Annotated in this window: 39 protein-coding genes (2 of these 39 running past the window's edge); 27 read left to right on the top strand and 12 right to left on the bottom strand. The window is 62.6% G+C overall.

Annotation, left to right across the window (positions count from 1 at the left end; genetic code table 11):
• Window positions 1-531: the beginning of a cation:proton antiporter gene (locus CV_RS14210; RefSeq protein WP_011136450.1), read on the bottom strand. The gene continues 672 nt to the left of window position 1, outside the view; only the first 531 of its 1,203 coding nucleotides appear in the window; its start codon is at window positions 529-531; its stop codon lies beyond the left edge, outside the window.
• Between the two features lie 93 nt (window positions 532-624).
• On the opposite strand from CV_RS14210, the gene CV_RS14205 reads away from it, so the two are divergent.
• On the top strand, window positions 625-1,425 hold the full coding sequence (locus CV_RS14205) for a zinc-dependent peptidase (RefSeq protein WP_227590045.1): 801 nt from the start codon (window positions 625-627) through the stop codon (window positions 1,423-1,425).
• Here CV_RS14205 and CV_RS14200 read toward each other — a convergent pair.
• Window positions 1,413-2,726: an MFS transporter gene (locus CV_RS14200; RefSeq protein ID WP_011136448.1), complete on the bottom strand. Its 1,314-nt coding sequence runs from the start codon at window positions 2,724-2,726 to the stop codon at window positions 1,413-1,415. The genes CV_RS14205 and CV_RS14200 overlap by 13 nt on opposite strands.
• 195 nt (window positions 2,727-2,921) lie before the next feature.
• On the opposite strand from CV_RS14200, the gene CV_RS14195 reads away from it, so the two are divergent.
• On the top strand, window positions 2,922-3,215 hold the full coding sequence (locus CV_RS14195; protein ID WP_011136447.1) for a hypothetical protein: 294 nt from the start codon (window positions 2,922-2,924) through the stop codon (window positions 3,213-3,215).
• Between the two features lie 3 nt (window positions 3,216-3,218).
• Here the strand turns inward: CV_RS14195 and CV_RS14190 are convergent, their stop codons facing one another.
• From CV_RS14190 to CV_RS14175, 4 genes are all read right to left on the bottom strand, one after another.
• Window positions 3,219-4,064 carry a carbohydrate ABC transporter permease gene (locus tag CV_RS14190; RefSeq protein ID WP_011136446.1) on the bottom strand — a complete coding sequence of 282 codons (846 nt, stop codon included), beginning with the start codon at window positions 4,062-4,064 and terminating at the stop codon, window positions 3,219-3,221.
• 7 nt (window positions 4,065-4,071) lie between these two features.
• Window positions 4,072-4,941 carry a carbohydrate ABC transporter permease gene (locus CV_RS14185; protein ID WP_011136445.1) on the bottom strand — a complete coding sequence of 290 codons (870 nt, stop codon included), beginning with the start codon at window positions 4,939-4,941 and terminating at the stop codon, window positions 4,072-4,074.
• 67 nt (window positions 4,942-5,008) lie between these two features.
• Window positions 5,009-6,265 carry an ABC transporter substrate-binding protein gene (locus CV_RS14180; RefSeq protein ID WP_011136444.1) on the bottom strand — a complete coding sequence of 419 codons (1,257 nt, stop codon included), beginning with the start codon at window positions 6,263-6,265 and terminating at the stop codon, window positions 5,009-5,011.
• A gap of 12 nt (window positions 6,266-6,277) precedes the next feature.
• A complete protein-coding gene (locus CV_RS14175) occupies window positions 6,278-7,156 on the bottom strand; it encodes a BadF/BadG/BcrA/BcrD ATPase family protein (protein ID WP_043598082.1) in 879 nt (292 codons plus the stop codon).
• Window positions 7,157-7,313: 157 nt separating this feature from the next.
• Between CV_RS14175 and CV_RS14170 the strand changes: the two genes are divergently transcribed.
• The 3 genes from CV_RS14170 to CV_RS14160 all read left to right on the top strand — a co-directional run bounded on the left by CV_RS14170 (window position 7,314) and on the right by CV_RS14160 (window position 11,012).
• On the top strand, window positions 7,314-8,525 hold the full coding sequence (locus CV_RS14170; protein ID WP_011136442.1) for an ROK family transcriptional regulator: 1,212 nt from the start codon (window positions 7,314-7,316) through the stop codon (window positions 8,523-8,525).
• 35 nt (window positions 8,526-8,560) lie between these two features.
• Window positions 8,561-10,255, top strand: a complete 1,695-nt coding sequence (locus tag CV_RS14165; RefSeq protein WP_227590044.1) for a glycoside hydrolase family 9 protein — start codon at window positions 8,561-8,563, stop codon at window positions 10,253-10,255.
• A 130-nt stretch (window positions 10,256-10,385) separates the two neighbouring features.
• The gene (locus CV_RS14160; RefSeq protein WP_043596358.1) at window positions 10,386-11,012 is read left to right on the top strand and encodes a hypothetical protein; all 627 of its coding nucleotides are present in this window, start codon (window positions 10,386-10,388) and stop codon (window positions 11,010-11,012) included.
• A 71-nt stretch (window positions 11,013-11,083) separates the two neighbouring features.
• On the opposite strand, the gene CV_RS14155 is transcribed toward CV_RS14160, so the two are convergent.
• On the bottom strand, window positions 11,084-12,403 hold the full coding sequence (locus CV_RS14155) for a DEAD/DEAH box helicase (protein ID WP_011136439.1): 1,320 nt from the start codon (window positions 12,401-12,403) through the stop codon (window positions 11,084-11,086).
• A gap of 424 nt (window positions 12,404-12,827) precedes the next feature.
• Here CV_RS14155 and CV_RS14150 point away from each other — a divergent pair, with 424 nt between their 5' ends.
• Both CV_RS14150 and CV_RS14145 read left to right on the top strand, forming a co-directional pair.
• A complete protein-coding gene (locus CV_RS14150) occupies window positions 12,828-13,874 on the top strand; it encodes an EAL domain-containing protein (protein WP_011136438.1) in 1,047 nt (348 codons plus the stop codon).
• 352 nt (window positions 13,875-14,226) lie between these two features.
• Window positions 14,227-15,042: a hypothetical protein gene (locus CV_RS14145; protein ID WP_227590043.1), complete on the top strand. Its 816-nt coding sequence runs from the start codon at window positions 14,227-14,229 to the stop codon at window positions 15,040-15,042.
• A gap of 101 nt (window positions 15,043-15,143) precedes the next feature.
• Here CV_RS14145 and CV_RS14140 read toward each other — a convergent pair whose 3' ends face one another.
• A complete protein-coding gene (locus tag CV_RS14140) occupies window positions 15,144-15,941 on the bottom strand; it encodes a response regulator (protein WP_043596356.1) in 798 nt (265 codons plus the stop codon).
• A 256-nt stretch (window positions 15,942-16,197) separates the two neighbouring features.
• Here CV_RS14140 and flgB point away from each other — a divergent pair, with 256 nt between their 5' ends.
• The 11 genes from flgB to flgL are packed head-to-tail and all read left to right on the top strand — an operon-like array spanning window position 16,198 to window position 26,256.
• Window positions 16,198-16,611 (top strand): flagellar basal body rod protein FlgB, encoded by a 414-nt coding sequence (gene flgB, locus CV_RS14135; RefSeq protein ID WP_011136435.1) that lies wholly within the window; start codon window positions 16,198-16,200, stop codon window positions 16,609-16,611.
• Window positions 16,612-16,615: 4 nt separating this feature from the next.
• Window positions 16,616-17,026 (top strand): flagellar basal body rod protein FlgC, encoded by a 411-nt coding sequence (flgC, locus tag CV_RS14130; RefSeq protein ID WP_011136434.1) that lies wholly within the window; start codon window positions 16,616-16,618, stop codon window positions 17,024-17,026.
• Between the two features lie 17 nt (window positions 17,027-17,043).
• Entirely contained in the window at window positions 17,044-17,769 is a 726-nt protein-coding gene (locus tag CV_RS14125; RefSeq protein ID WP_052263100.1) for a flagellar hook assembly protein FlgD, read from the top strand.
• A gap of 38 nt (window positions 17,770-17,807) precedes the next feature.
• Complete coding sequence (flgE, locus tag CV_RS14120) at window positions 17,808-19,058, top strand: flagellar hook protein FlgE (protein WP_011136432.1); 1,251 nt, start codon at window positions 17,808-17,810, stop codon at window positions 19,056-19,058.
• A gap of 18 nt (window positions 19,059-19,076) precedes the next feature.
• Window positions 19,077-19,817: a flagellar basal body rod protein FlgF gene (locus tag CV_RS14115; protein WP_011136431.1), complete on the top strand. Its 741-nt coding sequence runs from the start codon at window positions 19,077-19,079 to the stop codon at window positions 19,815-19,817.
• A 33-nt stretch (window positions 19,818-19,850) separates the two neighbouring features.
• Window positions 19,851-20,633, top strand: a complete 783-nt coding sequence (flgG, locus tag CV_RS14110; protein ID WP_011136430.1) for a flagellar basal-body rod protein FlgG — start codon at window positions 19,851-19,853, stop codon at window positions 20,631-20,633.
• Between the two features lie 42 nt (window positions 20,634-20,675).
• Window positions 20,676-21,359 carry a flagellar basal body L-ring protein FlgH gene (locus CV_RS14105; protein ID WP_011136429.1) on the top strand — a complete coding sequence of 228 codons (684 nt, stop codon included), beginning with the start codon at window positions 20,676-20,678 and terminating at the stop codon, window positions 21,357-21,359.
• Window positions 21,360-21,381: 22 nt separating this feature from the next.
• The gene (locus CV_RS14100; RefSeq protein ID WP_011136428.1) at window positions 21,382-22,479 is read left to right on the top strand and encodes a flagellar basal body P-ring protein FlgI; all 1,098 of its coding nucleotides are present in this window, start codon (window positions 21,382-21,384) and stop codon (window positions 22,477-22,479) included.
• Window positions 22,480-22,522: 43 nt separating this feature from the next.
• Entirely contained in the window at window positions 22,523-23,473 is a 951-nt protein-coding gene (gene flgJ, locus CV_RS14095; RefSeq protein ID WP_043596353.1) for a flagellar assembly peptidoglycan hydrolase FlgJ, read from the top strand.
• A gap of 45 nt (window positions 23,474-23,518) precedes the next feature.
• Complete coding sequence (flgK, locus tag CV_RS14090; RefSeq protein WP_011136426.1) at window positions 23,519-25,306, top strand: flagellar hook-associated protein FlgK; 1,788 nt, start codon at window positions 23,519-23,521, stop codon at window positions 25,304-25,306.
• Window positions 25,307-25,326: 20 nt separating this feature from the next.
• Window positions 25,327-26,256 carry a flagellar hook-associated protein FlgL gene (gene flgL / locus CV_RS14085; RefSeq protein ID WP_011136425.1) on the top strand — a complete coding sequence of 310 codons (930 nt, stop codon included), beginning with the start codon at window positions 25,327-25,329 and terminating at the stop codon, window positions 26,254-26,256.
• Window positions 26,257-26,350: 94 nt separating this feature from the next.
• Here flgL and astE read toward each other — a convergent pair whose 3' ends face one another.
• Window positions 26,351-27,352 carry a succinylglutamate desuccinylase gene (astE, locus tag CV_RS14080; protein WP_011136424.1) on the bottom strand — a complete coding sequence of 334 codons (1,002 nt, stop codon included), beginning with the start codon at window positions 27,350-27,352 and terminating at the stop codon, window positions 26,351-26,353.
• Between the two features lie 472 nt (window positions 27,353-27,824).
• Here astE and speA point away from each other — a divergent pair, with 472 nt between their 5' ends.
• Window positions 27,825-29,705, top strand: a complete 1,881-nt coding sequence (gene speA / locus CV_RS14075; protein ID WP_011136423.1) for an arginine decarboxylase — start codon at window positions 27,825-27,827, stop codon at window positions 29,703-29,705.
• A gap of 62 nt (window positions 29,706-29,767) precedes the next feature.
• Here speA and CV_RS14070 read toward each other — a convergent pair whose 3' ends face one another.
• On the bottom strand, window positions 29,768-30,295 hold the full coding sequence (locus tag CV_RS14070) for a GNAT family N-acetyltransferase (protein WP_052278841.1): 528 nt from the start codon (window positions 30,293-30,295) through the stop codon (window positions 29,768-29,770).
• 112 nt (window positions 30,296-30,407) lie between these two features.
• Complete coding sequence (locus tag CV_RS14065) at window positions 30,408-31,808, bottom strand: L-serine ammonia-lyase (protein WP_011136421.1); 1,401 nt, start codon at window positions 31,806-31,808, stop codon at window positions 30,408-30,410.
• Between the two features lie 509 nt (window positions 31,809-32,317).
• Between CV_RS14065 and CV_RS14060 the strand changes: the two genes are divergently transcribed.
• From CV_RS14060 to CV_RS14040, 8 genes are all read left to right on the top strand, one after another.
• Window positions 32,318-34,006, top strand: a complete 1,689-nt coding sequence (locus CV_RS14060; protein ID WP_011136420.1) for a ShlB/FhaC/HecB family hemolysin secretion/activation protein — start codon at window positions 32,318-32,320, stop codon at window positions 34,004-34,006.
• Window positions 34,007-34,042: 36 nt separating this feature from the next.
• Window positions 34,043-41,164 carry a filamentous hemagglutinin N-terminal domain-containing protein gene (locus CV_RS14055; protein WP_011136419.1) on the top strand — a complete coding sequence of 2,374 codons (7,122 nt, stop codon included), beginning with the start codon at window positions 34,043-34,045 and terminating at the stop codon, window positions 41,162-41,164.
• A 9-nt stretch (window positions 41,165-41,173) separates the two neighbouring features.
• Window positions 41,174-52,699: a hemagglutinin repeat-containing protein gene (locus CV_RS23615; RefSeq protein ID WP_227590093.1), complete on the top strand. Its 11,526-nt coding sequence runs from the start codon at window positions 41,174-41,176 to the stop codon at window positions 52,697-52,699.
• Window positions 52,696-52,938: a DUF7683 domain-containing protein gene (locus CV_RS23610; protein WP_011136417.1), complete on the top strand. Its 243-nt coding sequence runs from the start codon at window positions 52,696-52,698 to the stop codon at window positions 52,936-52,938. Before CV_RS23615 ends, CV_RS23610 begins: the two co-directional genes overlap by 4 nt.
• Window positions 52,939-53,222: 284 nt before the next feature.
• On the top strand, window positions 53,223-56,084 hold the full coding sequence (locus CV_RS14045; protein WP_227590092.1) for a hemagglutinin repeat-containing protein: 2,862 nt from the start codon (window positions 53,223-53,225) through the stop codon (window positions 56,082-56,084).
• Window positions 56,081-56,404 carry a hypothetical protein gene (locus tag CV_RS23605; protein WP_011136415.1) on the top strand — a complete coding sequence of 108 codons (324 nt, stop codon included), beginning with the start codon at window positions 56,081-56,083 and terminating at the stop codon, window positions 56,402-56,404. The genes CV_RS14045 and CV_RS23605 overlap by 4 nt, the downstream gene beginning before the upstream one ends.
• 222 nt (window positions 56,405-56,626) lie before the next feature.
• Complete coding sequence (locus tag CV_RS23600) at window positions 56,627-57,022, top strand: hypothetical protein (protein WP_147296153.1); 396 nt, start codon at window positions 56,627-56,629, stop codon at window positions 57,020-57,022.
• 124 nt (window positions 57,023-57,146) lie between these two features.
• Window positions 57,147-57,395: a hypothetical protein gene (locus CV_RS14040; protein ID WP_076226957.1), complete on the top strand. Its 249-nt coding sequence runs from the start codon at window positions 57,147-57,149 to the stop codon at window positions 57,393-57,395.
• A 53-nt stretch (window positions 57,396-57,448) separates the two neighbouring features.
• Here CV_RS14040 and CV_RS14035 read toward each other — a convergent pair whose 3' ends face one another.
• Window positions 57,449-57,671, bottom strand: the final stretch of a protein-coding gene (locus CV_RS14035) for a YqaA family protein (RefSeq protein WP_011136412.1). It continues 344 nt past the right edge of the window; only the last 223 of its 567 coding nucleotides appear in the window; the start codon falls outside the window, past its right edge; it ends in the stop codon at window positions 57,449-57,451.

Below are 57,671 nucleotides of genomic sequence, written 5' to 3'. Positions count from 1 at the left end.
GTAGGACAGCGCCAGCGCGAAGCCCGCCATCGCCAGCAGGCTGGACAGCGCGGTGGCGGTCAGCAGCCGTTCGCTCACCTGGCCGTCGGCGCGGGACTCGCGCACGATCTCCAGCACCACGATGGGCGAGGTGGCGATGCCTAGCGCCGCCAGCATCAGGCTGGCCGGCGCGCCGAAGCCGCTGGCGTTCAGCAGCGCGAACAGCGCGGCGAACAGCAGCAGACAGTAGAACAGGGTGGTGGTGAGCAGCGTCTTCTCCACCCGCAGCCAGCGCAGGTCCACGCGGCGGCCGGCTTCGAACAGCGCGATGCCCAGGGCCAGCTGCACGAACAGCGAGGCCTCGTTCAATAATTCCTGATTGAGCAGGTTGAGGCTGTAGGGGCCGATGATCAGGCCGGTGACGATGTAGCCGGTGATGGCGGGCAGGCGCGCGACGCGCACCGCGATCTGGCCGCCTATCACGCCCAGCGCCAGCAGGATGCCGAACGCGGCCAGCGGATTCAGCATCAGATTGTGCCAGATGGGGGTCATGATGGTTTCTCCTCTATTGCGGGGGCGGGCATTGAATTGCCGCATGCCCGCCCTAAGGTATCAATGACTGACGCGATTCCGAGCCAAGAGTTCATGCTATTAGACTGGATGCGCCGCCTGGGCGGCAAACGGATACCGGCCGCCTTGCTGTCGCGGCTGCGGGACGAGGCTGCCGGCATGCCGTTGCTGGAAGGTTTGTCGACCGAAGAAACCGATCGTCTGGTCAGGCTGGCCGGCGAGCTGCTGCTGGCCAAGGCCGTCACGGGCCTGGAGGACATGGAGGTGGACGACGCCATGCGCTGCCGGCTGGCGCTGCAACTGGCGCTGCCGGGCATGAACCTGGGCATGCGCGCCTATGAAAACTGGCGCGAGGCCATACTGTACCCGGCGCCGTTCGTGGTGCGCAACCGCTGGCAGGACGGGATAGGCCTGACGCACGAAGGCGAGCAGGTGCTGATCGGGCAAGCTCACTACCAAGGCCCGCTGGTGTTTTCCTGGCCGGACGTCAACGAATCGCCGTTGCTGGACGGCTGGAACGTGGTGATCCACGAGGCCGCCCACCAGTTCGACATGCTGGACGGCCCGGCCAACGGCGCGCCGCCCCTGCACAAGGGCATGGACCGCGCCGCTTGGAGCCGGGCCTGGAACCAGGCTTACCGCCAGTTCTGCCGCGAAGTGGACCACGGGGTGGAGGGCTGGCTGGACCCGTACGCCAGCGAGAACCCCGGGGAGTTTTTCGCCGTGCTCAGCGAAGCTTTCTTCGAGATACCGCACCTGGCGCGGCGGGATTATCCCGAGCTGTACCGGCTGCTCAGCCAGTTCTATCGCCAGGACCCGGCGGCCAGGCTGCCGCCGGTGGACGAAGAGAGCGTGATGCCGGTTCAGCCTTCCTGAGCCAGCGCAGCCGAGCCGGTTTTCTTTCCGGCGAGCAGCAGGTAGCAGCCCACCAGCAGGCCGATCAGGCATTGCAGCATCAGGTAGTAGGCCGGCGCCAGCGCGTCGTATTTCAGCCAGATCGACAGCAGGATGGGCGTCAGGCCGCCGGCGAAGGCGTAGGCGACGTTGTAGGAGAAGGACAGGCCGGAAAAGCGCACCTGGGCCGGGAAGGCGCGCACCATCACCAGCGGCACCGCGCCGACGATGCCGACGCTGAAGCCCAGCAGCGGGTAAAGCGTGTACAGCTGGCCGCCGTGCGCGGCCATCGACGAATAGAAGGCGTAGCTGCTGGCGCCCAGCAGCAGGCTGCCGGCGATGAAAGTGGGGCCGCTGCCCAGACGGTCGCTGGACACGCCCGCCACCAGGCAGCCCAGCGTCAGCGCGACGATGGCCAGGCTGTTGGCGCGCAGCGTGTCCACCGCCGGCAGGCCGAACTGTTTTTGCAGATAAGCCGGCGCCATCAGGATGGCGACGACGATGGAGATGGCCAGGAACCAGGTGACGAACATCGACAGCGCGACGGCGGCCTTGTGCTTCTTCAGCACCGTTTTCAGCGGCAGCTCCTCGGACAGGGCCTTGCGCGCCTGCATCTCCGCGAACACCGGCGTCTCATGCAGCCATTGGCGCAGCTGCATCGCCACCAGGCCGAACACGCCGCCCACCAGGAAGGGCACGCGCCACGCCCAGTCGGCGATCTGCTGCGGGCTGAAGGCCAGGTTGATCGCGGTGGCGATCAGCGAGCCCAGCAGGATGCCTATGGTCAGGCCGGACGTGATCACGCTGCAGGCGAAGCCGGTGTGGCGGGCGGGCGCGTGCTCGGCGACGAACACCCAGGCGCCGGGCACCTCGCCGCCTATCGCCGCGCCCTGCAGGATGCGCATCGCCAACAGCAGCAGCGGGGCGGCGATGCCGATGTCGTGGTAGGTGGGCAGCATGCCCATGGCCAGCGTCGGCAGCGCCATCAGCACGATGCTGAGCGTGAACATGCGCTTGCGGCCCATCAGATCGCCGAAATGCGCCATCACGATGCCGCCCAGCGGCCGCGCCAGATAGCCGGCGGCGAAGATGCCGAAAGTCTGCAGCTGGCTCAGCCAGTCGGGCATCGAGGGCGGGAAGAACAGCTTGCCCAGCACCACGGCGAAAAACACGAAGATGATGAAGTCGTAGAACTCCAGCGCGCCGCCCAGCGCGGCGAGGAACAGCGTCTTGCAGTCCTGGCGGTTCAATGGACGGTGCGGTTCTAGGGAGCGGGTGCCCATGCGGCGATTTCCTTTGTCTTTGGTAGTTATCTATCGACCGTATGGTGGAGGAATGTCAGGTCGTGCCAATCAGATTAAATGACGGCGGCGGCGTCTGACAATAAGACGCGTTCGCGCCGCGGGGCCGGGCGCGCGGATGCCGCATGCCGACGGTGCTAGACTCGCACTGTCGCGCATCGAATCATGGAGGCCTCCATGCTGGAATTCATCGGCAGGGTGCTGCTGGGCGTGCTGGATTTCATTCTGGACCTTTACCTGGTCCGCGTGATCCGGGAAAGGAGAGGCCGCCCGCCGCGCCCGCTGGCGGAGGACGCCGCCAATCTGGCGGCATGGGAGTGGGTGATTCTTCCCGTCTGCGCGCTGGCGGCGTTCCTGGCCGGTTTCCTGATGTACGCGGCGGGCATTCCCTTGTTCCTGTGCATCGCGATACCCGGCCTGGCGATGCTGGTTTATTCGATCAGGCAGTTTTTCAAGCGCATGGACCTTTAACGCTCACTTCACCGCCCCGTCCATCCCGCGCATGAAATAGCGCTGGCAGAACACGAATACCGCCAGCACCGGCAGGATGGCGATCACCGCGCCGGCGGCGACCATGCGGGTGGAGGTGGCGAACGCGCCCTTCAGGTAGAGCACGCCGACCGACAGCGGATACAGCTCCGGCGTCTTCAGCACCACGCTGGGCCAGACGTAGACGTTCCACGACCATACCAGCGTGAAGATGCCCAGCGTGGCGAGATAGGGCAGGGACAGCGGCAGGCAGATGCGCAGGAACACCTGCCAGTCGCCGGCGCCGTCCATCCGCGCGGCGTCGACGATCTCGTCCGGTATTTCCTCGAACGCGTGCTTCATCAGGTAGATGCCGAAGGCGCCGGCGAGCGACGGCAGCACCACGCCCAGCCGGCTGTCGTCCAGGCCCAGCCGGCTGATGGTGACGTAGTTGCTGATGAAATTGATCTCGCTGGGCAGGAGCAGGGTGGCGATGATGGCGTAGAACACCGTCTGCCGGCCGCGGAAGCGCAGCTTGGCCAGCGGAAACGCCGCCAGGCTGGAAACCACCAGCGTGCCCAGCGTGGTCAGGCCGGAAATCCACAGCGAATTCCAGAAGAAGCGTCCCAGCGGGATGGCGTCCCACACCGCGGCGAAGTGCCGCCAGCCGGCGTCCTTCGGCCACAGCGGCGGCGGGAAATCGAACACCTGCTCGCCGTCGCCGACGGCGATGCCCAGTGTCCACAGGAAGGGATAGACGCAGGCGAAGGACAGCGCGAGCAGCAGCAGGTAGTCGGGCAGGCGGCGCAGCAGCTTGCGCGGCGCGGCGCGGTTCAGGGCGATGGCGGTCATGTCGTCCTCAGCGGTGGTCGGCGCGGATCAGCTTGAAATTCAGCCAGGCCAGCAGCAGGCAGACCAGGGTCAGCACCAGGCCGGCGGCGCTGCCGCGGCCGAAGTCCAGCTGGTTGAAGCCTTGATGGAAGGCGTAGTAGAGCGCGGTGTAGGTGGAGTTCATCGGCGCGCCGCGCGTCATCACCAGCACCTCCTCGAACGCCTTGATCGCGTCCAGCGTGGAGATCAGGCTGCAGAACAGGATGGTGGGCTTGAGCATGGGCAGGGTGATGCGCCAGAAGCGCTGCCAGGCACTGGCGCCGTCCAGCCGCGCGGCCTCCTGCATCTCGGCCGGAATCGACTGCAGCCCGGCGAGATACAGCACCATGTAATAGCCGATGCCGCGCCAGAAGGTGACGAACATCACCGAATACAGCGCCAGGTTCTCGTCGCTGAGAAAACCGACATCATGCTCCCGCGCCACCCATCCCAGCCAGTGCAGCGCGCCGTTGAGCACGCCGTAGTCGGCGTACATCCAGTTCCACATGATGCCCACCACCGACACCGTGGTGATCACCGGCAGATAGACGGCGGCGCGGAACCACTTGATGCCGGGCAGCGCCCGGTTCGCCAGCACCGCCAGCGCGATGCCGGCCAGCTGGATGGCAGGCACCACCAGCAGGTAGCGCAGCGAATTGCCGAGCGCCTGGATGAACACCGGGTCGTCCAGCAGGTAGCGGAAGTTGTCCAGGCCCACCCATTGCGGCGGCGAGACCAGGTCGTAGCGGGTGAAGGCGACGTAGCCGCCGAACAGCAGCGGCCAGAAGGTGAACGCGCCCATCAGCAGCAGGGCGGGTGACAGGAACAGCCAGGCGTTGCGGGTGGAGGTCGGCGTCATGCTTGGCCTGCGAAAGAAAAAGCGCCCCTGCCGGGAGACGCGGCGAGGGGCTGAGGAGGGAAGCGGCTTACTTCAACTGGCGGTTCCAGAAGGCGGCGGCGTCGTCCAGCGCCTTCTGCGCGTCCTTCTTGCCGGTGACGGCGGCCTCCACGTTGTCGACCAGGTTCTTTTTCAGGTCGCCGACATTGGGCACGCCGGTCAGCACCAGGGTGCGGATGCTGCGCGCCACCTTGGCGCCCTCGATGCGCGAGCTTTCTACCGCGCCGCCGCCGGCCGATGTCTTGACGAAGTAGCTGTCGGCCAGCGCCTGCCGGGTGGAGGGGAAGGTGGCCCCGGTCACCTTGGCGAAGGCCAGCTGCTGGGCGTCGCCGGTGAGGAATCTGGCGAACTTGACGGCCTCCTGCTGGGTGCGCGCCGGCAGGCCCTTGGATACCGACCAGCTGAACAGATAGCCGCCCTGGGCGATCTTGGTCGGTCCCAGCGGCGCCGGCTGCACCACGGTGGCGGCATAGATGTTGCGCGCGTCGCTCTGGGTGCGCTGGGCGGAGGTCGGCGCGGTTTCCATCATCGCCAGCCGGCCGCTGTTGTACAGCTTGATGCTGGCCTGGTAGTTGTCGTCGGCGAACAGACTGTCTCTGGCCAGCGCGCCGGCCTTGTAGGCGTCGGCGAACTTGCGGATCAGCGCGGCATGCCTGGGGCTGTTGAATACGGCTTTGCCGTTCTGGATCAGCGGCAGGCCCTGGCCCAGCATGATGCCGTCTATCTGGCCCAGTTGCGGCAGCAGGCCGGGCACGCCGGTCCTGGCCTTGACGATCTTGGCCAGGCGCAGCTCCTCGTCCAGGCTTGCGACCGGTTGTTTCGGGTCCAGGCCGGCTTTCTTGAACAGCTCGCCGTTGATCACCAGCACGTTGATGTTGTTGTACCAGGGCAGGCCGTACAGCTTGCCGCCGAAGCTGAGGTCGGCCAGCGCGTTGGGCAGATAAGCGGCCTGGTCCGCGCCCAGCGCCGCGTCCAGCGGGATCAGCGTGCCTTTCTGCGCGTATTTGAACAGACGCGGCACGTCGTGGTTGACCAGGGCCGGCGGCCGGCCGGCGGCGATGGCGGCGTTGAGCTTGGTTTCGAAGTTGTCGTTGAACACGTCCACCCATTGCACTTCCACATCAGGATGCTGCGCCTCGTAGGTTTTCTTGACGTTGGCGAAGTAGCCGTCGAAGGTGGGCTTCAGCGAATCGGTCCAGAATTCCAGCCGGACTTTTTCGGCATGGGCGGACAGGCTGCAGGCCAGCAGCGCGAGCGCGGCCAGCGCGGGGCGGAACGGTTTCATTGTCTTCTCCTGTTATCGTGTGCTCGGCCGCTGCAACAGCAGCAGCGCGCCCTGGGCGGAGTCGCCTTGCGGCGCGACCAGCCGCTGGCGGAAGCCCGGCGGCAGCCAGTCGCGCAGCGCCTGGCCCAGGCCGCCGCACAGCGCCACCGGCAGTTCGTCTTGCGGGTCCAGCGCGCGGGCGATGGCCCAGGCGTCCTCGCCGGCCTGGCGCAGCAAGGCGTCGGCCTCGGGGTCGACGCGGGCGGCGCTCAGCACCAGCGGCGCCAGCCGCGCGAACTGCGCCGGCGTGGCGCGGCCGTTCCAGGCCATCATCGCCTGCCAGTCGCCGCCGACGAAGTCCAGCACCGCGCGGGTCAGCGGGCTGTGGCTGTGCCGGCCGTCCAGCGCCATCTGGGTGAGCTGGGCGGCGCGCTGTCCCAGCCAAGCGCCGCTGGCTTCGTCGCCGCTGGGATAGCCCCAGCCGCCGGCTTCGCGGTGGCTGCCGTCGGGGTAGAGCGCCTCGCCTATGCTGCCGGTGCCCAGCGCGACGATGATGCCGGGTTGGCCGCCGTGCGCGCCGAGCAGGGTGGTGTAGCCGTCGGTGGCCAGGCTGAGGCGGGCGAAGCCTGGCGCCTGCGATTCGAATTCGCCAGCCCATTGCCGGTTGTGCACGCCGGATAGTCCGAGGCCTATCGCGCATGCGCTGGCCGGGGCGGCGGGCAGTCCTGCCTGTTGGAACGCGGCCTCCAGCGTCGAGAGCACGGCTTGCCACGATTTGGCGATGCCCTGGGACAGCGCCGAGGCGCCGCCTTCGGCCATGGCCAGAGGGGTGCCGTCGGACGCGTGCAGCCGGATGCGGGTGCCGGTGCCGCCGCCATCCACGCCTATCAGGTATCGGATGCTTGGATTCATCGTCTGCCGGGCCATCCGGCCCGCCTCGCTCGAATGATGACGTTTGGATTTCATGCAGTAAAGCATTCGAAATTTATTTCGTCAACTTGATTTATTTAAATGCAAGGAAATGACAACGGCTTGTGTGTGGCGGGGCGCGAAGTCATACTCCCGTCTCATGAGAAAAGCCCCCTCCAGCGCCGGGCCGAACATGGTGTCCGGTACCAATCTCGAGCACGCCCGCTCGCACAACCGCCGCGCGGTGCTGGAAACCGTGCGTTTGAACGGCCAGCTGACCCGGGCCGATCTGGCGCGCTTGACCGCGCTGACGCCGCAGACGGTGTCCAATATCGCCGCGGAACTGTTGGACGCCGGCATGCTGCTGGCGGGCGAGCCGCTGCGCGAGGGCGGCCGCGGCCAGCCGGCGATTCCGCTCAGCCTGAATCCGGATGGTGCCTACGCGGTCGGGATGCAACTGGATCACCAGATGCTGGTGGCGCTGGCGCTGGATCTGTCGGGCCAGGCGCGGTTCCGGCTGGAGCTGGCGGTGGACCGCCCGACGCCGGATGAGGCCTTGCCGCTGATCGCCGGCCTGCTGCAGCGCTTGAGGCAGGAGTCAGGCTTGGATTGGGGGCGCTTGCTGGGGCTGGGGCTGGTGATGCCGGGGCCGTTCGGGGTGGAGGGCATGACCTCGGTCGGGCCGACCACGCTGCCGGGATGGGAGGGCGTGGATTCGGCTTCGTTGACGCGCGCGCTGGGCTTGCCGGTGCTGCTGGAGAAGGATGCCACCGCCGCGGCGATAGGCGAGCGGCTGTACGGCACGGCCAGCACGCTGCGCAATTTCGTCTATCTGTTCGTCGGCGCGGGTTTGGGCGCAGGCCTGTTTCTGGACGGCCGCTTGTACACCGGCGGCCGGCGCAACGCCGGCGAGGTGGGACACATGATGGTGGTGCCGGACGGGCGGCCTTGCGATTGCGGCAACCGCGGCTGCCTGGAGCGCTATGTGTCGCTGCAGGCGCTGTACGAGGCGCTGGGCATCGCCGGCGGGCCGCTCGCCACGCCAGAGCACCTGGCGGGCCGCGGCATCGATGCCGCCGGCCAGCGCTGGCTGGATGCCGCCGCGGGGCCGCTGAGGCAGGCGATCAATATCCTGGAGTCTTTGCTGGACATCGACGCCGTGGTGTTGGGCGGGTTGCTGCCTCCGGCCTGGCAGGAGGCGCTGCTGGCGCGCTTGCACCCGCTGCCGCTGTCGGTGCGCAGCAGCAGCGGCGACAGGCTGAGGCTGGGCAGCGCCGGGCGCGACGTGGTGGCGCTGGGCGCGGCGGCCCTGCTGGTATTCGATGAATTCAACCCGCAATACGAGGTGTTGTTGAAGAACGGCCGGCGCTGAGCGTTCGGCGCGCGTGATCAGACTGGAGGGCGACGATGGCGATGCGGTTCCTGTTCAATCATCTGGGCTTCGAGAGCGCGGCGGCCAAGCCGGCGCTGCTGCAGGGGGAGGCCGGCGCGGCGGTGGACGGCGCGGCGGTGCTGGATGCCGCCGGCAAGGTGGTCTTGCGCGTCCCCTTGCGCGCGCTGGGCGGCGTGAACGGCTGGCGCGATTGGCATTACTGGCGCGCCGATCTCGACGCGCTGCGCCAGCCGGGCCGCTACCAGCTATGGCTGGAAGGCAGCGCGCCGCCGCTGGTGTCGGCGCCGTTCGAGGTGGCGGACAGCCTTTACGGGCCGGCGTTGTTGTCCGACCTGTTGTTCTATTTCAAGTCCCAGCGTTGCAGCGGCCTGTACGACCTGGCCGACCGGTCCGCGCCGGAAGAGGGCGGCGGGGCGCGGCGCGACGCGCACGGCGGCTGGTTCGACGCCTCCGGCGACTGTTCCAAGTATCTGAGCCACCTGTCCTATACCAATTATCTGAACCCCCAGCAGACGCCGCTGCTGGTCTGGAGCCTGATCCAGACGCGCCAGGCGTTGCCGCCGCAGGGCAAGTGGTTTGACGAGCGTTTGGTGGACGAGGCGCTGCATGGCGCCGATTTCCTGCTGCGCATGCAGCACGAGTCGGGTTTTTTCTACCAGACCCTGTTCGACGGCTGGAGCAAGGATGAGAAGCGGCGCAGCCTGTGCGCCTATTCCACCCAGCAGGGACTTCGCTCGCGGGCTTTCCAGGCCGGCTGGCGCCAGGGCGGCGGCATGGCGGTGGCGGCGCTGGCGGCGGCGTCAAAGCTGCCCCGCGATGGCGAGAGCGAACGCGCCGAATACCTGGCGGCCGCGCGCCAGGGTTTCGCCCACTTGCAGGAGCACGGCGGCTCATATCTGGCGGACGGCGAGGAAAACCTGATCGACGACTACTGCGCGCTGCTGGCGGCCTGCGAGTTGTACGCGGCCTGCGGCGACAGCGATTACGCCGATGCCGCCGCCGAGCGCGCGGCTTGCCTGCTGGAACGCCAGCATGCCGACGGCTGGTTCTGGCTGGACAACAGCCGAAGCCGCAGTTTCTGCCACGCGTCGGACGCGGGGCTGCCTTATTTCGCGCTGGCGCGCTACCTGGAGGTATTGCCGGACGGCCCCGGCGCGGCGGCTGTCGAGCAAGGGTGGCTGAGGGGGCTGCAAGGCGAGCTCGCCCGCAGCGCGGATGGCAATCCTTTCGGCTATCCGCGCCAATGGGTGAGGCAGCCGGGGGAAAGCGAGGGCGCGCGCTTCTTCATGCCGCAGCGCAATGCCAGCGGCTATTGGTGGCAGGGCGAAAACGCGAGGCTGGGCTCGCTGGCGGCCGCCGCCTGGAAGGGCGCTGCGCGCTGGCCAGAGCTGGCCGGCGGCCTGGACGCCTACGCGCAGTCGGCGGTGGACTGGGTGTTGGGCCGCAATCCGTTCGACGTCTGCATGTGGCAGGGGCATGGCCGCAACAACCCGCATTACGAGCCCGGGTATTGCAATGCGCCGGGCGGGGTCTGCAACGGCATCACCGCCGAGCCGGGAAGCGACGGCGGCATAGCCTTCCTGCTGCCGGAGGAGACCGACATCAGCCAGTCATGGCGCTGGAGCGAGCAGTGGCTGCCGCATGGCGCGTGGTTCTTGATGGCTTTGGCTCAGAGGCATGGTTTTAAAATTTGCCATGAGGTGCAATGAAGTTTTGGAAAATGCCAAAATTATTTAATTTTTTGAAATAAATTTATTTGACATTACCTTCTTCATGCTTAATCATGCGGAGAGCGCTTGCTTGGCAGGTGTTTTATAAAACCTTGAAGGCGATAATGACATGTTTGAAACCGTGATGAGAAAACGCGCTGCGTTCGTCGCTGTCGCAGGCGCGTTTGGTGCAATCAGCGCCATTGCGCATGCGGAAACACCGGGTTTCTGCGATACGAATTATGCGATCGTGGGGGAAGGGTTCGATTTCCGAGGCACCAATGCCAATATCAATTACATCGCTGCGGAAACGCCCAATGTCTTGACGATTGCGGGCAATGTGAATGGTTATCGGGTGACCAAGACCATTACCCTGGTTGGATTCACCGCTAGCGGCTCCTGGGGTGATTTCAATGGCGCTCAGTGGGCAGGGAAGGGGGTGACGGGCATACAGTTCAACGACAAGGAAATGATCATCAGCGGCGAGGTTCAGCAGGGATATAACTACTCTTCATTCCGAACTAGCCGCATCGTCTTTAACGGCGATATTTCCTTTGTGCCTGGGAGTCAGGGCGCTTACTCAACATCAAAGCTCAACCAGCTTATTCCCTTTCCCAGCAGCATGTGGAGCACCAGCGGCAAGGGCATTTTCATGGGGGCGACACATTATAACAGCCAGGGGCTGCCCAATGGCGGCTGGGATCAGGGGTATACCATTTTGCGATGCGGAGTGTCCCATTCATCTGCCAAGCGGTAATGGGCTGCGCTTCTGCGCGCAGAATAAAAAAACGGCGGGAAGTCCCGCCGTTTTTCATTTTCAGATCAACCTTACTGCGCGCTGCTGCGCGGACCGCGGTTGCCTTGATAGCCGCCTTCGCGGCGCTGGCCCTGGTAGCCGCCTTCGCGACGGTTGTTGCCGTAGCCGCCGCGGCCGTTGCCGCTGCCATGGCGGCGGTCGCCGTAGCCGCCCTTGCCGTTGTTGTTGCGGCGCGGGCCCTTGGGCGGGCGACGGGTCGGTTCCAGGCCGTCGATCACGCCTTCGGTGATCTGGCGCTTCAGGTATTGCTCGATGCGGCGCACCTTGTGGAATTCCTTGGATTCCGCCAGGGTGATCGCGGTGCCGTCGCGGCCGGCGCGGCCGGTGCGGCCGATGCGGTGCACGTAGTCTTCAGCCTGCTTCGGCAGGTCGAAGTTCACCACGTGGGTGATGGTCGGCACGTCGATGCCGCGAGCGGCCACGTCGGTGGCCACCAGCACCTTGATGCGGCCGCGGCGCAGGTCGTTCAGCGTGCGGTTGCGCCAGCTTTGCGGCATGTCGCCGTGCAGGCAGGCGGCGGAGTAGCCCTGGTCGGACAGCTTGTCGGCCAGTTCTTCCGAGTAAGCCTTGGTGGCGGAGAAGATCACGCACTGGTCGAAGCCGGATTCTTTCAGGATGTAGTCCAGCAGACGGTGCTTGTGGTTCAGGTCGTCCGCGTACAGCAGGTGTTCTTCGATGGTGCCGCCGGAGGTTTCGGTGCGGGCGATCTCGATGCGCTGCGGATCGCGGGTCATCTTTTCAGCCATGCGGCCGACGATGCCGTCCAGCGTGGCGGAGAACAGCACGGTCTGGCGGGTTTCCGGGGTGGCCTTGACGATGGCTTCGATATCGTCGATGAAGCCCATGTCCAGCATGCGGTCGGCTTCGTCCAGCACCAGCATTTCCAGGCGGGAGAAGTCGATGCGGCCGGAGCGCATGTGGTCCATCAGGCGGCCCGGGGTGGCCACGATCAGGTCGATCGGGCGCGACAGCGCGCGGATCTGGTAGCCGAAGGAGGAGCCGCCCACCAGGCAGGCGGTGCGCATCCAGCGCAGGTCCTTGCCGTATTCCAGCGCGTTCTTCTCCACCTGCTGGGCCAGTTCGCGGGTCGGCGTCAGCACCAGCACGCGCGGGCCCTGGCCCTTGGCGGTGGAGCGCTCGGACAGCTTGGTCAGCGCCGGCAGCAGGAAGGCCGCGGTCTTGCCGCTGCCGGTCTGGGCGGATACCAGCAGGTCGCGGCCGGCGATGGCCGCCGGCACGGCTTCAGCCTGCACCGCGGTCGGGTTTTCGTAGCCGGCGGCTTGCAGCGCGCGCAGGATGGTCGGGGCGATGCCCAGATCGGAGAACGTCATGATGTCCTTTCAGGCCGGCTTGCTGCCGGCGTCACTCGTTAAGCCAGGTTTCGTGGCGGTTATGCGGCGCCTTCTAGGCCGCAACTCATCGGCACCAACCTGGCAAGCGGCGAACAGCAGTCCAGTCGGAAAGACTCAAGCATGGACGAAGCCTGAAAATGGTCAGGGACGATGAAGAACACACTCGGGCGAGGCGAGGGGTGGGTTTGCCCGGTGAAATTACAAGAGGCAGGACTGTACATTAATTAGCCGCGCAACGCAATAGTTTTCTGAAAATTGGCCGGGTAAGTATTTGATTGTTTGCGTCTTGAATCGTCCTGTCTGGAAAATTAGCTTGCGAACCACAAGCAAGGGGCGCCGGGGCTGGCGAAGCGGCCGCGGCTCGCTACACTGCCACTATGGGCGCGGGGCAGGGGGCGGGCGAATGCGGTTGGGGCGGAAGCTGGGTGTATGGCTGTCGCGGCGGGCGGTTGGCGCCGGCGCGGCGCCGGTGTATGCGCTGGCGGTGGCGGCGTGCGCGCTGCCTGCGCTGTTTCTGCTCTGGCGTCTGGGGGCTGCGAGCTTTGATCCGCCGGACTGGCGCGGCTGGGCGATAGCGTCGGAGATCGGCCTGTTGGCGGCGCTGGTCGGGGCGATGCTCGCCGGCTGGCTGCGGCGGGGAGCGGGGCTGCGCGGCGCGGGCGGTTGGGAGATTTCGGAGGGGATGCGCAGCCAGGCGTTCTTCGCGCATTACCAGCCGATTGTCACCGGCACCCGCGGCGAGTGCGTCGGCGTGGAAGTGCTGGCGCGCTGGCGCCATCCGGTTCGGGGCAATGTGCGGGCCGACCTGTTCATACCGGAGGCGGTCGAGGCGGGCTTGATCGTGCCGCTGACGCGCTATCTGCTCAAGCGGGTGTGCGACGAGTTGCGCAAGGTGGCGCTGCCGCCGGATTTCATGGTGGGCGTCAACATCGCCGGCGAGCATCTGGCCTTGCCGGAACTGGTGCAGGACTGCCGCGAGATGGTGGACATGCTGCGCGCCAAGCAGGCGACGCTGGTGCTGGAAATTTCCGAGCAGGTGCCGCTGAGCGAGGCGTCCGGCGCGTTAGGCGTGATCAGGCGGCTGAAGCGCGAGGGCGTGAAGCTGGCGCTGGACGATTTCGGTTCCGGTTACGCCGACGTGGCGTATCTGCGGCGTTGGGGCTTCGATTATCTGAAGGTGGAGAAAGGCCTTGTCTCGACGCTGGAATGGGACGCGCTGCGCGGCGGCGGGCGGGATGGCGTGTTGTCGTCCGGCGAGCCGGGCGTGAGGGTGATCGTCAAGGGCGTGGAGACTTCGGGGCAGCAGAGCGATCTGAGCGGGAAAGGCTTCGAGCTGCTGCAGGGCTTTTATTTCGGCAAGCCGATGACGCTGAATCACTTCAGGCAATGGCTGTATTCCGGGATCATTCAGGATCGATCGACGGCCGGGGTGCGTCCGCGGGACAGCTAGGGGCTGTTGACGTTTGCTGAGCGGCCGCGCCGGGATGCGTTTTGCGGCGAATCCAGGCGTTTCGCGCGCCGCATAGTCATGCTCTGCCAGCGCGGAACAACGAAGCGTCGTCGCGAAAAGCGCCCGGCCCCGCGGGTTTGGCCGCTTTGGGACGGAAGCCGCGTTGCCCAGCCCTTGCATAGCATGACTGTGCGTCGGACTGTGCGCCTTGCTTCCGTCTCAAACGGCGCAGACGCGATCCACTCAGCAAACGTCAACAGCCCCTAGATCCGGACGGGTTGGGACATAGGGCCGCGTTTGCTACAATGCGGCCCTTTTTCATTTTGAGGGAAGCAGTGGAATGGAATACGCCGTGCAACGCTACGCAGCCACCCGGCCCTGGGCCAAGCGAGTGGGGCAGCTGTATGTCCAGACGGTTCAGGCCGCCGAGGCCCGGGCGCAGATGAAGGACGTGATCAAGCGCGAACTGGAGCGGGCGGCGCAGGTGTTCGAGATTCCCCAGGCCACGATCGTCTGCGAACTGGCGCTGGCCGAGGCCTGGGGGCACTTCGTGCGCCATGGGCGTGTGGTTTCCCATCTGGACGCTGCGCTGGCGTCGGCGCTGGCCCACACCCGCCAGCCGTCCAATTTGCCCGATACGCTGAGTCTGCCGGCCGCCGCGTTTTTCCTGCATGTGCCGGGCGAAGGCGGCGCTTTCGTCGTGCATCAGCCCGAACGCCGCGCCCTGCTGTTGACGATGGTGCGCATGGGCTTCGCGCCGAATGGCGTCAACTGGCTGCAGGCGGCCGACCAGGTGGAGCTGGCCCGGGTCGAATATCCGGGCGAGCTGGCGCCGCAGCTGGAGGCCGTGCCGGACGAATGGCGGGCGCTGCTGTCTTCCGTGCTGAACGGGCTGGCGATGATGACCCAGCCCAAGCTCGAGCTGTCCAAGGGCTGGGAGGCTTCCGCTCCGGCCGGATGGGTGGCCGATGCCGCGCATCCGTCGTGCGTCAAGACCCGGCAGAAGGCGCGCAGCCAACTGCTGAAATCGGGTTTCGGCGAAGTGACGTTCTGCCGGGTGGCGGAGCTGGCCGACGGCGCCGAATACGCCAGCCAGGGCTATTGGCGCCGCCAGTCTTTCGGCGCCGACAAGGCGCACTCGCGCCTGGTGTGGGTGGCGCCGCGCTGACCGCCGGCGACCCGGCCCAAGCGCCATGGCGCGGGTCGAGAGCTCCGATGTGAAAAAAACGCCCGGCTTGCCGGGCGTTTTTCCATGCGCGCGGCTTCCGGTCAGTATTCGTTGAGCAGGGTGCGGATCAGCTCGCGGAGCTTGTCCATGTCGAAGGGCTTCTGGCAGCAGGCCGCGATGCCGGCATCCTCCAGGTCGTCCTTGTTGATATTGTCGCTATCGCTGGTGATCATTAGCACCGGGGCGTCCGGTTGCAGGCCGCTGCTGCGGACGTGGCGCGCGAAATCCAGCCCGTCCATGCCCGGCATGTGGTAGTCGGTGATGATCAGCTTGAACGGCTCCTGCTCCAGGTAGGGAATGGCGGCTTCGCTGCTGGCCGCTTCGCAGAAGTGCTCGAAGCCCAGCTTTTCCAGTACCTGCCGGATGTGGTGGCGAGAGGTGCTGCTGTCGTCGACGATCAGCACGTTCATCAGCGCCATGTCGGCATCGACTTCGGCGCCCAGGCTGGGGCAGTTGAGGAAGTTCATCACCGACTGCATCGCCTGGTCGAACTCATCGTGGGTGAATGGCTTGGGCAGGATGGCCAGGCTGCCGGCCTGGCGTATCGTTTCCAGCCGCTCCGGATTGGTTTCGCTGGAGATCAGGATGAAGGGCAGGTCGTACAGATCCGTGCTTTCCCGAAGTTCCCGGACCAGCTCGGCGCCGGTGATGTCGGGCAGGTGGTAGGCGCTGATGATCAGGTTCGGCCGCCGTTGCCGGGCCTGCTCTATCAGCTCGCGGCCGGATGGATGCACTTCTATCTGCGCGGCGCCCATGGCCTCCAGCGCCTTGGTGATGATTTGCGCCTGAACCGGCGAGGGTTCGGCCAGTGAGATCAGCAGTTGTTCCAAAGCCAGCATTGCTCCGCTCCGACATTCTACTTATTTGCATTATTGTCGGTTTGGCACGATTTGGATGGACCGGCAAGCAAAATCCGCAGATGGCCTGATTTGAGTGGCGCCGCCGCGCGGGCGGCAAGTTTTGCCGCTGCCATCCTTTCGGCCGTCCGGCAAACTTGCCGCTTGGCGCCGAATCGGCGTGAAAACTTGGCTTTTCGGGCCTTTCGGGTGCTGGCACACTTCGTGCTTTAGCGTAGGCCAGCGAGGAGATTGCCCAATGCTAGACAAGATTGCCCACTATTTCGACTTTCAGCAGCGCGCGCTGAACTTGCAGGCGTATCGTGCCGAAGTGATAGGCAGCAATGTGGCGAACGCCGAAACGCCGTATTACAAGGCGGTGGATTTCGATTTCAAGTCGGCGCTTCAGGCGCAGGTGGACAAGCAGGGGCAGCTGGGACTGGCGCTGACCGACGCGCGCCATATCGCAAACCAGACTGGCGGCGCCGCCGGCGTGCAGCTGCAATACCGCAGCGCGGTGCAGCCCAGCCTGGACGGCAACACGGTCGACATGGATATCGAGCGCGGCGCTTTCGCCGACAACGCTTTGCAGTATCAGTCCACGCTGGCGTTTCTGAACAAGAAGATCAGCGGGCTGAACTCGGCGATCCAGGGCAGCGGCAACGGAGGCTGATTGAATGTCCTTGTCCAATCTCTTCAATATTTCGGGTTCCGCGCTTTCCGCGCAGTCGATGCGGCTCAACGTGGTGGCCAGCAACCTGGCCAACGCCGAAAGCGCCACCAGCTCCACCGGGCAGCCGTACAAGGGTCGCCACGTGGTGTTCACCGCGGTGCCGGTGGATGCCGCCCAGCCCCAGGTGGCCGGCGTGCGCGTCACTTCGGTGGTAGAGGATCAATCGCCGCCGCGGCTGAAGTACGAACCGGGTAATCCGCTGGCTGACGAGCGCGGCTACGTGACCATGCCCAATGTCAACGTGGTGGAGGAGATGGCCGACATGATCGCCGCTTCTCGCGCCTACCAGAACAACGTTGAGATGATGAACACCGCCAAGAGTCTGCTGCAGAAAACCCTGCAGCTGGGCCAGTAATTTAAGGAGCGACAGTCATGGCCTCTGCAGCTGGAACCACTTTCAATTTCAACTCGCTGAACAATCAGCTGGCGCCGGGCGCCTCCAGCATGCAGGCGGCGAATGGCGGCGCGTCCGGCAATACAGGCAGCGCCACCAGCGCGCAGAGCCTGCAGAACAATTTTCTGACGCTGCTGACGGCGCAGTTGAATGCGCAGGATCCGCTCAATCCGATGGACAACAGCCAGCTGACCAGCCAGATGGCGCAGATCAGCCAGGTTTCGGGCCTGCAGTCGCTGAATCTGACCATGCAGCAACTGGTCGCTTCCCAGAACGCGTCGCAATCGATGATGGCGACCGGCATGATAGGCAACAACGTGCTGGTCGCCGGCAACACGCTGGCGTCGCCGGCCGCGGGGCAGACGACCCAGGGCGGCGTCATGCTCAGCGGCCCGGCCTCGTCCTATCAGGTCAGCGTGCTGGACAAGAACGGCAATGTCGTCGATACCGTAACCGTCGCCAATCCCAGCAAGGGCCTGAATACCTTCAACTGGGACGGGACGGATGGGAAGGGCCATGCCTTGCCCGCCGGGAATTACACTTTCCAGGTCAAGGTGACGCAGGCCAGCGCGGGCGGCAACACGACCGCGACCGCGTACAACAACCAGAAGGTCCAGGCGGTGTCCTGGCTCAACGGCTCGCCGATGTTGGTGTTGCCGGGCAATCAGTCCGTGCCGCTGTCGGCCGTGGCGCAGATGTCTTGATCGTCGCTTGACGCAAGGTTGAATGAAGGAGCGGTAAAATGGGTTTTCAACAAGGCCTCAGCGGAATCAACGCGGCGTCGGTCCAGCTGGATTCGATCGGCAACAACGTCGCCAACGCCAATACGGTGGGTTTCAAGAGCTCGCGCACAGAGTTCGGCGATCTGTACGCGCAAAGCATTTTCGGCACCGCGGCGAACTCGCCGGGCAATGGCGTCAGCGTCCTTGCGGTGACCGCCAACATGTCGGCGGGCAATACCGAAAACACCGGACGTAGCCTGGACCTTGCCATCAACAACAATGGCTTCTTCATCATGAACCAGCCCAACGGCACCCAGACCTATTCCCGGGACGGGCAGTTCCAGGTGAACAGCCAGGGTTATCTGGTGAACAGCTACGGCGCCTACCTGCAAGGGTACGGGGTCAACACTTCCGGCCAGCCGCAGGTCGGCCCGCTGCAGAATCTCCAGATCACCAACACCACCATTTCCCCGCAGGCCACTTCGCAAATCTCGTGGCCGGTGCAACTGAACTCCAATGCCACGGTGCCGGTCAACTCGCCGGTGAATCCCACCGATCCGACCACGTATAATTGGCCTAGTCCTACGGTGGTGTACGACAGCCTCGGCAATTCCCACCAGGTGACGCTCTATTATTCGCTGGCCTCCACCAGCGCCACCGGCAATACCTGGACGGTCACGCCTTACGTGGACGGCGCGCCCGCGACGATCCCCGGCGGCGGCAGCGGCAATACCAATTTCTCGGTGAAGTTCAACAACAACGGCAGCTTGGCGAACACCACGCCGGCCAACGTGAACCTGACCTTCAACACCACCAACGGTTCTTCCACGCCGCAGACCGTCGCCATCAACCTGACCGGGTCGAACCAGATCGCGCAAAACTACGGCACCGGCACCATTACCCAGAACGGCTCCGCGCCCGGCTTGCTGACCGGCGTCAGCATCGCCAGCAACGGCGTGGTGCAGGCGACCTTCTCCAATAGCCAGACCAAGACCCTGGGGCAGGTGGCGCTGGCCACCTTCGTCAACCCGCAAGGCCTGTTGAACCTGGGCGGCAACCAATGGCAGCAGAGCGGCAATTCGGGCCCCGCCACCGTCAACCAGCCGGGAACGGGCAATGCCGGGACCTTGACGGCCGGCTCGGTGGAGGACTCCAACGTCAACCTCACCAATGAGCTGGTGAACATGATCACTGCCCAGCGCTACTACCAGGCCAACGCGCAGACGATCAAGACCCAGGACACGTTGATCCAGACGTTGTTGAACATCTAAACAGGGCTGAGCTGAATAATGGACCGCGTGCTGTTTTTGGCGATGACCGGCGCCAAGCATGAAGCTTGGCAGCAAGCGACCACCGCCAACAATTTGGCCAACGTCAACACCAACGCCTTCAAGGCGGATCTGGCGGCCTACCGGGCCTTGCCGGTGGTGGGCGACGGCGCCCCGACCCGCACTTACGTGGTGGACAACACCATCGGTTTCGATGCCAGCCAGGGCAGCTTGCAGCATACCGGCAATCCGAGCGATTTCGCGCTGGGCACGCCGGGCTTCTTCGCGGTGCAGGGGGCGGACGGCCAGGAGGCCTACACCCGCGACGGCGGCTATGTGCTGGATGCCACTGGCCTGATGCGCACGCATTCCGGATTGCTGATCATGGGCGACGGCGGCCCGATCACGGTGCCGGCGGGAAGCCAGGTGCAGCTGGGCAGCGACGGCTCCGTGATGGCGGTGCCGCAGTCCGGCGCCAACCGCGCGCCGCAGCTGGTGGGCCAGATCAAGATGGTCAATCCCGGTCCCAAGGATGTATACAAGGGCGAGGACAAACTGTTCCACGTCAACGGCGGCGGCACGCTGCCGGCCAGCGCCGATGTGAAGCTGGTGCCGGAAACGCTGGAATCGTCCAATGTCAACTCGGTGGAGGCGCTGGTCCAGATGATCTCGCACGGCCGACAGTACGAATTGAATATCAAGATGATGCAGACCTCGCAGCAAAACGATCAGCAGGCTGCGCAGTTGCTGTCCATGAGCTGACGGCATAGCGGAAAGAAAGCAGGGTAATACGCCATGATGCGCGCACTGTATATCGCCAAGACCGGCATGGATACCAGCCAGTTCCAGCTGGACGTGGTTTCCAACAACCTGGCGAACGTCAACACCGTGGGTTTCAAGAAAAGCCGCGGCATATTCGAAGACCTCTACTACCAGACGCTGAGGCAGCCTGGCGGGCAGCTGGCGAACGGCAACGCCAATCCCACCGGCCTGCAGGTCGGTACCGGCGCGGCCGCGGTGGCGTCCTCTCGCATCTTCACCCAGGGGCCCCCGCAGCAGACTGGGCAGCCGCTGGACCTGCAGATCCAGGGCGACGGTTTCTTCAGGCTGCTGCAGCCGGATGGCACCACCGCTTACAGCCGCAACGGCCAGTTCCAGCGCGACGCCAACGGCAATGTCGTGAATCCGGATGGCCTGCCGTTGAACCCGAACATCAATATTCCGGCCACTGCCCAGCAGATCACGGTTTCGTCCGCCGGCGTCGTCCAATACACCCTGGCGGGCAGCGCGGCGCCGCAGACCGCGGGCACCATTCTGCTGACGACCTTCATCAACCCGCAGGGCTTGCAGAGCATAGGCAACAACCTCTACCTACAAACCGCGGCCTCGGGCGATCCGCAGGATGGCAATCCTCAAACCGATGATCGCGGCGCGATTAAATCCGGTTTTCTGGAGTCGTCCAACGTCAATGTGACCGAGGAGCTGGTGAACATGATCACCGCGCAGCGTTCGTTTGAAATGAACTCCCGCGCCGTGACCACCGCGGACCAGATGCTGCAGAAGCTGAGCAATTTGTAATATCGCGAGGCGGTGCGGAGCCGCCTTGACGGGAGCATGGCAATGAAAAGCAAACTGGCGATCACGATGGTGTCGGCGCTCCTGCTGGCGGCTTGCGCGGTGCAGGAGCCGCCGCTGGTGCAGGGGCCGACCACGGCGAAGCCCCAGCCGCGGCCGGTGGGGCTGCCGGCCAATGGCGCCATCTTCCAGGCGGCGAGCTACCGACCGATGTTCCAGGATGCGATGCCCATCCAGGTGGGGGATACGCTGCAGATCACCATCCAGGAGAATTCCTCCACTTCGCAGTCCGAGCAGGTGACCGATACCCGCACCTCCGGCCTGAGCTCCAACATCACCGCGGGCGTGAAGATCCCCTTCCTACCCAGCGGGCTGGCCAGCGGCCTCGGCGGCACCAGCTTCAACAGCTCCGGCTCCGCCAATAACACCGGCAAGGGCAATAACCAGGTCGCCACCACTTTCGTCAGCTCCATCACCGTGACGGTGACCGATGTGCTGGCCAACGGCAATCTGGTGGTCAGCGGCGAGAAAATGGTGCGCATCAACAGCGACACCGAGTCGATCCGCCTCTCCGGCGTGGTCAATCCCCGCGACGTGACGCCGGATCGGACCGTGTCGTCGCTGAAGGTGGCCGATGCGCGCATCGAGCAGCAGACCAAGGGCAACAACCGTCTGTACAACGAGCCTGGCTGGTTGTCCAAGATCTTCATGTCGCTGCTGCCGATCTGACGGCGGCGGCGGGAGTCGTTTGATGAAAAAATGGATCGTGATGGCCAGCCTGCTGCTGGCCGCGCTGCCGGCGATGTCCGCCCAGCGTTTGAAGGATATCGCCAATATCGGCGGGGTGCGCCCCAACCAGCTGATCGGCTACGGCCTGGTGGTGGGGCTGGACGGCAGCGGAGACAAGGTGACCTCGTCGCCGTTCACCGGGCAGGCGATGATCAATATGCTGAACCAGCTCGGCGTGCAAGTGCCGCCCGGCACCAAGATCGATCCGAAGAACGTGGCGGCGGTGACGCTGACCGCGACGCTGCCGCCGTTCTCCAAGCGCGGCCAGATGCTGGACGTGACCGCGTCGTCGATAGGCGACGCCAAGAGTCTGCGCGGCGGCACGCTGCTGCTGTCGCCGCTGAAAGGCGCGGACGGGCAGATCTATGCGATGGCCCAGGGCAATGTGGTGGTGGGCGGCGCCGGCGCTTCGGCCGGCGGCAGCTCCACCCAGATCAATCAGTTGAGCGTGGGGCGCATTCCGTCCGGCGCGACGGTGGAGCGCGAGGTGCAGACCGCGCTGGGCGACGGCGAATTCATCCACCTGGAACTGCAGGAATCGGATTTCACCACCGCCAACCGCGCGGTACAGGCGATCAACAAGGTGTTCGGCGGCGACACCGCCCGCGCGGTCGACGGCCGGCTGATCGAGGTGAGGGCGCCGTTCGACAGCAATCAGCGCGTGCAATTCCTGTCCAGGATGGAAAATATTGCCGTCGATCCGGCAGATCTTTCCCCGCTGGTGATCATCAATGCCCGCACCGGCTCCATCGTGATGAACCAGGCGGTGACGCTCGGGTCGTGCGCGGTGTCCCATGGCAACCTGTCCGTGACCGTCAACAACACGCCGCAGGTCAGCCAGCCGAATCCCTTGTCCGGCGGCAAAACCGTGGTCACCAATCAGGCCGACATCACCATCAACAGCACCAGCGGCAAAGTGGTGGGTTTGAAGGGGGGCGCAAACCTGTCCCAGGTGGTGAATGCGCTGAATGCGCTGGGCGCGACGCCGCAGGATCTGATTTCCATCCTGCAGGCGATGAAGTCCGCAGGCTCCTTGAAGGCCGATCTGCAGATCATCTGACCTGGCATGATTATTGCTGGGTTTGGGGCCGAGGAGCGAAGAAATGACCGCGAAATTCCAGGGCCTGTTACCCAACGACATGCTGAGCCGCCAGCTGGCCGCCGATCCGACCGGCTTGCAAAAGCTCAAGGCGAAGGCCAGCGGCGATCCCAAGGCCGCCGCCAAGGAAGCGGCTTCGCAGTTCGAAGCGCTGTTGATGAACACCATGCTGAAGACCATGCGCGCGACCAAGTTCGACGAGAGCGAGGCATCCAACAGCATGGACACTTTCCAGGGCCTGTCCGACCAGCAGATGGTCCAGGCCTTGTGCTCGCGCGGCGGCATCGGCCTGGGCGACATGATCTACCGGCAGATCGCCAAGCAGTCGGGCTTCGAGCCTGATGCCGGGAAGGACGGCGCGGCACTGTTGTCCCACGGCCCGGCCCTGGCGGCCCGCCCGATCGGCGAGCGCGCGGCCCAGGCATATCGCAATGCTTCCGGCGTTTCTGAGGCGGGCGGCAGCTCTCCGTCCCAGACCGTGGGAGGCGGCAATAAATCGTTCGTCGGCGGCATGCTGTCGCATGCGCGGGACGCCGCCCAGCAGCTGGGCGTCGCGCCCGAGTGCGTGGTCGCCCATGCCGCGCTGGAAAGCGGCTGGGGCAAGCGGACCATACGCAACGCCGACGGAACCGACAGCCATAACCTGTTCGGCATCAAGGCCGGCGGCGACTGGCAGGGCAAGACGACCACGATCATGACCACCGAGTATGTGGGCGGCGTGGCGCAAAAGCGGCAAGAGACCTTCCGTTCCTATGGTTCATACGCAGAGGCCTTTACCGATTACGCGAAAGTGCTCAAATCCTCCTCGCGTTACAAGAACGTTCTGAATCAAGGGCAAAACGTGTACGGCTTCGCCCAGGGCCTGCAAAGCGGCGGCTACGCCACCGACCCGCGCTACGCGCGCAAACTGGTCGACGTGGCGGCGAGCCTGGCGCAACAAGTGGCCAGGACTTGATCAAGCTTTGGCGAAAACGGTCGATAAAGGCTTAGAGAGGTAATCATGGCTATCATCGGAGCGGACGTCTTTGGCATCGGCCTGAGCGGACTGAATGTCGCGCAAAACGCCTTGTCGGTGACCAGCAACAACATATCCAACGTCAATACCCCCGGCTACAACGCCCAGTACATGACGCAGGCCGGGCGTACGCCCGTGAACGCGGGCTTCGGCTACCTGGGGCAGGGCGTGGACGCGACCAGCGTGATGCGCACCTACAACCAGTACCTGGTCACCCAGATGCAGACCGCGCAAACTAACAGCAGCTACTACACGACCCAGTCACAGCAGCTGCAGCAGGTTGCCAACATGATCCAGAACAGCACGCAAAGCGTGAGCCCGGCGATCCAGTCGTTCTTCGGCGCGATGCAGACTCTGACCCAGCAGCCTAACTCCACCGCCAGCCGCCAGGCGGTGCTGGGCATGGCCCAGGCGCTGGCCACCTCCATGACCTCGATGAATTCGCAGCTGCAGCAGATTCAGCAGGGGGTGAACAACCAGATCAGCAGCTCCGTGCAGAGCATCAATGCGCTGGCGCAGCAGATCGCCAACCTTAACCAGCAGATCGGCGCCGCCACCGGGGGCAATCCCAACGGCGCCCAGCCGAATACGCTGCTGGATCAGCGCGACCAGGCGGTGACGCAGCTGAACCAGCTGGTCGGCGCCACCATCAACAAGAACAGCGACGGTTCGTACAATGTCAGCATCGGCAGCGGCCAGCCCTTGGTCGTCGGCACGACGACCTTTTCGCTGCAGACTCAGCAGGACCCCAACAACCCGGCCAACTACCTGATAGGGCTGGCCGGGCCGAACAACTCGCTGACCATGTTGCCGAACAACATCATGAACGGCGGGCAGCTGTCGGGGCTGCTGAATTTCCGCGACGGTCCGCTGGTGCAGACGCAAAAACAGCTGGGCACCCTGGCGATCAATTTGTCCGCGGCGATGAACTATCAGAACTCGCTGGGCATGGACCTGAACGGCAACACCCCTGGCGCGGCGATCTTCCAGGACTTGTCGAAGTACGTCAACAACCCCCAGTATGCGGCGGGCCAGTTCGGGGTGGTGATGTCCGATCCTTCGCAGCTCGCTTGCGCGTCCAATCTGGCGCCGACCGGCGGCGCGGGCGGCAGCGGCGTGACGATGAGCGGCGTGTGGTCCAATCTGCCGGGCACGTACCAGACCGATATCAACAAGACTCCACCGGTGCTGGATTCCGTCACCCAGCACCCGTCGTATCAGCTGACCGGCATGACCGTCACGGCGTCGGCGACCTCGCCGATCACCATGACGGCCACCATCACCGGCACCAATGGCGGCGGACCGTACAATGTGGTCGTCGATCCGACTCTGCCGAACAGTTACAAATTGCAGACCACGGCGGTGCCGCCGGTGGATGTCGGCATCGGCTTTCAATTGTCCGGGGTGCCTGCGACGAACCAGACTTTTACCGTGGGCCCCGCAACCAGCACCAAGAATTCCGGCGACAGCAACAATCTGCGCCAGATGACCGCGCAGCAGAATATCAATCTGGTGAACGGGCAGTCCTACCAGGGCTTTTACTCGACGATGGTGGCATCGGTGGGCAATGCCACCAATACGGTGAATCTGCAGAATCAGACCGCGCAGACGACGCTGCAGGAAGCGCAGAAAAACAATTCCAATGCCTCCGGCGTGAACCTGGACCAAGAAGCCGCGAATCTGATCAAGTACCAGCAGTCATACCAAGCATGCAGCAAGGTGATACAGATTGCGCAGAGCACGTTCAGCACAATCCTGAACGCCTTGTCCTGATTTGGTGAAGGAGCACGAATATGCGCATCAGTTCAAACACCCTATACCAGTCCGGCGTCAATAATATGTCGGCGCTGCAGTCGGATCTGCTTCAACTTAATATGCAGATCGATACCGGCAAGCGCGTGGTGACGCCGGCGGACGATCCGGTGGCCGCCGCCCGCATCGAATTGCTCAACTCCTCCAGCGGGCAGAACACCCAGTACGGCAAGAATACCCAGGCGGTATCCTCCTGGCTGTCGCTTTCCGATTCGACTTTGCAAAACGTCGTCAATCTGATGGGGGCGATGAAGAGCCAGGCGATTTACGCTAACAACAGCTCGCTGTCTCCTACCCAGCTGCAGCAGCTTCAAAAGACGGTTGCGGAGGGCATCTCCGAGTTGACCGGCTACGCCAACGCCACCGACGGCAACGGGAATTTTCTTTTCAGCGGCAATGCCGTGACCACGGCCCCGTTCTCGGTGAACATGAATGCTTCGCCGCCGGTGACGACGTATAATGGCGACAACGGACAGCGCAGCGTGCAGGTGAGCGCATCGCGCACCATGACGATTTCCGATCCCGGCAATGTGGTGTTCGGCATTCCCGGCGGAAGCCCCACCGCCACTTTCGACGCGCTGGCCAATCTGTACGATCTGCTGGGACAGAATCCCAAGCCGGCCAATTTCCCCTCGCAGATCAGCACCATCATCAACCAGATCAGCAATGCGACCCAGCAACTGTCGATCGCCCAGGCCTCGGTCGGCTCGCGCGAGCAGGAAAACGAAACCCTGCAGGGGATGAGCGGCAGCCTGGACCTGCAATACAATAGCGCGATCGGCGATTTGCAGAATGTCGACATGGCCAAGGCCATCTCCAACTTCACCCTGACCCAGACTTCCTTGCAGTATACCCAGAAAACTTACGCCCAGGTTTCCCAGCTCTCGCTGTTCAGTTATATCTCAGGCTGAGTATTTGCCCGGTTCCGCAGGGGCGGAAAGGCACCGGCTTCGACAAGGAGGCGGTGCCTTTTTGTTTGCCAGGCAGATGGATGGTCTCCTCGCGCTAACGGCTTGGCAAGCGGGCGGGCTCCACCACGATGCCGGCGCGCAGGCCGGGCTTGACGGCTGGATTGGGGAACAGGATGCGCTCCTCGCCGCCTGTCGCCTGATAGCGGACGGCGCCGTCCTCGGCGATCAGCATGCCGTCCGGCAGCAGGGTGAAGTTTTCGACGCTGTCCGCCAGGTTCAGCTTGAAGGCTTCGCTGTGTTTGACCAGGTCGTATTTCGCCCTGAACAGCGGCAACTTGTCCTCGTCCAGGTCGGGAACGTTGGCTTGCGGGTTTGACAGCAGGCCGCGCAGCGCGCCATCGATGCCGGAGAAGCGGCTCAAGTCGTTTTGTCCGAATGGACGGGCCTTGCCCAGCTCCAGGGTAAAGGCGTCCGCCTCGCAATATTGGCTGGTGAAGTAGCTGAAGGTGTTGGCCGGCTGGGTGTGCAGCAATACGGCTTCGATGCCGCAGCGCTGCAGCCAGGCCAGCTGTTCGCGCTTGTGGGTGCGGCCGTCATGAAGAAACGGGTAAATGGCGAATTTCTCGAAAACCGATCCGCGAATGGCGGTGTGCAGGTCGTAGTGCAGCTTGCGCGCCCGTGCGCCGGCGAAAAATTCCGCCGCCAACGTTTCCAGTTCGGCGGCGCGGACGGACTCGGGCAATTCGGGGTGTCTGGCGTGGGCGCCGTTGAACAGCCGGTTCATGTCGTAATTGCCGTAACGCACGCCCTGCCGGATCGCGTCCAGGTTGGCGAACATCACCAGCAGGCGGCAGTTCAGCGCCAGCTGTCCCGCGGCGATGTCTGTCAGCATGCCGTCCACCACTTCGATGGGCGCGGTTTCATTGCCGTGCACGCCGCAGGACAGCAGGACGGAGTCGGCGCCGCGGGCGTCGCCATTCAGCTCCACGCAGCCCGGCGCCAGCCAGCGGGCGGCCAGGCCGCCGGGCAGTGGCCATTCGGCGCGGGTATCGGAAGAGGAGAGCGCGTGTTGCAGGAAGGATGGGCTGTGCGTCATGGCGTGGCTATCGATTGAAGACGGTGTGTGATGTCCGATTGTAATCTCGGCCCGCCGTCCGGTCATGTCGCGGCGCGGCGGCGGCGGGCGGGCAGTGTTGCGAATCTGGTTAAAAAGCTTGCCGTTTGCCGAAAAAAACGCCGCCGGGCGCATGGCCGCGGCGGTGCCGGATGTCATGGCTGCGCCTGGCGGAGGCGCGCAATCCTTTGTTTTGTTTGCCTTGATTTTTTCGACGGGCGGACAAAGGGCGCGGGCGGGGAGCGCGTGCGGTTTGGGCGTGTGCGAGCGGGTACATTTTTTTACTTGTCAATCAGCGAGATGTTGTTATAATCCGCGCTCGTTTGCGCTATGCAACAACTAACAATTCATTCTGTTTCGCTCCGACATCCCAGGCCCACATAAAAGCTGTAGAGCCCGAAAGCCGTGCACTAAGGAGCGGGGTTATCCATCATAAGTTCTGAGAGGAAAACTCATGGCTTGGTCTGTGGCTGATAGCCGGAGCCTGTACGGCATCCGGCATTGGGGGGCTGGTTATTTCGATGTCGGGGACAGCGGCAACATCGTCGTGCGTCCCAATGTGCGCCAGCGCAAGGAAATCGATCTGTACCGCCTGGTGCGCGATCTGGGCGGCAAAGGCCTGGATCTGCCTCTTCTGGTCCGTTTCCCGGACATTCTGCAGGACCGCGTGACCCGCCTGTGCGGCGCCTTCGACAAGGCCATCGCCGAACAGGGCTACGGCAACCGCTACACCGCCATCTACCCGATCAAGGTCAACCAGCAGGAAGCGGTGGTCAAGAGCATCATCGCCACCCAGGACGTGTCCATCGGCCTGGAAGCCGGCTCCAAGCCGGAGCTGATGGCGGTGCTGGCCTTGGCGCCCAAGGGCTGCACCATCGTCTGCAACGGCTACAAGGACCGCGAATTCATCCGTCTCGCGCTGATCGGCGAGCGCCTGGGCCACCAGGTGTTCATCGTGATCGAGAAGGAGTCCGAGGTCGATCTGGTGATCGAGGAATCCCGCAAGCTGGAAGTGCGCCCCAATATCGGCCTGCGCGTGCGCCTGTCGTCGCTGGCGTCCAGCAAGTGGTCCGACACCGGCGGGGAAAAGGGCAAGTTCGGCCTGTCCGCCGGCCAACTGATCTCGGCCACCGACAAGCTGATCGCGGCCGGCCTGGGCGACTGCGTGCGCCTGATGCACTTCCACATGGGTTCGCAGATCGCCAACATCGCAGATTACCGCCTGGGCTTCCGCGAAGCGATCCGCTACTTCGCCGAGCTGCGCGCGCTGGGCCTGCCGGTCGACCATGTCGACGTCGGCGGCGGCCTGGGCGTCGATTACGACGGCACCCACTCGCGCAACGACAGTTCGATCAACTACGACATGGCCGAATACGCGCACGTGATCGTGTCCATGCTGTCCGAGTTCTGCGCCGAGAACGGCATCCCGCACCCGCGCATCCTGTCCGAATCCGGCCGCGCGATGACCGCCCACCACGCGGTACTGCTGATGAACGTGACCGATGTCGAGCGCCTGCCCGACACAGTGGCGCCGATCGACAAAGCGGAAGAGCTGTCGCTGCCACTGCGCAAGCTGGTGGAGCTGGCCAACCTCAATGACGAGGAGCTGGTCACCGAGATCTACTACCGCGCCAGCCACTGCGTGTCGGAAGTGAGCGAGATGTACGCCGAAGGCCGTCTGTCGCTGCAGGAAAAGGCGCTGGCCGAAGACCTGCACGCCACGCTGTGCCGCCGTCTGCACAACCAGCTGCAGGCCAGCCAGCGCTCGCAGCGCCAGGTGTACGATGAACTGACCGACCGTCTGGCCGACAAGTATTTCTGCAACTTCTCCGTGTTCCAGAGCTTGCCGGACACCTGGGCCATCGATCAGGTGCTGCCCATCATGCCGGTGCATCGCCTGGCCGAGCAGCCGACCCGCCGCGCGGTGCTGCAGGACCTGACCTGCGACTCCGACGGCAAGCTGAAGCAGTACGTCGACCAGCAGAGCATCGAGTCCAGCATGTCGGTGCACGAAGTGAAGCAGGGCGACGAGTACCTGATCGCGGTGTTCCTGGTGGGCGCCTACCAGGAAATCCTGGGCGACATGCACAACCTGTTCGGCGATACCGACTCGGTCAACGTCTACGTCCGCGAGGGCGGCGAGCTGGAGATTTCCGGCATCGAGGAACACGATACCATCGAGGACATGCTGCGCTATGTGCACCTGTCGCCGGAGGACCTGCTCAACCGCTACGAGGCCAAGACCCGCGAATGCGATCTGAACCCGGAAGAGCGCAGCCTGTACTTCGCCGAATTCTGCCGCGGCCTGAAGCAGTCGTCTTACCTGGCGGTCTGATTTCCGCATCCGCGTATTGAAAAACCGGGCCTTGGCCCGGTTTTTTTGCGTCTGAAGCGTCCTCAGCCCGGTTCGGAGCCGGAAGGGACGAAATACAGGCTGGGGCCGTCTATGCCAGGCAGGTCCAGCGTGCGGTCGTAGACCAGGCCCAGTTTTTCCAGCACCCGGATCGAGCCCTGGTTGTGCGGCGCGGTGATGCCGACAACGCAGATGATGCCCAGCGCGTTCCGGCCGTGTTCCAGGCAGGCGGCGCCGGCTTCGCTGGCGTAGCCGCGGCCCCAGTGGCGTTGCAAGAAGGCGTAGCCGATGTCGGGGTAGGGCAGGCTGTCGCGCTTGACCAGGCCGCAGATGCCGACCGGTTCGCCGTTGTCGCGCAGCGCCACCATCAACAGGCCGTGGCCGTGCTGGCGGTAGCTGGCCTGCGGGCCTTTTTCGATGTAGTTGCGCGCGCCGGCCAGGTCATGCACATCCTTGTCGCCGATATTGGCGAGGAAGGCCGGTTCATTGACCAGCTCCAGGATGAAGGGGGCGTCGCTTTCCTGCAGCGGGTGCAGCAGCAGGCGCGGCGTTTCTATGTCTAGTGAGTGCACGGAATGAGGCTCGGGTGTGGGTGGGACAGGCCACAGTGTGCCAGCGGGCCGGAGCTTAGCCAATAAAAAAAGCCGCGGTTTTCGCCGCGGCTTTTTTTGCTTAGAGCTGGGGTCAGCACTCGACGATGTTGACCGGCACCTCGATCACATTGATCGCCAGGCCGCCGCGCGCGGTTTCCTTGTACTTGGTGCTCATGTCCATGCCGGTGTCGCGCATGGTCTTGATCACGCGGTCCAGCGACACGAAGTGCTGGCCGTCGCCGCGCAGCGCCATCCGCACCGCGTTGATCGCCTTCACCGAAGCCATCGCGTTGCGCTCGATGCAGGGCACTTGCACCAGGCCGCCCACCGGGTCGCAGGTCAGGCCCAGATTGTGCTCCATGCCGATCTCCGCGGCGTTTTCCACTTGTTCCGGCGTGCCGCCCATCACTTCGCACAGCGCGCCGGCGGCCATCGAGCAAGCCGAACCCACTTCGCCCTGGCAGCCGACTTCGGCGCCGGAAATGGACGCGTTCAGCTTGAACAGGATGCCGATGGCGCCGGCGGTCAGCAGGAAGCGGACGATGCCGTCGTCGCTGGCGCCCGGCACGAAGCGGGCGTAGTAGTGCATCACGGCCGGGATGATGCCGGCGGCGCCATTGGTCGGAGCGGTCACCACACGGCCGCCGGCGGCGTTTTCTTCATTCACGGCCAAGGCGTACAGGTTCACCCAGTCCATCACCGTCAGCGGGTCGCGCATCGCGGCTTCCGGAGAAGCCAGCAGTTTGCGGTGCATGTCGGCGGCGCGGCGCTTCACCTTCATGCCGCCCGGCAGGATGCCTTCGCGTTCGCAGCCGCGCTTCACGCAGGCCTGCATCACGTTCCAGATGTTGAGCAGGCCGGCGCGCACTTCTTCCTCGCTGCGCCAGGACAGCTCGTTCTCCAGCATGATCTGGCTGATGCTCTTGCCGTGGCGCTGGCACAGCGCCAACAGCTCGGCCGCGCTCTTGAACGGGTGCTTCAGCTCGGTGACGCCCGGCGGGACGAAGCCGGCGTCGATCGCCGCTTCGTCGACCACGAAGCCGCCGCCTACCGAATAGTAGGCGCGCTTGGACAGGCTTTCGCCGGCGGCGTCGAAGGCCTCGAAGATCATGCCGTTGGGGTGGTAGGGCAGGGTTTTCTTTTTGTGCAGGATCAGGTGCTCGCTTTCGACGAAATCGATCTCGCGCTTGCCCAGCAGCTTCAGTTTGCGCTGCTCGCGGATGGCGGCCAGCATGCCGTCCACTGCATCGGTGTCGACCAGGTCAGGTTGCTCGCCCTGCAGGCCCAGCAGCACCGCCACATCGGTGCCGTGGCCCTTGCCGGTGGCGCCCAGCGAACCGAACATCTCGGCGCTGACGCGGACAGTGGCGTCCAGCTGGCCGTCCTTTTCCAGGCGGCTGATGAATTGGCGGGCGGCGCGCATCGGGCCCACGGTGTGGGAGCTGGACGGGCCGATGCCGATTTTGAACAGGTCGAAAACACTGATTGCCATGGTAATGCTTCTCTAAGGGAAATTCCCGGCTCGGGCCAGGTTGTTGTCGGGCGCCGCGAGGCGTCTCTTAGTTTGTATTGTAATGGTTGCCGGGCGAGGGTGCGCGGGCGGCGGATGATTGCGCCGCAGGCGAGTAGCCTGGCTGGCTCGTCGGCAGATTACCGCAGAGCGCAATCCCGCACCACCCTGTCGAGAATATGGTCTTATTTGGAATATGTCATTGTTTTTTATGGGATTGCGCGGGGGCAGCGTCAGGTCATGGGAGCAAGCGGGATTCGGCGTCAGAGAGGTTGTCGTATTTTTGCCCAAAAAAACCCTTTGTCATTTTGGAATGAAACGGCCATTTTTTGAATTTTTCTGAAATTTATGTCATTAGAATTATGCGATCTTAGATTTATCAATCTCTTGCCAAGAAAATAAGTAATTTTACGTAATCGGAAATGTAATCAAATTGTTAATATTTGCGGCAGTATTTTTAATAATTTTAAATATTCACTCTGATTGCCGCGATGAACTTTGTCATAAAGGCCGCCTGCATGGGCGGCTTGCTCTTTCCCGCCTGGGCCGCCGCTACCGTGCCGGACGCGGTGCTGCAACAGAACGACCAACAACTCCGCCATCAGCAACAACAGCTGGAGCAACGCCGCCAGGAGCTGCAACAGCGGCCGGATGTGTTCTCCCCAACGCCGGCGACATCACCGCAGACAGCTCTTCCCGCTTCCGATGCGCAGCACTGTTTTACTCTGAGCCGGGTGTCGCTGGAAGGTGCGCCCGCCGGCTGGCTGGCCTGGCTGCAGCCGCTGGCTGACGCCGGCCTGGCCGGCTGCGTCGACCTGGCCCGGATCAACGGCCTGACGGCAGCGCTCACCAACGAGATGGTGGCGCGTGGCTTCGTCACCAGCCGGGTCTACCTGCCGGAACAGAACCTGCGCGGCGGCCAACTGCGGCTGGCGGTGGTGCCCGGCCGTATCCACGCGATCCAGCTGAAAGCGGGCGGCAGCGACATCGGCCTGCGCAGCGCTTTCCCGGCCGTGGCCGGCGACATCCTCAATGTGCGCGACCTGGAACAGGGCCTGGAGCAGTTGGGCCGGGTGCCGGGCCAGCAGGCGACGATGGAGCTGACGCCGGCCGACGCGCCGGGCGAAAGCGACGTGGTGGTGGACCGCGGCGGCGGCCGTCTGCTGTCAGGCCTGCTGTCGCTGGACGATTCCGGCCAGAACGCCACCGGACGGCTGCAAACCTCCGGCAGCCTGACGCTAGGCGGCGCCACCGGCCTCAACGACGCGCTGTCGCTGTCCTGGAGCCAGGACGCCGAGCATCTGGCGCATCCGCTGAGCCAGTCGGCGTCGCTGTCCTGGCTGCTGCCGCTGGGCAACTGGACCGGTTTTTTCAGCTACAGCGGCTTCGCCTACCACCAGACGGTGCAGGGAGTGAACCAGAGCTTCACCTCCAGCGGCCACAGCCGCAACACCCTGCTGTCGCTATCGCGGCTGCTGCGGCGCAATCAGAGCGGCAAGACCGAACTGAAGCTGAGCCTGACGCGCAAGGCGTCGCGCAGCTTCGTCGAGGATGCCGAGGTGGCGCAGCAGCGGCGCGACCTGACCATCGCCGGGCTGGAGCTCAGCCATCGCCAGTATCTGGGCGAGGCGGTGCTGGATGGCTCGATCAGCTACCAGCGCGGCATCGGCGCCTGGGGCGCGCAGCCGGATACGCTGGCGGCGCAGGGCGGCCCGACCGCCCGCCACCAGCTGTACCAGGGCCGGCTGGCGCTGCAGCTGCCGCTGCATATCGCGTCGCAGACGCTGCGCTGGAGCAGCGAGCTGCGCGGCCAGTACAGCCCGGACCTGCTGATGTCCAGCGAGCAGTTCGCCATCGGCGGCCGCGGCAGCGTGCGCGGCTTCAATACCAGTACGCTGGTGGGGCAGAGCGGCTATTACCTGCGCAACGAGCTGAGTTGGCCGCTGCCGCAGCTGCAAGGCTTGGCGCTGGAGCCCTACCTGGGGTTGGACGCCGGCCAGATCGCCCGCCCGGCTTACGACGCCGGCCCGGACCGCAGCCTGTCCGGCTGGGCCGCCGGCCTGCGCCTGAGCCTGGGCGGCCATCTGTCCGCCGAACTCAGCCACGAGCGCGCGCTGCACCAGCCGCAGGGCTGGGATCGTCCCGCCATCACCCATTTCTCGATCACCGCGCAGTGGTGAGCCCGCTGCCCTGTCCCGTCTTATTGAGCTGACATCATGAACAAACACCTTTATCGGATCATCTTCAACCAATCCCGCGGCCAACTGATGGTGGTGCAGGAGGATGCCTGCGGACAGGGCAAGGGCAATGGCGCCGAGGGCGTCGCCGCTACGCTGGCGGCGGCGTGCAAGGCATTCTCGCTGCGCCTGAGCGTGCTGCTGATCGGCCTGGGGCTGGGCAGCAGCGCCTTGGCGGCCGACATCATCGCTGATCCCAACGCCGCGGCAGGCAAGCAACCGGGCGTGATCCAGTCGGCCAACGGCTTGCCGGTGGTGCAGATCGCTGCGCCGACCGCCGCCGGCGTATCGCACAACCAGTACCAGCAGTTCAATGTCGGCCCCGGCGGCGCGCTGCTCAACAACAGCGCCACTCTGGTCAATACCCAGCTGGCCGGCTACATCAGCGGCAACCCCAATCTGAAGAACGGCAGCGCCCGCATCATCCTCAACGAAGTGACGCAGCCCAATCCGTCGCAGCTGCGCGGCTATCTGGAAGTGGCCGGCCAGCGCGCGCAGGTGGTGATCGCCAACCCCTGGGGCATCACCTGCAGCGGCTGCGGCTTCATCAATACTCAGCAGGCCACGCTGACCACCGGCACGCCGCAACTGAACGCCCAGGGCGAGCTGACCGGCTACCAGGTGGCCGGCGGCCGCGTTAGCATAGACGGCGCCGGCCTCAACGCCGCCAATGTCGACAGCTTCGCCATCATCAGCCGGGCGGTGTCGATCAACGCCAATCTGTACGCGCAGAAGCTGGACCTGGTGCTGGGCCGCAACCAGGTGGACACCGCCACGCTGGCGGCCCAGCCGTTGGCGGCCAGCCCGAGCGACGCCCCGGCTTTCGCGCTGGACGTGGCGCAGCTGGGCGGCATGTACGCCAACGCGATCAAGCTGGTGGGCACCGAGAAGGGGGTTGGCGTCAACCAGCTGGGCACCATGGCGGCCCAGGCTGGCGATCTGCAGCTGACCAGCGCCGGCGACCTGGTCCTGCGCGGCCAGACCCACAGTCAGCAGAACCTGATTCTGCAGGCGGATGGCCAATTGCGACATGACGGCGTCACCCGCGCCGAGGGTTCGATCCAGGCCGATATCGCCGGCCAGACCGCCCTGCACCAGGCGCTCAGCGCCGGCGGCGACCTTACGTTGAACACAGGCTCGCTGCAGGGGGACGGCGCGCTGGCGGCGGGGGCCCTGGCCGATGGCAAGCTGACCGAGCACGGCCGGCTGGCGGTGACCAGCGCCGGCGCACTGCAAGCCAGCGGCCAACTGCTGGCCGGCGGCGACGTCAGTCTGAAGGCTGGCCAGGCCGACCTGTCCCAAGCCACGGTCAGCGCCAGCCACGGCGCGCTGGACATCCGCGCCGCCGGCGACGTGAACGCGCAGCAGGCCCGGCTGAGCGCTGCCGGCGCCGCCCGACTCACCATCGATGGCCAGCTCGACAACCGTAGCGGCCAGCTCGCAGCCACCCAGGTCGACCTGCAACTGGGCGCGCTGGACAACAGCCAGGGCAAGATCGTGCAGAGCGGGCAAGCCGACTCGGCCTGGCGCATCAACGGTTCCACCGATAACCGCCAGGGCGTGCTTGCCAGCGCCGGCCATGATCTGAAGCTGCAAAGCGGCAATCTGGACAACCGCGGCGGCGAGATCAGCCATGCCGGCGCCGGCGCGCTGCGCCTGAGCGCGGACGCGCTCGACAACCGCGAACAGGGCCGCATCGCCAGCGACGGCCGGCTGGACGCGCAGGCGGCACAACTGGACAACCGCCAGGGGCGGCTGGTCGGCGTCCTGTCGGCGTCCGTCGACGCGCGCCAGCAGCTGAATAACGAAGGCGGCGTGCTGGGCAGCGACGGCGCGGTCAAGCTGGGTGCCGGAGGGCTCGACAACGGTGCCGGCTTGATCCAGTCCGGTCAGGACCTGCAGCTCACGGCTAATAGCCTCACCAACGCCGACAAAGGCCAAATCCTGGCCCTCGGCAAAGACGCGGCGAGCAAGGTGGATGTCAGCGGCGAGCTGCACAACCAGGGCAAAGTCGCCGGCAACGCCGATCTGACCGTCAACGCCGCCAGCATCGACAACAGCAAGGGCACGCTGCAGGCGGCGGCTGGCTTGAATCTGACCAAGCAAACCAGCCTCACCAACGACGGCGGCCACATTGCAAGTCAGAGCCTGAAACTGAACGCCGACAGCCTGAGCAACCAGGCGGGCGAGATCTACGCCCAGCAGCAACTGAGCAGCCAACTGAAGACCCTCGACAATGCCAAGGGCAGCGTCATCGGCGGCCAAGGCGTCGACCTGACGGTGACCGACCAGTTGCATAACGATGGCGTGGTCGGCAGCGACGGCCAAGTGAAGCTGACCGCCGGCGCGCTTGAGAACGCCGCCGGCACCATCCAATCCGGCAAGGACCTGCAACTGACCGCCGCGTCGCTGACCAACGCCGACAAGGGCCAGATACTGGCCCTCGGCAAAGACGCGGCGAGCAAGGTGGATGTCAGCGGCGAGCTGCACAACCAGGGCAAGCTGGCCGGTAACGCCGACCTGACCGTCAACGCGGCGACGATTGATAACGCCAAGGGCACCTTGCAGGCAGCGAACCATCTGGAGTTGAACAAGCAAAGCAGCCTGACCAACGATGACGGCCACATCGCTGGCCAGAGTTTGACGCTGAAGGCCGATTCGCTCAGCAATAAGAGCGGCGAACTGTACGCTCAGGGCCAGCTCACCAGCCAACTGAAGACGCTCGACAACAGCCAAGGCAGCCTGATCGGCGGCCAAGGCGTCGACCTGACGGTGGCCGACAGCCTGCATAACGACGGCGTGGTCGGCAGCGATGGCCAAGTCAAACTCAATGCCGGCGCGCTGGAGAATGCCGCTGGCACGATTCAATCGGGGAAAGATTTACAGCTCACGGCGTCAAGTCTGACGAATGCTGACAAAGGCCAGATTCTGGCGCTGGGCAAGGACGCCGCCAGCACTGTTGACGTCAGCGGCGAGCTGCACAACCAGGGCAAAGTCGCCGGCAACGCCGATCTGACCGTCAACGCCGCCAGCATCGACAACAGCAAGGGCACGCTGCAGGCGGCGGCTGGCTTGAATCTGACCAAGCAAAGCAGCCTGATCAATGACGGCGGCCATATTACCAGCCAGAGCCTGAAACTGAACGCCGACTCGCTCAGCAACCAGGCGGGCGAGATCTATGCCCAGCAGCAACTCACCAGCCAGTTGAAGACCCTCGACAATGCCAAGGGCAGCGTCATCGGCGGCCAGGGTGTCGACCTGACGGTGACCGACAGCCTGCGCAACGACGGCGTGGTCGGCAGCGACGGCCAAGTGAAGCTGACCGCCGGCGCGCTTGAGAACGCCGCCGGCACCATCCAATCCGGCAAGGACCTGCAACTGACCGCCGCGTCGCTGACCAACGCCAACAAGGGCCAGATCCTGGCGTTGGGCAAGGATGCCGCCAGCAAGGTGGACGTCAGCGGTGAGCTGCACAACCAAGGCAAGTTGGCCGGTAACGCCGACCTGACCGTCAATGCCGCCAGCATCGACAACAGCAAGGGCACGCTGCAGGCGGCCAGCCATCTGGAGTTGAGCAAGCAAAGCAGCCTCACCAACGATGGCGGCCACATCGCCGGCCAGAGTTTGATGCTGAACGCCGACAGCCTGAGCAACCAGGCCGGCGAGATCTACGCCCAGCAGCAGCTGAGCAGCACGCTGAAGACGCTGAACAATGCCCAAGGCAGCCTGATCGGCGGCCAGGGTGTCGACCTGACGGTTTTTGACCAGTTGCATAACGATGGTGTGCTGGGCAGCGACGGCCAAGTGAAGCTGAGCGCCGGCACGCTGGAGAACGCCGCCGGCACCATCCAGTCCGGCAAGGACCTGCAGCTTACCGCTAGTAGCCTGAGCAACGCCGACAAGGGCCAGATCCTGGTGTTGGGTAAGGATGCCGCCAGCAAGGTGGACGTCAGCGGTGAGCTACACAACCAAGGCAAGTTGGCCGGCAATGCCGATTTGACCGTCAACGCGGCCAGCATCGACAACAGCAAGGGCACGCTGCAGGCGGCGGCTGGCTTGAATCTGACCAAGCAAAGCAGCCTGATCAATGACGGCGGCCATATTACCAGCCAGAGCCTGAAACTGAACGCCGACTCGCTCAGCAACCAGGCGGGCGAGATCTATGCCCAGCAGCAACTCACCAGCCAGCTGAAGACCCTCGACAATGCCAAGGGCAGCGTCATCGGCGGCCAGGGTGTCGACCTGACGGTGACCGACAGCCTGCGCAACGACGGCGTGGTCGGCAGCGACGGCCAAGTGAAGCTGACCGCCGGCGCGCTTGAGAACGCCGCCGGCACCATCCAATCCGGCAAGGACCTGCAACTGACCGCCGCGTCGCTGACCAACGCCAACAAGGGCCAGATCCTGGCGTTGGGCAAGGATGCCGCCAGCAAGGTGGACGTCAGCGGTGAGCTGCACAACCAAGGCAAGTTGGCCGGTAACGCCGACCTGACCGTCAATGCCGCCAGCATCGACAACAGCAAGGGTACGCTGCAAGCGGCCAGCCATCTGGAGTTGAGCAAGCAAAGCAGCCTCACCAACGATGGCGGCCACATCGCCGGCCAGAGTTTGATGCTGAACGCCGACAGCCTGAGCAACCAGGCCGGCGAGATCTACGCCCAGCAGCAGCTGAGCAGCACGCTGAAGACGCTGAACAATGCCCAAGGCAGCCTGATCGGCGGCCAGGGTGTCGACCTGACGGTTTTTGACCAGTTGCATAACGATGGTGTGCTGGGCAGCGACGGCCAAGTGAAGCTGAGCGCCGGCACGCTGGAGAACGCCGCCGGCACCATCCAGTCCGGCAAGGACCTGCAGCTTACCGCTAGTAGCCTGAGCAACGCCGACAAGGGCCAGATCCTGGTGTTGGGTAAGGATGCCGCCAGCAAGGTGGACGTCAGCGGTGAGCTACACAACCAAGGCAAGTTGGCCGGCAATGCCGATTTGACCGTCAACGCGGCCAGCATCGACAACAGCAAGGGCACGCTGCAAGCGGCCAGCCATCTGGAGCTGAGCAAGCAAACCAGCTTGATCAACGACGGCGGCCACATTGCAAGTCAGAGCCTGAAACTGAACGCCGACAGCCTGAGCAACCAGACGGGCGAGATCTACGCCCAGCAGCAACTGAGCAGCCAACTGAAGACCCTCGACAATGCCAAGGGCAGCGTCATCGGCGGCCAAGGCGTCGACCTGACGGTGACCGACCAGTTGCATAACGATGGCGTGGTCGGCAGCGACGGCCAAGTGAAATTGAGCGTCGGCACGCTGGAGAACGCCGCCGGCACCATCCAATCCGGCAAGGACCTGCAACTGAGCGCATCGTCGCTGACCAACGCCGATAAAGGCCAGATTCTCGCCCTGGGCAAAGACGCGGCGAGCAAGGTGGGTGTCAGCGGCGAGCTGCGCAACCAGGGCAAGCTGGCCGGCAATGCCGATCTGACCGTCAACGCGGCGAGCATTGACAACAGCAAGGGCACGCTGCAGGCGGCTAGTCATCTGGAGCTGTCGAAACAATCCAGCCTGATCAACGACGGTGGGCATATCGCTGGCCAGAGCCTGAAACTGAATGCCGACAGCCTGAGCAACCAGGCCGGCGAGATCTACGCCCAGCAGCAGTTGAGCAGCACGCTGAAGACGCTGAACAATGCCCAAGGCAGCCTGATCGGCGGCCAAGGCGTCGACCTGACGGTGGCCGACAGCCTGCATAACGACGGCGTGGTAGGCAGCGATGGCCAAGTCAAACTCAATGCCGGCGCGCTGGAGAATGCCGCTGGCACGATTCAATCGGGGAAAGATTTACAGCTCACGGCGTCAAGTCTGACGAATGCTGACAAAGGCCAGATTCTGGCGCTGGGCAAGGACGCCGCCAGCACTGTTGACGTCAGCGGCGAGCTGCATAACCAGGGCAAAGTCGCCGGCAACGCCGATCTGACCGTCAACGCCGCCAGCATCGACAACAGCAAGGGCACGCTGCAGGCGGCGGCTGGCTTGAATCTGACCAAGCAAAGCAGCCTGATCAATGACGGCGGCCATATTACCAGCCAGAGCCTGAAACTGAACGCCGACTCGCTCAGCAACCAGGCGGGCGAGATCTACGCCCAGCAGCAACTGAGCAGCCAACTGAAGACCCTCGACAATGCCAAGGGCAGCGTCATCGGCGGCCAAGGCGTCGACCTGACGGTGACCGACCAGTTGCATAACGATGGCGTGGTCGGCAGCGACGGCCAAGTGAAGCTGACCGCCGGCGCGCTTGAGAACGCCGCCGGCACCATCCAATCCGGCAAGGACCTGCAACTGACCGCCGCGTCGCTGACCAATGCCGAAAAAGGCCAGATTCTCGCCCTGGGCAAAGACGCGGCGAGCAAGGTGGATGTCAGCGGCGAGCTGCACAACCAGGGCAAGCTGGCCGGTAACGCCGACCTGACCGTCAACGCGGCGACGATTGATAACGCCAAGGGCACCTTGCAGGCAGCGAACCATCTGGAGTTGAGCAAGCAAAGCAGCCTGACCAACGATGACGGCCACATCGCTGGCCAGAGTTTGACGCTGAAGGCCGATTCGCTGAGCAATAAGAGCGGCGAACTGTACGCTCAGGGCCAGCTCACCAGCCAACTGAAGACGCTCGACAACAGCCAAGGCAGCCTGATCGGCGGCCAAGGCGTCGACCTGACGGTGGCCGACAGCCTGCATAACGACGGCGTGGTAGGCAGCGACGGCCAAGTGAAGCTGAGCGCCGGCACGCTGGACAATGCCGCCGGCACCATCCAATCCGGCAAGGACCTGCAACTGACCGCCGCGTCGCTGACCAACGCCGACAAGGGCCAGATCCTGGCGTTGGGCAAGGATGCCGCCAGCACTGTTGACGTCAGCGGTGAGCTGCACAACCAAGGCAAGTTGGCCGGCAACGCCGATCTGACCGTCAACGCGGCGAGCATTGACAACAGCAAGGGCACGCTGCAGGCGGCTAGTCATCTGGAGCTGTCGAAACAATCCAGCCTGATCAACGACGGCGGCCATATCGCCGGCCAGAGTTTGAAGCTGAACGCCGACAGCCTGAGCAACTAGGCGGGCGAGATCTACGCCCAGCAGCAACTGACGAGCCAACTGAAGAGCCTGGATAACCGCCAAGGCAGCTTGATCGGCGGCCAGGGTGTCGACCTCACCGTTTCCGACCAGTTGCATAACGATGGCGTGGTCGGCAGCGACGGCCAAGTGAAGCTGAGCGCCGGCACGCTGGAGAACGCCGCCGGCACGATTCAATCGGGGAAAGATTTACAGCTCACGGCGTCAAGTCTGACGAATGCTGACAAAGGCCAGATCCTGGCGCTGGGCAAGGATACGGCGAGCAAAGTGGATGTCAGCGGCGAGCTGCATAACCAGGGCAAGGTCGCCGGCAACGCCGATCTGACCGTCAACGCTGCGACGATAGACAATGCCAAGGGCACGCTGCAGGCGGCTGCAGGCTTGAATCTGACCAAGCAAACCAGCCTCACCAACGACGGCGGCCACATTGCAAGTCAGAGCCTGAAACTGAACGCTGACAGCCTGAGCAACCAGGCCGGCGAGATCTACGCCCAGCAGCAACTGACGAGCCAACTGAAGAGCCTGGATAACCGCCAAGGCAGCTTGATCGGCGGCCAGGGTGTCGACCTCACCGTTTCCGACCAGTTGCATAACGACGGCGTGGTCGGCAGCGATGGCCAAGTGAAATTGAGCGTCGGCACGCTGGAGAACGCTGCCGGCACCATCCAGTCCGGCAAGGATCTGCAGCTCAGCGCATCGAGCCTGACCAATGCCGAAAAAGGCCAGATCCTGGCCCTCGGCAAAGACGCGGCGAGCAAGGTGGATGTCAGCGGCGAGCTGCATAACCAGGGCAAGATCGCCGGCAATGCCGATCTGACCGTCAACGCGGCGAGCATTGACAACAGCAAGGGCACGCTGCAGGCGGCTAGTCATCTGGAGCTGTCGAAACAATCCAGCCTGATCAACGACGGCGGCCATATCGCCGGCCAGAGTTTGAAGCTGAACGCCGACAGCCTGAGCAACCAGGCGGGCGAGATCTACGCCCAGCAGCAACTGACGAGCCAACTGAAGAGCCTGGATAACCGCCAAGGCAGCTTGATCGGCGGCCAGGGTGTCGACCTCACCGTTTCCGACCAGTTGCATAACGATGGCGTGGTCGGCAGCGACGGCCAAGTGAAGCTGAGCGCCGGCACGCTGGAGAACGCCGCCGGCACGATTCAATCGGGGAAAGATTTACAGCTCACGGCGTCAAGTCTGACGAATGCTGACAAAGGCCAGATCCTGGCGCTGGGCAAGGATACGGCGAGCAAAGTGGATGTCAGCGGCGAGCTGCATAACCAGGGCAAGGTCGCCGGCAACGCCGATCTGACCGTCAACGCTGCGACGATAGACAATGCCAAGGGCACGCTGCAGGCGGCGGCTGGCTTGAATCTGACCAAGCAAAGCAGCCTGATCAATGACGGCGGCCATATTACCAGCCAGAGCCTGAAACTGAACGCCGACTCGCTCAGCAACCAGGCGGGCGAGATCTATGCCCAGCAGCAACTCACCAGCCAGCTGAAGACCCTCGACAATGCCAAGGGCAGCGTCATCGGCGGCCAGGGCGTCGACCTGACGGTGACCGACCGTCTGCACAACGACGGCGTGGTAGGCAGCGACGGCCAAGTGAAGCTGAGCGCCGGCACGCTGGAGAACGCCGCCGGCACCATCCAATCCGGCAAGGACCTGCAACTGACCGCCGCGTCGCTGACCAACGCCGACAAGGGCCAGATACTGGCCCTCGGCAAAGACGCGGCGAGCAAGGTGGATGTCAGCGGCGAGCTGCACAACCAGGGCAAAGTCGCCGGCAACGCCGATCTGACCGTCAACGCCGCCAGCATCGACAACAGCAAGGGCACGCTGCAGGCGGCGGCTGGCTTGAATCTGACCAAGCAAAGCAGCCTGATCAATGACGGCGGCCATATTACCAGCCAGAGCCTGAAACTGAACGCCGACTCGCTCAGCAACCAGGCGGGCGAGATCTACGCCCAGCAGCAACTGAGCAGCCAACTGAAGACCCTCGACAATGCCAAGGGCAGCGTCATCGGCGGCCAAGGCGTCGACCTGACGGTGACCGACCAGTTGCATAACGATGGCGTGGTCGGCAGCGACGGCCAAGTGAAATTGAGCGTCGGCACGCTGGAGAACGCCGCCGGCACCATCCAATCCGGCAAGGACCTGCAACTGAGCGCATCGTCGCTGACCAATGCCGAAAAAGGCCAGATTCTCGCCCTGGGCAAAGACGCGGCGAGCAAGGTGGATGTCAGCGGCGAGCTGCACAACCAGGGCAAGCTGGCCGGTAACGCCGACCTGACCGTCAACGCGGCGACGATTGATAACGCCAAGGGCACCTTGCAGGCAGCGAACCATCTGGAGCTGAGCAAGCAAAGCAGCCTGACCAACGACGGCGGCCACATCGCCGGCCAGAGTCTGAAACTGAACGCCGACAGCCTGAGCAACAAAGCCGGCGAAATCTACGCGCAAGGCCAACTGATTAGCCAGTTGAAGATGCTGGACAACAGCCAAGGCAGCCTGGTTGGCAGCCAAGGCGTTGATCTTATGGTGACCGGTACGTTGCACAACGACGGCACCCTGGGTAGCGATGGCCAGGTCAAGCTGAGTGCGGGCGAACTCGATAACGCGACCGGCACCATCCAGTCCGGCAAAGACCTGCAACTGACCGCACAAAGTCTGAGCAACGCCGACAAAGGCCAAATCCTGGCTCTCGGCAAAGACGCGGCCAGTACGCTGACGGTGAGCAACGATCTGCACAACCAAGGCAAGATCGCCGGCAACGGCCAGTTGGATGTCAACGCGGCGGCGGTGGACAACAGCAAGGGCACGCTGCAAGCGGCCGGCACGCTGAACCTCACCAAGCAGGCTAGCCTGACCAATGATGGCGGCCACTTGGCAGCGCAGAGCGTGAAACTGAAGGCTGACAGCCTTAGCAACCAAGCCGGATCAATCTATGCGCAAAGCCAGCTGACTGCCCAACTTGGCACGCTGGACAATACCAATGGCAGCTTGGCCGGGGAGCAAGGCTTAAATCTTGGCGTGCAGGGGCGTCTGCATAATGACGGCTCGCTTGGCAGCGATGGCCAAGTCATCCTGGCGGCGGGCGCGCTGGACAACGGTGCCGGCACCATCGTGGCGGGCAAAGACTTGCAATTGACAACGTCAACGCTCGCTAACGCCAACAAAGGCCAAATCCTGGTGCAAGGACAGGACGATGCCAGCGCGGTTCGCGTTGATGGCCAACTGAGCAACCAAGGCAAGATCCTGGCGGCCAGTGATTTGAAGGTCCAGGCCGGCGCACTCGACAACAGCCAGGGCACGCTGCAATCGGTCAAAGCATTGACCGTGGACGCCCAGAAAACGTTGGCGAATACGGGCGGCCATATCGCCGGACAAAGCCTGAGCGTCAGCTCGGATGCATTGAATAATCAGGCGGGAGAGTTGTATAGCCAGCAAGCTTTGGATGGACGGTTCCGCCAGCTTGGCAACAGTCAGGGCAGCGTGGTTGGTGGTCAACATTTAGCGCTGAACGTGAAAGAGGGACTGAACAACGGGGGCATGCTAGGCAGCGGAGGTCAAGTACAGCTGACTGTCGGCCAGCAATTGGATAATGGCAACGGTACGATCCAGGCGGGCCAGGATTTGCAGGTGACCGCAGATAGCTTGAGCAATGTCGGCCAGATCGCCGCCTTGGGCCAAGCTGGCAGCCAGCTGACTGTGGCCCACAGCCTTGGCAATCAAGGCAAGATTATCGGTAATGGCCAGTTGGACATCAACGCGTCGACGGTCGACAACAGCAAAGGCACGCTGCAAGCAGCCGGCGCGCTAAACCTAACCAAGCAAGCCAGCCTCAGCAACGACGGCGGTCACCTCGCGGCGCAAAGCCTGAATATCAAAACGGACACCTTGAGCAATCAAGGCGGCGATATTCGCCAGACCGGGACCGGCGTGGCGCAGCTGCAAGTGGGACAGAATTTCAACAACCAGCATGGCCAAGTGCTCAGCAACGGCGCGCTCACCGTTAGCGCCAATCGATTGGATAACAGCCAAGGCACGCTAGCCAGCCAGGGCGGGCTGCAAACACAGTTGCGGCAAGACCTGAACAACCAGGGCGGCGCGCTGTTGAGCGCGCAGGCGCTGAATCTGAGCTTGCCGGGTGCGATAAACAATCAGCAAGGCCAGATTCAGGGAAATAGCCTGCAAGTGAACGGTGCAAGCCTGGACAACCGCGGGGGAACCGTCAAAGCCATAGGCAATGGCGATCATCAACTGCATCTCGCTGGCAAGCTAGACAACTCCGCCGGTGGCGCAGTGTTGAGCAATGGCAACCTAGACCTCAAGGCAGACCAGCTTGATAACCGCCAGGGCAGCTTGCAAGCCTCAGGCTTGCTGAATGCCCGAGTCGGACAAGACCTTTCGAATCAGGGAGGGCAACTGTTGGCCGGCCAGTTGCAACTGGACGCCAACAATCTGTGGAATCAGGGGGGCAAATTGGGCCAGGCCGGTACGGGGCAGACCTTGTTGACCCTGCGTGGCCAGTTGGATAACAGCGCGCAGGGCAAGATCACCTCCAATGGCCAGCTCACTCTAAGCAGCGGTGATATCAACAACAACCAGGGCGTACTCAGCAGCCAGGGCGACCTCGTCTTGCATGGCGGCAATCTGATCAATCGCCAAGGTACGCTGGGCAGCCAGGCCGCGCTGACCGTATCTGCCGGCCAGATAGACAACGATGGTGGCTTGGTGCAAGCCGGCCGCGTTTTGCAATTGGATGCCGCCAATCTGAGCAACGGCGGCGGGCGCGTGCTGGCGCTGGGCGACGGCGACAGCCGGTTGACCGTGCAAGGCCAACTGACCAGCGGCGGCGCAATCGCCGGCAACGGCAATCTGCAACTGAGCGCGCAACGTTTCGACAACAGCGGCAGTGTGTATAGCCAGCGCAGCCTGGGCGTCAACACCGCAGCGCTGGGCAGCGTCGGCACCTTGCTGGCGGGCCAGGATCTGAATCTGGGCTTGCAAGGCGATTTCATCAACAACGGCGGCTTGCAGCTGCAAGCCGGCCGCAACCTCAGCATCAGCGCCAGCGGCAATCTGGTGAACAACGGCCAATTGCAAAGCGGCGGCAGCTTGAGCCTGTCGGGCCTGAACTGGACCAATAACGGCAGCGTCAGCATAGGCGGCACTTTCAGCACCCATCTGAGCCAGAATTTGTATAACTACGGCACGCTGGGCGCGGACGTGCTGGATTTGAACGCGGCCAATGTGACCAATGCCGGCTCGATCACGGCACGTGATATATCGATTCGTTCCGGCAATCTGGACAATAGCGGTGGCCGAGCCCTATTGGCGTCGGCGGGCAATATGGCGCTGAATATCGGCGGCACGCTGAATAATCATGACGGCGCATGGATTTATAGTTTAGGCGATATGCGGATAGGCCAATCCGGGGCGCAGGTTGGGCAAGTGCTCAATCACATTGCGACCTTGCAGTCGGATGGGAATATGTATATCGAGGCGGGGAGACTTCAAAACAGTACTTCTGCTCCGACCTTCCACATCGAGCAAAAAACAGAAAATGATAGATATGACCCTATAATTGTTCAAGATCGTGGGCCGCGTGGTCAGATCGAAATGACTACTCATTCGGTTGGAGCCTATGTAAGCTACGATGAGGTTAGTATTGATGTTTTGGATTCCAAAAATAATCCTGCCCGTATTTTAGCCTCTGGAAATATTATTGTTAATGCAGGAGAGATTAGTAATGAGTATAGCAGTATTAATGCGGGTGGGAGTTTGATTTCTGTTTCCAGTGTGCCATTCAAGAATGTTGGAAAGGAATTAAATAAAACAACACGGCATGTTGAGACGACAGTTTGTGACGGTGGGGATTTTTCGATTCGTCCCGGGGAGTGTTCCCCATCGGAATGGATTGGAGATGTTGCTAAGATTAAAATCGGCTCCGTGGACGCTATCGCCCAAGGCAATAACCGCCTCTATATTCAGGCACCGGCCATTTACAACACCAATAAAGGCTCGGTGAATGTGCCCTCCAGCCAAGGCAGTCAATTGTCGAATGGCAGCCAAATAGGTTCGGCTTCGGGTTCTAGCGTGCAAGGCGCGGGTGGGGGGGCGGCGGCAGACGGACAAACCCTGCGCGCAGCATCAGGAGAGAGGCCGTCGGGCGGTTCTGTCGCCCGCGACGTGAATGCCGGCGCGGGCGCGGGTCAGGCTTTGAATGGCCAAGTCAGCCAGGCTGCGGGCGTCAAGTTGGAAGGCAACGCCGCCAGCGGAGAGACCGGCAGGCAGTTGCAAGGCAAGGTAGGCGCGGCGCAAGGCGGGGCGCTGCAAGGCGAAGGCCCGGCGGCGCAAGCGGGGCAGACGCTCAATGGCTCAGGTCAACAGCAGATTGCCGGCCAGCGGCTGAGCGGCGTGGTCAATCGCGTGGATGGCGCGGCGGTCGGCGGCAAGTCGTTGCCAAGCCAGAGCAGCCAACACACAGGCCCGTTGGCGGGGCAAGAGGTAGAGGGCAGCGCGGGGCAATCGCTCGCCGCCGCGCGGCTGGATGAGCAAAATGGTGCGCATTTGGCGGGCGAGGTCGGCTCTCTGTCTGGACATGCCTTGAGCGGTGCCGTATCCGCCATGACCGGCGGCGCAATGGGCGGCAAAGCATTGGGACAGGCCGCAGGCCAGGCGCTGCAAGGCAGCGTGGGCGCAAACGACGCCGCTAAGCTGGCGGATGGCGTGGTATCCGCGCTGTCCGCCGCGCAACTGGGCGGCCAGGCGGAAGGCCCGGTATCGGCGGCGTCATTGGGCGATAGCGGGATAAAAGCCGCGGCGGGGATGTCTTTGTCCAAGGTTTTGTCCGCCGTGCCCGCCATGCAGCAAATGGTTCTTGAAATCGCGGGCGTGAAAGCGGGCAACCCGGTGGCGCATGGTTATCAAGCGCCGGACAATGGTCTTTTCCATTCCAAACCCGCGCCCAGCCAACCCTATCTGGTGGAGACCAATCCGCAATTCACCCAGTATGCCAAGTTTGTTTCCTCCGATTATCTGCTCAAACAGCTGAGCTATGACCCCAACACGGTTTCCAAGCGTCTGGGCGATGGCTTTTATGAACAGCATCTGGTTAGTAAGGCCATCACCGATATGACGGGCAGAATCTTCCTGCCTGGCTATGGCAGCGCGATGGAGCAGTACCAGCAGCTCATGAATCATGGCGCGCAGTACGCGCGAAAGTTTCAGCTTACGCCGGGCGTGGCGTTGTCCGCCGAACAAATGTCGCAATTGACCAGCGACATGGTTTGGCTGGTGAAGCAAACGGTTAATGATCAGGACGTTTTGGTGCCGGTGGTGTATCTGGCCAATGCCGATAAAAAGTCATTGCTGGGCCAGGGAGCGGTCTTGGCAGGCAGCAATATGACCTTGCTGGCGGATGGCAACTTGGTCAATAGCGGCGTGTTGCAGGCCGATGCCACGCTGTACGCCAAAGCAGGCGATATCCACATCGAAGGCGGGGCGGTCAAGTCGGCGGGCGACCTGAGCTTGAATGCGGCGAATAACATCATCGTGGCGGACGATATCGCGTTCAGCAAGGATGGCGTCAAGATTGAAGCGGGCAATCTGCAGATGATCGCCGGCAACGACCTGAAGTTCCGAGCCGCGGATGTGAAGGTTAGCGGCAATGGCTGGCTGCAAGCCGGGCATGATATTGAAATCGGCAGTCGGCAAGACAGTTATGCCGCCTTGAGCGACGACAAGGGCGGCGCCTACAGCTGGACCAAGAACACCGGCAGCGGCTTTAACTTCGGCGGCACGCTTGGCGCCATGGCGGGCAATGACATTTCGCTGATCGGGTCCAGCGTCAAAGCGGATGGCGGCGTGCAAGCCAAGGCCGGTTATGACATCAATATCTTGTCTTCGCTCGATACCAGCCAAGGAAACGGCAGCGAAGGCTGGGGCTGGAGAAGCAGTTCGTATAACTATGACCGAAAACAACATAATGCCTCTGTGTTGAATGGTGGCGGCAATGTCGCGTTGCAGGCCGGCAATGATCTGACGGTGCTTGGCTCCTCGGTACAATCTGGTGGCTTATTGACTGCCCAAGCAGCAGGCAATATCACGGTGCAGTCCGAAGTGGACAGTAACCGCTTCCAACTCAATGGACGCGGTAGCTCGCACGATTGGCAAAACGACAGGCTTAACGTCGCAGGCCTGTCCGCCAAGGGCGACATGTTGCTGCGCGCCGAAGGCGACGCGGTGCTGAATGGCGCCAATCTGGCCAGCGGCGGCAAGTTGGCTCTATCTGCGGTAAATGACATCAAGCTGGGTGCGGTGGCCACTGAGCGGCGGGATGACAACAGTTGGGGGGAAGAAGTCCGCAACAGTTACGACTTAAACCAGCATGGCACTGCCATCCACGGTGAGACCGGACTGCTGCTGAAGGCTGGCCGCGATATCAATACCCAGGCGGCGTCCATGACCAGCAATGGCCAAGGCCTGTTGATGGCTGGCCGCGATGTCACCCTGGGCAGCGCGGTGGAGCGCCACAGCGATTACAGCAAGACCGTGCACCACTCCAGCGGCTGGTTCAGCAGCAGCACCACCACCGACATCGTCGCCCACGACAGCACGCATGAGGCGGGCAGCACGGTATCGGCAGATACCGTCATCCTCAAGGGCCAGCGCGACATCAACATCCACGCCAGCCAGGTGGCGGGCAGCGGCGACGTGACGCTGGATGCCGGCCGCAATCTCAACATCACCTCCGGCACCGATACCAGCCGCCTGTTCCAGTACCACAAAGAGGAGACCTCCGGCCTGTTCTCCGGTGGAGGCCTGGGCTTTACTATCGGCAGCAAGGAACTGACGCAGCAACTGGATGGCGCGGGCACCACCCAAAGCCAAAACCGCAGCCTGGTGGGCAGCATCGGCGGCAATCTCAGCATCAAGACCGGGGACACCTTCACGCTGCAAGGCAGCGACGTCACCGCCGGCGGCAACCTGTATCTGGACACCAAGAAACAGAACCTCGACGTGGCGGTGGACACCTGGCACAGCGTGCAGAAGACGGAGAGCAAATCCAGCGGCCTGACCGTGCAACTGACTAGTCCGCTGATCAGCGGCGTGCAGGCCATGGCTTCCGCGGCTGATACTGCAGCCAAGAGCAAGGATGACCGCGTCAAGGCCTTGTCCACCACCGCCGCCGCGCTGGCTGGCTACAACAGCTATACCGCCTATCAGCAGGCGATGAAGGGCACCGATCCGGGCAAGCAAGGTTATGGGGTCAAACTGAGCATTTCAGTGGGCGGCAGCCATAGCGAAAGCACCACCGTCAGCGACAGCCATACCGAAAGCGGCAGCCTGCTCAAGTCCGGCGGCACGCTGGTGGACCTGGCGCATGGCGCCGGGCAGGACAGCACCATCAGCGGCAAGGGCGCGCAATTCGTCGCGGGCAAAGACCTCACTCTGCAGGCCGAGGGCGATATCAAGCTGCTGGCAGCCAAGAGCACCAGCAGCGAGCACACCACCAGCAGTTCCAGCAGCGGCGGCGTTGGCGTCGCCTTCGGAATGGAACAGGGCAAGGGCGCGTTTGCCGGCTTCAACGTCAACGCCAGCATGAGCCGCGGGCATGTGGACGGCAATGGCAGCCAGTACCAGTTGAGCGAACTGAACGCCGGCGGCAAGCTCAATTTGGTGTCCGGCGGCAACGTCACGTTGCAAGGCATCGTCAAGGGCCAGCAAGTGGTGGGCGACATTGCTGGTAACTTGAAAATAGACAGCCTGCAGGATACCAGCACCTATCACAGCCAGAGCCAGACGCTCAGCGCGGAAGGCACGTATGGCGCTGGCTTCAGCGGATCCATCAGCTACAGCCAGCAAAAGATGGATGCCGACTACGCCAGCGTGCAGCGCCAATCCGGCATTCAGGCTGGCGATGGCGGCTTCCAAGTCAAGGTCGGCGACACCACCACCTTAAACGGCGCGGCCCTCGCCAGCAGCGACAAGGCAGTGGCCGATGGCAAAAACAGCCTGCAAACCGGCGCCTTGGTGCTGAAGGACATCGACAACCACACCGACTACAGCGCTAGCAGCACCAGCGTGAGCGTAGGCACGGGGGGGCCGGGTGGCGGTTTGCCGATGCAAGCGTCTGGTCACGATAGCAGCACCACCCGTGCGGGGATCAGTGGCGGCAGCCTCATCATCACTAATAACGCGCTTCAGGAAGTGCAAACCGGCCAAACCGCGTCCCAGGCCGCAGCCGGCGCCAATCGCAACGTCAGCAGCGACAAGGACGGCAGTGGCAAGCTGGCCAACAACTTCGACGCCAATCAGGTGCAAGGCCTGTTCGACGCGGCCAGTGCCTTGAATCAGCAGGTCAGCACTTTCATCTCCAACAAGATAGAAGCGGCCAAGGAGGCGAAGGAAGCGTTGAAGCGCGCAGAAGACAGCGGTCTGTCGAAGGACAGCGATGAGTACCATAAGCTTCAGCAGGCTGCTATCGACACTGAGGCGGATGCCGCCAAATGGGCGCCCGGCAGTAAAAATGGTCAAGTGACGACAGCTATCTTGGCAGGTATCACCGGTAACCTAGCCAATGGCTTGACCGGCATGGCGCAGAATGCGGGCTTGGCATACTTGCAGGGAATGGGGGCGCAGGAGGTAAAAGCTTATTTGCAAGACCTCAGCAACCATGGCATGCCGGAAGGACAAACGGAAGCCCTGCGTACCGTGTTGCAGGCTGCAGTAGGTTGCGCTGGAGCTGCGGCGAGCGGACAAAATTGTGGCGAGGCAGCTGCGGGGGGAGCTTCCGCAGTGGCGTTGAACAATGCGTTGAATGTGCTGCAGCATCTCAAGCCGGAAGACATGAATGCCGAGCAGAAGGTAGACCGTGAAAATCTGGTCAATACCCTGGTTACGGGTGTGGCGCTGGGGACGGGGGGCGCTTCGACTGCCGCGACGACGGTGAACGCGGCGAAGACAGAGGTTGAGAATAACTCTTTACTTCTGGGCTTGGGGGAAGGATTCCAGGCTTTGGAGGCGGGCTCTGCCCTCAATGCCCGATTGCCGGGTAAGAGTACGACTAAGATAGATGCTGAATTGGATGGTAAGCCAAGCTCGGCAGAAAAGATTGATAAATGGCTTAAAGATACTTGGGATGGTGCGGTTGAGGCGAAAAATAAGCCTGGGGAGTTTGCTGATTGGGTTTTGGAAGGTTTTGGTATAACAAAGCCAATTGATCCAAACAGCTATGAAAATGGAGATCATAAATATGTTCCTAGGCCGGATGTGTCAGATATTACTGGAGTCGATGGGCTTAAACGAGATCGCCCGAAAACACCAGTTCAAGGAGGAGGGGGGCTGCGTCCGAGATGGAAAGATGAAATGGGAAATATATATGAGTGGGACTCTTATCATGGTGAACTGGAAAAGTACAATAAAAATGGAAAGCACCTCGGTGCTTTTGACTACAGAACAGGGCAGCAGATAAAACCACCGGAACCCGGTCGAAAGGTTGAGAAATGATTAAGCGTTATGTTTCGGTCTACAATGAAAATACAGATGAGCTTGTGGGTGAGTTTCCGGTTTCTTCTGATCAGGCATTGACTGTATTAATCTCGTTGTATGGTGATCAAGTTAATGATCCTGAGTTTTATGCTGAGTATCCTATTGATGGCACGGTTGCTGCTGGTTTGCTGAGGCTGGAAAATTTAGCTATTGAGATTGCTGGAAAGGATTGTGTTTACTATTTGACGTGTGGGTGATAAATTTAATGCTAATTGTTGCTCTAGTTTTTCAGGTTCCCCGAGCAAGATCTCACCTGTAGAGCTGACATTTGATAAATCTACGCAGACGTGAACATCGCCGGCTGGGCTTGATTATGGACTTGGTTCAGTTCACGGTTAATCGTATAAACCGCGTACCCCGGATATCTTCGCTATTTTGACACTGCGGCGGCACTCCCGACTTTTTCGGGATTTCGCCACTACAGTGGATGGTTTCGCGTAGGGCGGATGCCCCGTTTACGGGGTGATCCGCCGCTCACGGCATACCCCGCGTAAACACCACCGTCAGCTGCAGCCTGCTCAAATCCGGTGGCACATTGGTGGACCTGGCGCATGGCGCCGGGCAGGACAGCACCATCAGCGGCAAGGGCGCGCAATTCGTCGCGGGCAAAGACCTCACTCTGCAGGCCGAGGGCGATATCAAGCTGCTGGCAGCCAAGAGCACCAGCAGCGAGCACACCACCAGCAGTTCCAGCAGCGGCGGCGTTGGCGTCGCCTTCGGAATGGAACAGGGCAAGGGCGCGTTTGCCGGCTTCAACGTCAACGCCAGCATGAGCCGCGGGCATGTGGACGGCAATGGCAGCCAGTACCAGTTGAGCGAACTGAACGCCGGCGGCAAGCTCAATTTGGTGTCCGGCGGCAACGTCACGTTGCAAGGCATCGTCAAGGGCCAGCAAGTGGTGGGCGACATTGCTGGTAACTTGAAAATAGACAGCCTGCAGGATACCAGCACCTACCACAGCCTCAATCAAAGCATCAGTGCCCAGGGCAGCATGAGTGGGGGATCGGCCACTCTTAGTCAGCAAAAGATGGACGCCGACTACGCCAGCGTGCAGCGCCAGTCGGGCATCCAGGCCGGCGACGGCGGCTTCCAATTGAAGGTGAAAGGCGCCACCACGCTGAACGGCGCGGAAATCGCCAGTACCGACAAGGCGGCGCAGGACGGCAAGAACAGCCTGCAAACGGGCGCGCTGGTATTGAAGGACATCGACAACCATGCCGATTTCACCGCCAGCAGCGTCAGCGTCACCGCCGGCAGCGGCGGCGTATCCGGCATGGCCATGGCGGCGTCGGACCACGACAACAGCACCACCCGCGCCGGCATCAGCGCCGGCAGCCTGACCATCACAGACAATGCGCTGCAGCAGGCCCAAACCGGCCAGACCGCCGCCCAGGCCGCATCCACGGCTAATCGAGACGTCAGCAGTGATAGGGATGGCAGCGGCAAGCTGGCCAACAACTTCAACGCCAGCGAAGTGCAGGGCTTGTTCGACGCCGCCAATGCTTTGAACCAGCAGGTGGGCACCTTCATGGCCAACAAAGCGGCAGAGGCCAAGGCCGCCAAGGCCGCTGCGGACAAGGCGCAGCTTGACCCGAACAAGAGCGAGACGGAAAAAGCGCAATTGCAGGCTGCTGCGGATGATGCCGCCAAGTGGGCACCGGGCGGCAGCTACAGCCAGATACTCACCGCCGTCACCGCCGGCATAGGCGGCAACGTGGCCAATGGCCTTGCGGGTATGGTGCAGAACACTGGTATTGCTTACCTGCAAGGGTTGGGCGCGCAGGAAGTCAAGGCGCTGGCGGATGATCTGGAACGGGCGCAGAGCAACGATCCGGATCATGCGGACAAGAAGCCGGAAGGCGAAGTCGTGCGCGCGGTGCTGCATGCCGCCCTGGCTTGCGCCGGCGCGGAAGCTAGCGGCCAGAGCTGCGGCGCGGGCGCGGCGGGCGGCGCGGCCAGCGTGGCGCTGAACAATGCGCTGGACAAGCTTCAGCATACCGACGCTGACAAGATGACGGCGGAGGAAAAGTTGCAGCGCGAGAATCTGGTCAACGGCTTGTTGACGGGGTTGTCGACTGCGACTGGCGGCGCTAGCACGGCAGCGACGACGGTGACTGCGGCGAAGACGGAGATGGAACACAACTTGTTTGGCGAGAGCGTTACGGATCAATTCCTATATGCACATCAGCCAAAGTCGATTCGCGAACTAGTGGCAAGAGCAAACAAGGATGCTAGTAACAAGGGGTTGGCGCTTGCAGTCGTGACTCTGGGAGGAGCTTATACGCCAGCGATGCTTGCTGCGGCAAGAGCATGTATGTCAAACCCGCTGTGTATGAATGAAGCCGCGATCACTATCGCGGAAATGGCTGCATCGGATGCGTTACCCGCAGGTTTGATGGGTGGGACGGCAGTAAAGAGCGCGGAGCGCTATCTTGCTAGTCGTAAGCTGGGTTCGAAACAGGCAGAGCAAGCTGCACTGGCTGATTTTAAACAGGCCGTGGTAGCACCTACGACTGCAGAGGTAGGAAGTACTGGGAAAGTTGCTCAGAAATCTGATGCAGCGCTTGGGTCCTGTATGACTCCGGGTTCTTGTTTCGTTGCGGGTACGCAAGTATTGACTGACAAAGGGCTCAAGGCCATTGAGACCTTTGTTGGCGGGGAGTGGGTTTGGTCGCGTAGCGATCAAACCGGTGAGTATGGTTTCCAACCCGTTGTGGCTCACAAGGCCACACAAGACCAAGCTATCTATCGTGTCGTGGTGGAGGATGAAATAGGCCGGCAGGAGACATTCCGGACAACGGCTGAGCACCCATTTTGGGTCAAGGATCAAGGATGGCTGAAGGCGTCGCTGTTGCAAGCAGGGGTGATATTGGTTGACCATGCTGGCCAGCCGCTGACGGTGGTGAACCAAGCAGAGGAAGGCGAGCTCGATACCGTCTTCAATATTCAGGTAGCCGAGTTCCAGACTTACCATGTGGGTGAGCTTGGAGTTTGGGTGCACAATGCTAATTGTTGTCCTGATTTGAAGAATATAGCTCAGGAGATGCCTGCAATTTTGAGGCCTAGTGTGCTTCGCTCTGCTTTGGATAATGCGAAACCTACCTCAGGACATCCAAACCAGTTAATGACTATTTTGGATGATGGCACAAAGATTATTTTTAGAAAGGACTTTGGTGAGCAATCGCATATTATTGGCGGTCCTTTCCAGGGGGCTGGTAAAATAGACCATTACAATATTGAAATTCAATCCGCAAGAGGCAAGACGTGGGAGAATGTTCATGTTGTTCCTGATGGGAATGGCGGGTTCACTTGGTGGGGAAAGGATAAGGTAGTAAAGCCATGAATACTTTGAGTGCTGAAGTGCAACTTAATTTGGATGGGGATGATATACCTTCTGATGTTGTTTTAAATGATGATAGGCATCGGCTTAGTAGTATCGTTGATGTTAACAATGGGGATATCTATTTGAAATTTTCATCTAGGGAGGCTCTTTATGATTTTGCAAAGTCACTATTGCATGAAGCGGTTTTTGGCATCGGAGGGGAGAAGGAATTTTATCCATTGATTGTGGATGGGAAATGTCTTGTTGTTGATGGTGTTAGACTGACGGAGGAAAGTAGTCGAATTTTTGTTCAGTACCCTAGTGTTGGAGATGATTCATAAGCTGAGCTAAATTTGTAGAATCCAACGCTCGTCGAGAAGATTTATAATCTCATTTTGCTATTTCTCGTTAGGGCCGTAGATTGGGCTAAGCTTGCGAAGCCCAACGTTTACCGCGAAAAATACGATGATTTCTATGGGTGGAATCTGTTCGTTCTCGGTAAGCGTTGGGCTTCATTTTATTCAACCCAGCCTACGGTTATATGTGTTTTGGGGGAGGAAGAAATGAAGATTCAAAAAGATATTATCAGCAATGTTTTTTTTCTAGATAAAATCTATGATGGACTATGGGATCGGATATGGGATGATGGTGTGGATTTGATAAGGCTGGAGTTTTCTCCGATGTCAGATCTACTTCGTTTTGTGATTAAGGTTAGGAAGGGGCCAAGTGCGCCGCCTAAGAAATGGGTGGTGTGCAATTATCTCCATGTCATGTTTGTTGTTCAGGTGCCTAGAAACTTTAAAGCGCTGCAAAATGAAGTAATTTCTGATGACTGTAATCCTATCGATCTTGTGATAGAAAGTGATGCTGAAGGTTATGTTTCGGTGGTTATGTCCGGAGGCATGGATATTAGTTTTAGTGCAAGTGCAATATCTGTTTCTGAGATAACGCCAGGGTAGCTATTGTTCTGGCGGCGTCAACATGTGCTGGGATACGCATGCGCATGAAAAGCGTTGTAGTTAGGAAACCCGGCCCCGCGCAGGGGGCGGTTGGATGAGTGAACTATTAATGAGGGAAGCAGGGATGGAGCAGCCGTTGAAGGCTTATCAGGTTGGCGGCAACGATATCGTCGCCGCCGGTTCCGTGGAAGAGGCTTTGGCCGTGCTGGAGGAGCTGGCAGGCGAGACCGATCTGACTATCGAGGATGTCGTCCCGATTGCGGAGGATGAACTGGATGTGCCGGTGGAGGACGAGGAGGGTAACGCTTGTCCCACCATCCGCCAGATGCTGGCCGAGTTGAGTGAGCCGGCCTATCTTTTCGGTTGGGATTGACGGCGCATGCCGCTCTCAATCGGATTTGGCTGCAGCCAAAACGCCGCCCCGCCTCAAAACCACTGCCCCAAACCCCGCCAGAAATCGTCCGGCACCCACAGCAGGGCGGCGGTGGTGAGAACATAGCGCAGGCATTTGCCGATCGCCATGTAGCACACGCTGGGCCAGAACGGGATGCGCAGCCAGCCGGCCAGAGTGCACAGCGGGTCGCCGATGCCCGGCAGCCAGGACAGCAGCAGCATCGGCGCGCCGCGTTTGCGCATCCAGCGGAAGTAG

This window comes from Chromobacterium violaceum ATCC 12472 (assembly GCF_000007705.1).
GTDB classification, from domain to species: Bacteria; Pseudomonadota; Gammaproteobacteria; order Burkholderiales; family Chromobacteriaceae; genus Chromobacterium; species Chromobacterium violaceum.
This window is presented reverse-complemented; position numbering and strand designations above follow the sequence as displayed.

Bases quoted from the DNA above. Each gene is read 5' to 3' on its own strand.
- CV_RS14205 (WP_227590045.1), top strand. From the start codon at position 625: ATGCTATTAGACTGGATGCGCCGCCTGGGCGGCAAACGGATACCGGCC.
- CV_RS14200 (WP_011136448.1), bottom strand. From the start codon at position 2,726: ATGGGCACCCGCTCCCTAGAACCGCACCGTCCATTGAACCGCCAGGAC.
- CV_RS14195 (WP_011136447.1), top strand. From the start codon at position 2,922: ATGCTGGAATTCATCGGCAGGGTGCTGCTGGGCGTGCTGGATTTCATT.
- CV_RS14190 (WP_011136446.1), bottom strand. From the start codon at position 4,064: ATGACCGCCATCGCCCTGAACCGCGCCGCGCCGCGCAAGCTGCTGCGC.
- CV_RS14185 (WP_011136445.1), bottom strand. From the start codon at position 4,941: ATGACGCCGACCTCCACCCGCAACGCCTGGCTGTTCCTGTCACCCGCC.
- CV_RS14180 (WP_011136444.1), bottom strand. From the start codon at position 6,265: ATGAAACCGTTCCGCCCCGCGCTGGCCGCGCTCGCGCTGCTGGCCTGC.
- CV_RS14175 (WP_043598082.1), bottom strand. From the start codon at position 7,156: ATGAATCCAAGCATCCGATACCTGATAGGCGTGGATGGCGGCGGCACC.
- CV_RS14170 (WP_011136442.1), top strand. From the start codon at position 7,314: ATGAGAAAAGCCCCCTCCAGCGCCGGGCCGAACATGGTGTCCGGTACC.
- CV_RS14165 (WP_227590044.1), top strand. From the start codon at position 8,561: ATGGCGATGCGGTTCCTGTTCAATCATCTGGGCTTCGAGAGCGCGGCG.
- CV_RS14160 (WP_043596358.1), top strand. From the start codon at position 10,386: ATGTTTGAAACCGTGATGAGAAAACGCGCTGCGTTCGTCGCTGTCGCA.
- CV_RS14155 (WP_011136439.1), bottom strand. From the start codon at position 12,403: ATGACGTTCTCCGATCTGGGCATCGCCCCGACCATCCTGCGCGCGCTG.
- CV_RS14150 (WP_011136438.1), top strand. From the start codon at position 12,828: ATGCGGTTGGGGCGGAAGCTGGGTGTATGGCTGTCGCGGCGGGCGGTT.
- CV_RS14140 (WP_043596356.1), bottom strand. From the start codon at position 15,941: ATGCTGGCTTTGGAACAACTGCTGATCTCACTGGCCGAACCCTCGCCG.
- flgB (WP_011136435.1), top strand. From the start codon at position 16,198: ATGCTAGACAAGATTGCCCACTATTTCGACTTTCAGCAGCGCGCGCTG.
- flgC (WP_011136434.1), top strand. From the start codon at position 16,616: ATGTCCTTGTCCAATCTCTTCAATATTTCGGGTTCCGCGCTTTCCGCG.
- CV_RS14125 (WP_052263100.1), top strand. From the start codon at position 17,044: ATGGCCTCTGCAGCTGGAACCACTTTCAATTTCAACTCGCTGAACAAT.
- flgE (WP_011136432.1), top strand. From the start codon at position 17,808: ATGGGTTTTCAACAAGGCCTCAGCGGAATCAACGCGGCGTCGGTCCAG.
- CV_RS14115 (WP_011136431.1), top strand. From the start codon at position 19,077: ATGGACCGCGTGCTGTTTTTGGCGATGACCGGCGCCAAGCATGAAGCT.
- flgG (WP_011136430.1), top strand. From the start codon at position 19,851: ATGATGCGCGCACTGTATATCGCCAAGACCGGCATGGATACCAGCCAG.
- CV_RS14105 (WP_011136429.1), top strand. From the start codon at position 20,676: ATGAAAAGCAAACTGGCGATCACGATGGTGTCGGCGCTCCTGCTGGCG.
- CV_RS14100 (WP_011136428.1), top strand. From the start codon at position 21,382: ATGAAAAAATGGATCGTGATGGCCAGCCTGCTGCTGGCCGCGCTGCCG.
- flgJ (WP_043596353.1), top strand. From the start codon at position 22,523: ATGACCGCGAAATTCCAGGGCCTGTTACCCAACGACATGCTGAGCCGC.
- flgK (WP_011136426.1), top strand. From the start codon at position 23,519: ATGGCTATCATCGGAGCGGACGTCTTTGGCATCGGCCTGAGCGGACTG.
- flgL (WP_011136425.1), top strand. From the start codon at position 25,327: ATGCGCATCAGTTCAAACACCCTATACCAGTCCGGCGTCAATAATATG.
- astE (WP_011136424.1), bottom strand. From the start codon at position 27,352: ATGACGCACAGCCCATCCTTCCTGCAACACGCGCTCTCCTCTTCCGAT.
- speA (WP_011136423.1), top strand. From the start codon at position 27,825: ATGGCTTGGTCTGTGGCTGATAGCCGGAGCCTGTACGGCATCCGGCAT.
- CV_RS14065 (WP_011136421.1), bottom strand. From the start codon at position 31,808: ATGGCAATCAGTGTTTTCGACCTGTTCAAAATCGGCATCGGCCCGTCC.
- CV_RS14060 (WP_011136420.1), top strand. From the start codon at position 32,318: ATGAACTTTGTCATAAAGGCCGCCTGCATGGGCGGCTTGCTCTTTCCC.
- CV_RS14055 (WP_011136419.1), top strand. From the start codon at position 34,043: ATGAACAAACACCTTTATCGGATCATCTTCAACCAATCCCGCGGCCAA.
- CV_RS23610 (WP_011136417.1), top strand. From the start codon at position 52,696: ATGATTAAGCGTTATGTTTCGGTCTACAATGAAAATACAGATGAGCTT.
- CV_RS23605 (WP_011136415.1), top strand. From the start codon at position 56,081: ATGAATACTTTGAGTGCTGAAGTGCAACTTAATTTGGATGGGGATGAT.
- CV_RS23600 (WP_147296153.1), top strand. From the start codon at position 56,627: ATGAAGATTCAAAAAGATATTATCAGCAATGTTTTTTTTCTAGATAAA.
- CV_RS14040 (WP_076226957.1), top strand. From the start codon at position 57,147: ATGGAGCAGCCGTTGAAGGCTTATCAGGTTGGCGGCAACGATATCGTC.